Genomic DNA, 56,132 nt, shown 5'->3' with positions numbered 1-56,132 from the left:
CGAATCTGTCAACAGTACGCGACTGCCCAGTTGCTGCAGGGCCTTGCCCAGTGTGCGAGCGGGTCCGTTGGCGCCGATGATCAGGAAGCCGCTCGGTGCCGGTTCCGCCACCTTCAGCAGGCGTGCCAGCGGTCGTGCCGTCGCGCTTTGCAACACCACCGTGCCGATGATCACCGCAAAGGTGAGCGGCACCAGCAGCAGTGCCCCCTGATGACCGGCCTCATGCAGGCGGATGGCGAAGATTGCCGACACCGCCGCTGCCACAATGCCCCGCGGGGCGATCCACGCCAGCAGCGCCCGTTCGCGCCAACCCAGGCTGGAGCCCGCCGTGCTCAGCAACACATTCAATGGGCGGGCGATGAACTGAATGACCAGCAACAAAATCAGCACCAGTGGCCCGAGGCCGATCATGGCGTTCAGGTCCAGTCGTGCCGCCAGCAGAATGAACAGGCCGGAGATTAGCAATACGCTGAGGTTTTCCTTGAAGTGCAGGATGTGCCGCACGTCGACGCCTTTCATGTTCGCCAGCCACATGCCCATCAGTGTCACGGCGAGCAGTCCGGATTCGTGGGTGACTTCGTTGGACACAATGAAAATGCCCAGCACTGCCGCAAGCGCTGCCAGGTTGTGCAGGTATTCCGGCAACCACTGACGACGAATCAGGGTGCCCAGCAACCAGCCGCCAAAAATGCCGAAGAGGCTGCCACACAAGATTACGCCGCCGAAGGTCAGCAGACTTTCCTTGAGCCCGTTACCTTCGGCGCTGGCGATGATGAAGCTATAGACGACCACCGCCAGCAGTGCGCCGATGGGATCGATGACAATGCCTTCCCAGCGCAGGATGTTGGCAATCGAGGCTTTCGGTCGCACGACACGCAGCATCGGTACGATCACGGTCGGCCCGGTCACCAGGGTCAGGCTGCCGAACAGGATGGCGAGCATCCAGTCGAAACCCAGCAGCCAGTGAGTGGCGAGCGCAATGACCGCCCATGTGGAGAGCGCGCCAATCGTGACCAGGCGGTGGACGACGCTGCCGATCTCGCGCCATTCGGACAAGTGCAGGGTCAGGCTGCCTTCGAAGAGGATCAGCGCCACTGCCAGGGACACCAGCGGCATCAGCAATGGCCCGAACATTTCCTGAGGGTCGAGCAAGTGCAGCACGGGGCCGACCAGAATGCCGGTCAACAGCAGGAAAAGGATCGCCGGCAGTTTCAGGCGCCAGGCCAGCCATTGACAGAGCAGCGCCGCCGCACCGATTCCACCCAATGCCAGTAAGATCTGCTGTTCGCTCATTGCTGCTCCCTGTTCCTTGATTTGGCGGCCTATGAAAGACTAGCGGCCGTTTCCATGTCTGTTTCTAATTTTGTGCGCAGTCTCAAGGCTGCGTGATTTGAGTGCCCATGCCTGCCATCGATCACCCGCTGATAGACCAATTTCTCGATGCCTTGTGGCTGGAGAAGGGCCTTTCCGATAACACCCGCAATGCCTATCGCAGTGACCTGGCGCTGTTCAACGGCTGGTTACAGGACAAAGGACTGGAGCTGGTCAATGCCGGGCGCGAGTTGATACTCGACCACCTGGCGTGGCGCCTGGAGCAAAACTACAAGCCTCGGTCCACTGCCCGATTTCTCTCGGGCGTGCGTGGCTTCTATCGCTATCTGTTGCGGGAAAAGATGATCGCCGTCGATCCAACGTTACGGGTTGATATGCCGCAGCTCGGCAGGCCGTTGCCGAAATCCTTGTCAGAGGCTGACGTCGAAGCGCTGCTGGCGGCGCCGGACTTGAGCGAAGCCATCGGTCAGCGTGATCGGGCCATGCTTGAAGTGCTGTATGCCTGCGGCTTGCGGGTGACCGAGCTGATCAGCCTGACGCTGGAGCAGGTCAATTTGCGCCAGGGGGTGTTGCGAGTGATGGGCAAGGGCAGCAAGGAGCGGTTGGTGCCGATGGGCGAGGAGGCGATTGTCTGGGTCGAGCGCTATATGCGCGATGCCCGCAGCGAACTGCTTGGCGGGCGTCCCAGCGATGTGTTGTTCCCTAGTCAGCGTGGCGAGCAAATGACCCGCCAGACCTTCTGGCACCGGATCAAGCATCAGGCCAAGGTCGCCGGGATTGGCAAGTCGCTGTCGCCGCACACGTTGCGCCATGCCTTCGCCACGCATCTGCTCAACCATGGCGCCGATTTGCGGGTGGTGCAGATGCTCCTTGGCCACAGCGATCTGTCGACTACCCAGATTTACACGCACGTCGCCCGCGCCCGCTTGCAAGACCTTCACGCCAGGCATCATCCCCGCGGATGACGGTGTTCCCCTGTAGGAGCTGCCGAAGGCTGCGATCTTTTGATCTTGAAAAAAACAAATCAAAAGATCGCAGCCTTCGGCAGCTCCTACAGAGAGCCTCATGTGTCGAGGTCAAAATGTCTTGCGTCAGGCGCATTCGGTCATGCGAACCTTATGTGATAGGCTTGGTCGGTTTGCACGATGGGCGGTTATGACCCGGTGTTTCGGCACGGGCGTTCTGATCGTCCCATATGTTCGCCTTCAGGAGTTCTCATGCGTCTGACCCAGATTTTCGCCGCTGCAGCCATTGCGTTGGTCAGCACCTTTGCCGTCGCCGATGACGCGGCCGACAAAGCCATTCGTAAAAGCCTGGAAAACCTCCAGCTCGAAGTGCCGGTAGAGACCATCACCGCCAGTCCGTTGCCGGGCCTGTACGAAGTCAAGCTCAAGGGCAGCCGTGTGCTGTACGCCAGCGCCGACGGCCAGTACGTGGTGCAGGGCTACCTGTTCGATCTCAAGGACGGCAAGCCGGTCAACCTGACCGAGAAGACCGAGCGCCTGGGTATCTCCAAGCTGATCAACGATATTCCTGTTGCAGAAACCGTGGTGTACCCGGCCATTGGCGAAACCAAGTCGCACATCACCGTATTCACCGATACCACCTGCCCGTACTGCCACAAGCTCCACGCCGAAGTGCCGGAGCTGAACAAGCGCGGCATCGAAGTGCGTTACGTCGCGTTCCCGCGCCAGGGCCTGGGCTCGCCGGGTGACGAGCAGCTGCAAGCCGTGTGGTGCTCGAAAGACAAGAAAGCGGCCATGGACAAAATGGTCGACGGCAAGGAAATCAAGGCCGCCAAGTGCGATAACCCGGTTTCCAAGCAGTTCGCTCTTGGCCAGTCGATTGGCGTGAACGGCACACCGGCCATCGTTTTGGCCGACGGACAGGTCATTCCGGGCTACCAGCCTGCGCCACAAGTCGCCAAACTGGCGCTGGGCGCGAAGTAAATTCGCATCGTCACGGGCAGCCATTGACGATCATGGTCCGGCAGCGACATCGCCGGGCCATTAATAGAGAGCCGCGAGCATGCGGCTGTTTTCACGGCCGGCCTTGAGTCGGCCGTTTTATGGGGAGTTCACAGTGAAACCGGTCAAAGTAGGCATCTGTGGGTTAGGGACCGTCGGTGGCGGTACCTTCAACGTACTTCAGCGCAACGCCGAGGAAATTGCTCGTCGTGCCGGGCGTGGGATCGAAGTGGCACAAATTGCCATGCGCACGCCAAAGCCTCAGTTCCAAACGACCGGTATTGCGATTACCAACGATGTCTTCGAAGTGGCCACGAACCCTGAGATCGACATCGTTATAGAGCTGATGGGCGGCTACACCGTTGCCCGCGAGCTGGTACTCAAGGCCATCGAGAATGGCAAGCATGTGGTCACCGCGAACAAGGCGCTTATTGCCGTTCACGGTAATGAGATTTTCGCCAAGGCGCGCGAGAAAGGCGTGATCGTTGCGTTCGAAGCGGCGGTGGCTGGTGGCATTCCGGTGATCAAGGCGATCCGCGAAGGCCTGTCCGCCAACCGTATCAACTGGGTGGCCGGCATCATCAACGGCACCGGCAACTTCATCCTGACGGAAATGCGCGAGAAGGGTCGCACCTTCGAGGACGTATTGGCCGAAGCCCAGGCTCTGGGGTACGCCGAAGCCGATCCGACCTTCGACGTTGAGGGAATCGACGCTGCTCACAAGCTGACGATCCTGGCGTCCATCGCATTCGGCATCCCGCTGCAATTCGACAAGGCCTACACCGAAGGCATCACCAAGCTGACCACCGCTGACGTGAACTACGCCGAAGCGCTGGGTTACCGCATCAAGCACCTGGGCGTGGCGCGCAGCACCGCGGCCGGTATCGAGCTGCGCGTGCACCCAACGCTGATCCCGGCCGATCGCCTGATCGCCAACGTCAACGGCGTGATGAACGCCGTGATGGTCAATGGCGACGCCGCCGGTTCGACCCTGTTCTATGGTGCCGGTGCCGGCATGGAGCCGACCGCTTCGTCGGTGATCGCCGACCTGGTGGACGTGGTCCGTGCCATGACGTCCGATCCGGAGAACCGCGTGCCGCACCTGGCGTTCCAGCCGGATTCGCTGTCGGCTCACCCGATCCTGCCGATCGAAGCCTGTGAAAGCGCCTATTACCTGCGCATTCAGGCCAAGGACCATCCGGGCGTATTGGCTCAGGTCGCGAGTATCCTCTCGGAGCGCGGCATCAACATCGAGTCGATCATGCAGAAGGAAGCCGAGGAGCACGACGGCCTGGTGCCGATGATCCTGCTGACCCATCGCGTGCTGGAGCAGCACATCAACGATGCCATTCAGGCACTGGAGGCTCTCCAGGGTGTGGTTGGACCGGTAGTCCGGATTCGCGTCGAACATTTGAATTAACACAGCGGCAAGCGGCAAGCTTCAAGCGGCAAGTTGAAAGCAGTTCGGCTTTTACTTGCAGCTTGAAACTTGAAGCTTGAAGCTCAAACCGAAGGTTTGCCCCTATGCGCTACATCAGTACCCGCGGCCAGGCACCGGCCCTGAATTTCGAAGACGTCCTGCTGGCAGGCCTTGCCACCGACGGCGGTCTGTACGTCCCGGAAAACCTGCCACGTTTCACCCAGGAGGAAATCGCTTCCTGGGCCGGCCTGCCGTATCACGAACTGGCCTTCCGAGTCATGCGCCCGTTTGTCACCGGCAGCATTCCAGACGCTGATTTCAAGAAAATCCTTGAAGAAACCTACGGCGTGTTCGCCCACAGCGCCGTCGCGCCGCTGCGTCAGCTGAACGGCAACGAATGGGTGCTGGAGCTGTTCCACGGCCCGACCCTGGCGTTCAAGGACTTCGCCCTGCAACTGCTTGGTCGCCTGCTCGACTACGTGCTGGAAAAGCGCGGCGAGCGCGTGGTGATCGTCGGTGCCACCTCCGGTGACACCGGTTCGGCCGCCATCGAAGGCTGCAAGCACTGCGAAAACGTCGACATCTTCATCCTGCACCCGCACAACCGCGTGTCCGAGGTGCAACGTCGGCAGATGACCACCATCTTCGGTGAGAACATCCACAACATCGCCATCGAAGGCAACTTCGATGACTGCCAGGAAATGGTCAAGGCCAGCTTTGCCGACCAGGGCTTCCTCAAGGGCACTCGCCTGGTCGCCGTGAACTCGATCAACTGGGCGCGGATCATGGCCCAGATCGTTTACTACTTCCACGCAGCCCTGCAGTTGGGCGGCCCGGCGCGCTCGGTGGCGTTCTCGGTTCCGACCGGCAACTTCGGCGACATCTTCGCCGGTTACCTGGCACGCAACATGGGCCTGCCGATCAACCAGTTGATCGTCGCCACCAACCGCAACGACATCCTGCACCGCTTCATGAGCGGCAATCAGTACGTCAAGGAAACCCTGCACGCCACGCTGTCGCCGTCCATGGACATCATGGTGTCGTCGAACTTCGAACGCCTGCTGTTCGACCTGCATGGCCGCAACGGCGCGGCAATCGCCGGACTGATGGATTCGTTCAAGCAGGGCGGAGGTTTCAGCGTCGAGCAAGAGCGCTGGACCGAAGCCCGCAAGTTGTTTGACTCGTTGGCTGTGGATGATGCGCAAACCTGCGAAACCATCGCCGAAGTCTACGAGCAGACCGGTGAAGTGCTCGACCCGCACACGGCCATCGGGGTGAAAGCTGCACGCGAATGCCGCCGTAGCCTGGACATTCCAATGGTGATCCTGGGTACCGCCCACCCGGTCAAATTCCCGGACGCCGTGGAAAAAGCCGGTGTAGGAAAAGCGCTCGAACTGCCTGTGCATCTTTCTGATTTGTTTGAGCGAGACGAACGTTGCACCGTATTGCCAAATGACCTGAAGGCCGTGCAGGCCTTTGTCAGCCAGCATGGCAACCGTGGCAAGCCGTTGTAAACGGTCAGCGCTGTTACATTTTGAAGCCCGTCTCCTGACGGGCTTTTTCATTTCTGCATGCACACTTGTCGTGTTCTCGCCGCGAAGGGACAGGCGAGTGGATCACCAAGGACATGGGAATGCGGTTTACAAGTGTGTTCAAGCCAGTCGCGCGCTGGCTGGTTTTATTCTGCATCGTGGGAGTCGTCGAATGGGGAGGGGCAAGCCCTGCATCGATTCAGGAGCGTGAGAAGGCTGCTGCCAGTTCAGCGGTCGTGCTGGATGAGCAGGAGCTGCAGTGGATAGCCAGCCATCCACGGGTCGTGGTCACGGCGCTGGAATACCCGTTGTACCAGTTCAAGGATGAGCATGGGCAATGGACAGGCCTGAACAGTGACCTGCTCAAGCGCATCAGTGACATGACGGGGTTGCAGTTCGTTTATGAAGAGTCTTTTTCCGTTGATCAGATGCTGGCTCGTCTGGAAAGCGGCGCGGCGGATTTGAGCACCACGCTGTCAATGAATGACGAGCGCCGGACGTTTCTCGATTTCAGCCATGCGTACGGCGGTGCAGGATGGGTCTTTGTCGGGTTGGCCGGGGCACCGCCGGTGCAGTCGCTGGAGGATCTGGCGAAGCGGGTATTGGTGCTGCCGACCCGACATGCACTGGAAGCGATGATCCGTCGCGATTTTCCGTCCATCGAATTGCGTTCGGTCAAAACCTACGCCGAAGCCCATGCCTGGGTTGAAAGCGGCGAAGCCTATGCCACCATCGAAAGCGAAATCGGCGCCCGGCTTTTTCCGTCGGGCCGACTGCAGATCGGAGCTACGGTGCCGGACAAATGGGATGCGGATTATCTGGCGGTGCGCAAAGGTCAGCCGCAGTTGTTGAGCATCCTCAACAAGGCGCTTGAGGCCTTTCCTGCTCAGGAGTTGCGCGATCTTCGCCGCAAGTGGTTCGGTGGTGCTACCACGGCACAGGCGCCTGGCCTCTGGCAGCGGCTTGACCAGTGGGTCTGCTGGGGCATGTTTGTACTCAGCCTGTTCGGCCTGTTGTCCCTGCTCTGGAACCGACGGTTGGCGGTGGTCGTCAGGCAGCGGGTCGAGGCCCAAAGGAGCCTGCGCGATCAGCTTGCATTCCAGCATGCCCTGATGGATGCCATGCCCGACCCGATGTTTGTCCGTGACCTGCAAGGGCGCTTGATCATGTGCAACAAAAGTTATGAGGACGCCTTGTCGACACGTTTTGACCGGATGCAGGGGCGGCAGTTGGTCGAGGTCGATGTCATGCCCAGACAAACCGCGGAACTGTTGCATGCCGAGTTCATGGCGCAGTTGAGTACGCGCAGGACGCGCTTCTTCGAACGTCAATTGCTGTTCAAGGAGGGTGTCCGGGATATCTACCAGTGGACCGTGCCGTTTTACACGGCGGATGGCCAGATGAAAGGCTTGTTGGGAGGCTGGGCCGACATCGCCCGGCGTACCCGACAAACGTGACGGCTGGGTTTTTTCTCTGTCATGTTCGCCGTGCATGCTCTCTTGACTGCACGGCAGGTTCGCCTGCAGTCAGTCTCCAGAACTTTCTTCTCGGGCAAGTGGTCATCTGTTACAGGCATGCCCCTGGCACGTTGTTTTCGGACTAATGAGTGGTGATCGGGATGGAAAGTATCAGTCTGTTGCTCGGTGAAGCGCTGAGCCCGTATCAGGTCACATTGACCCCGTCAGGCATTCGTGGCGAATGTCGGGTGACCCTGAAAAATGCTATCGGCGCGACCGTGGTCGAGCGCGAGTTCAATCAGGCCCAGTTGAATGACAAGCGCCTGCTGACGGATGTGGTCGATGGTTTGCATCGCGACGTGCTGATCGCTGAAGGACGCCTTGAGCCCTGTGTCATCGCGGCATTGCGTAATGCTGCCCGGGACAAGCTTCTGGCCAGCCGCAATTGAACGGATTTTTGTGGGAACCTTCCCACGCCCAGGTCAGTCAGACTTTGTAACAGCAGGATCAAGCATTGTGCTCCGGTGCTTGTAGCTTGCTGCTACTGGTCTCCAAGCAGACCACGTTTAACCCCGAGTCGTTTCCCCACTTCTCGGGGTTTCTTTTTGCCCGGGATTGTTCATGGCTGCGCCAGATTGTCGAAAAACGCCTTGGTGTCTTTCAGGTATTCACTGCGGCTTTGCGGATCCAGCCAGGCGGCATAGGCCTCGTCCAGGCGCTCGCGGGGCAGGGTACGCAGCACCTGATTGATTTCGACAATGGCCTGTCGGCCCTTTGGCGTGTCGGTGCAACCGATGTAGCCGGACAGGTATTTGCCCGTGCCCCGGATTGGATAGAACTGCAATTCATCCTCGGCGATACCTTGCAGCGAAGCCTGGTAGCGGATCTCCGGGCGATAGCCCAGCAGCAGGCGCAAACGCCCAAGGCGCTGCATTTGCAGGAGGCTGCCCAAGGCGTCGTTACCGTAATGAGGCGTCAGCACGTCGGCGGGTGCTTGCTTGAGCAGCCCGTCGAGGTATTCGCCGTAATTGCGCTCGGCGATGATCCCCAGCTTTTCGTTGCCGCTGGCGAGTAACTCGGCAAGGTCCACTTCGCCATCCTTGATAAAGGGGGCCAGTACCTTCTGGTCAACGCGGCGCACGGCCAGGCCATTGCTCATGGCACGGAAGACCGGGATGGAAAAGGCGATCCACTGTTCCCGTTCCTTGCTCCAGTTCAGCGCCGCGTCGCAGACGAGGGACGGTTCGTGAAGCATTTGCAGGCCACGCGCGCGATTGACCCTCATCACGCTGTGGTGGTACTGCGGCATGCCGGCTATCAACAGGGGAAGCAGTTGATCGATGACGCCCTGGCCCTTTTTCGGTCCGTCGAAGATCGTCAGTGGCGGCAGGTCGCGTTTGAGCCAGATCAGGGTATCCCTGGATTGCGCCAGGGCTGACGGGACCGGTTCAATCAGCAGGAGCAGGGTCGCCAGCACGCAAAGCAAGCAGGCAGCCCGAGAGCGGCAGTACCGAATGCCCCATGCAGGCAGGCGCCTCAGCTCAGATGGCTCCGTCTTTGCGCAACTGTGCGATCTGCGTCGCGTCATAGCCAAGTTCCTGGAGTACCTGTGCGTTGTGCTCACCCAGTTGTGGCCCGACCCATTCACATTCACCGGGTGTCTCTGAGAGTTTCGGCACGATTCCCGGCATCTTGAAGTCTTTACCGTCCGGCAGTTTGGCCTGCAGGAACATTTCACGCGCCAGGTACTGAGGGTCATTGAACATGTCTTCGGCGCTGAAGATCCGACTGGCCGGCACGTCGGCCTGATTGAGCAGCGCCAGCACCCTGTCCAGCGGCAGCGAATTGACCCAGCGATCGATGACGCCATAGATCTCGTCGCGCCGCGCATCGCGGCCATCGTTGCTGGCAAGCAGAGGGTCATTGGCGAGGTCTTCCCGGCCAATGATCAGCATGAAGCGTTTGAAAATGGCGTCGCCATTGGCGCCGATCTGCACGTGCTTGCCGTCGGCGCTGGTGTGGATCGAGGACGGGGTGATGCCCGGCATGATATTGCCCGTGCGTTCGCGGATGAAGCCGAACACGTCGAATTCCGGGACCATGCTTTCCATCATGGCGAAGATGGCTTCGTACAGCGCCACGTCCACCACTTGCCCCTGGCCGCCGTTGACCTCGCGATGACGCAGGGCCATCAACGCGCCGATCACGCCCCAGAGCGCGGCAATCGAGTCACCGATGGAAATGCCGGTGCGCACCGGTGGCCGGTCTTCGAAGCCGGTGATGTAGCGCAGGCCGCCCATGGACTCACCGACCGCACCAAAGCCAGGTTGATCTTTCATCGGGCCGGTCTGGCCGAAACCCGACAGCCGCACCATGACCAGTTTCGGGTTCAAGGCGTGCAGGACGTCCCAGCCCAGGCCGAGTTTTTCCAGGACGCCGGGACGAAAGTTCTCGATCAGAATGTCGGCTTCACCGAGCAACTGTTTCAGGATCGCCTGACCGTCGGGGTGCTTGAGATTGAGGGTCAGGGATTTTTTGTTGCGCGCCTGGACGAACCACCACAACGAAGTGCCTTCATACAATTTGCGCCATTTGCGCAATGGATCACCGCCGTCCGGGGATTCGACCTTGATCACATCGGCACCGAATTCAGCGCAAATGCGCGAAGCAAACGGGCCGGCAATCAAGGTACCCAATTCGATGACTTTCAGACCGGAAAGCGGTTTGGCGGTGAACGGCATGCGGGATCCTGCTGGACAAGGGATGGGCGAATACAGCGTTTTAACATAGCCGACTGTCAGGCGCTTCAGCTTGATCACCTTCAATTCGTGGATTGCCCGTCGCATCGGTTAGACTTGCCGCCTTTCCTCGTATCAAGAAGCCCGTTCATGGCCCAGCCGTCCACGACCTACAAGTTTGAACTGAACCTCACCGACCTCGACCGCAGCGTCTATGAGAGCGTGAAGCAGACCATCGCCCGTCACCCTTCGGAAACCGAAGAGCGCATGACCGTGCGCCTGCTGGCCTACGCACTCTGGTACAACGAACAGCTGTCGTTCGGCCGTGGCCTGTCGGAAGTGGATGAACCGGCCTTGTGGGAAAAAAGCCTGGATGACCGCGTCCTGCACTGGATCGAAGTCGGCCAGCCGGATGCCGAGCGCCTGACCTGGTGCTCGCGCCGCACCGAGCGCACCAGCCTGCTGGCCTACGGCAGCCTGCGGGTGTGGGAAGGCAAAGTGGTACCAGCGGTGAAAAACCTGAAAAACGTCAATATCGCTGCCGTGCCTCAGGAAGTCCTGGAGACCCTGGCCAAAGACATGCCACGCGTCATCAAGTGGGACGTGATGATCAGCGAAGGGACGATCTTCGTCACCGACGACCGTGGTCAGCACGAAGTTCAGTTGCAGTGGCTGGCCGGTGAGCGCGGCTGATTTTTCGCCGCTTCAGCGCGTCACCCGGTTTTATCCTACGTATTGAAGAGAAGCATCTTTCACCCCATGCGCATCGAACCTCGCCTGCTGCCCGACACCCTGCCATTCCTCGGTGATATTCCGCCACTGCTGACCCGCCTGTACGCGGCGCGTGGCGTGCAATCCGAGGCGGAACTGGACAAGAGCCTGGCGCGGCTGATTCCGTTCCAGCAGCTCAAGGGCATTGATGCCGCCGTGGATTTACTGGTGACGGCGCTCGAACAGCGCCAGCGCATCCTGATCGTCGGCGACTTCGATGCCGACGGCGCAACGGCGAGCACCGTGGGCACGCTGGGGCTGCGTTTGCTGGGGGCGGCGCATGTCGATTATCTGGTGCCGAACCGTTTCGACTACGGCTACGGCCTGACCCCGGAGATCGTCGCGGTCGCGCTGGAGCGCCAGCCGCATTTGCTGATTACCGTGGATAACGGCATCTCCAGCGTCGAAGGCGTGGCCGCGGCGAAAAAGGCCGGGCTCAAGGTGCTGGTTACCGATCACCACTTGCCCGGCGACGAACTGCCGTTGGCCGATGCCATCGTCAATCCGAACCAGCCAGGTTGCGCGTTCCCGAGCAAGGCCCTGGCCGGTGTCGGGGTGATTTTCTATGTGCTGATGGCCCTGCGTGCGCGTTTGCGCGAGCTCGGCTGGTACACCAGCAAGCCGCAGCCGAATATCGGCGAACTGCTCGATCTGGTGGCCTTGGGCAGCGTGGCCGACGTGGTGCCGCTGGATGCCAACAACCGGATTCTGGTGCACCAGGGCCTCGAGCGGATTCGCGCCGGACGTGCCCGACCGGGAGTCAAGGCGATCCTCGAGGTGGCCAAGCGTGACCATGCGCGCATCACCTCCACCGACCTGGGTTTCATCGTCGGTCCACGCCTGAACGCCGCAGGGCGTCTGGATGACATGAGCCTGGGCATCGAATGCCTGTTGACCGAAGACGCAGCCCTGGCCCGTGAGATGGCGGCTCAACTGGATGGCATGAACCAGGATCGCAAATCCATCGAGCAGGGCATGCAGCGCGAAGCGCTGGCCCAGCTCAAGGATCTGCCGGTGGAGTCGATGCCGTTCGGCTTGTGCCTGTTCGATCCCGAGTGGCATCAGGGCGTCATCGGAATCCTCGCGTCACGGATGAAAGAGCGTTATTTCCGCCCGACCATCGCCTTTGCCGATGCCGGTGACGGCCTGCTCAAGGGGTCTGGGCGTTCGGTCCAGGGCTTTCACATCCGCGACGCCCTGAGCGTGGTGGCGGCGCAGCATCCGAATCTGATTACCAAGTATGGTGGCCACGCAATGGCGGCCGGCCTGACGTTGCCGGAAGCGAATTTCCCCTTGTTCGCCGAGGCCTTTGACGCTGAAGTGCGCCGGCAACTGCGCGAAGAAGACCTGACTGGCCGCTTGTTGTCGGACGGCACCCTGGCAGTGGAAGAGTTTCACCTGGAACTGGCCCGCGCCCTGCGGCATGCCGGCCCTTGGGGGCAGCACTTCCCGGAACCGTTGTTTCATGGGGTGTTCCAGTTGGTCGAGCAGCGCGTGGTGGGCGAACGGCACCTTAAAGTGGTGCTGAAAAGTGAATGTGGTTCGGTGAAGCTCGACGGCATTGCCTTCGGGATCGACCGCGACATCTGGCCGAATCCGACCATCAAGTGGGTGGAACTGGCCTACAAGCTCGACCTCAACGAGTTTCGTGGCAACGAGACGGTTCAACTGATGATTGCCCATATCGAACCGCGATAAGACATTTAAGATCAAAAGATCGCAGCCTTCGGCAGCTCCTACAGGGGTATGTCGATCCATGTAGGAGCTGCCGAAGGCTGCGATCTTTTCGCCATTGTCGACTAGGCTCTAATCACTGCTTGATTTTGGTCTTGTGACGTCTTGTCGAATTTTTTGCCCGCGGGGGCGGGTGTTGTACCTTTTTCCTGTCACTCGTCGACTATTCAAACAGAACCTGGAGCCTGCCCACTGATTCGAGAGGTGCCCCATGAGTCTGCTGCTTGAACCCTTTACCCTTCGCCAATTGACCCTGCCCAACCGCATCGCGGTATCGCCGATGTGCCAGTATTCCAGCGCCGACGGCCTGGCCAATGACTGGCACCTGGTCCACCTCGGCAGCCGCGCAGTCGGCGGGGCCGGGCTGGTGTTTACCGAAGCCACGGCGGTCACCGCCGACGGACGTATCACGGCTCAGGACCTCGGTCTGTGGAATGACGAGCAGATCGAACCCCTGCAACGCATCACCCGTTTCATCAACGCCCAGGGCGGCGTTGCCGGCATTCAACTGGCCCATGCCGGGCGCAAGGCCAGTACCTATCGGCCATGGCTTGGCAAGCACGGCAGCGTCAAACCCGACGAGGGCGGCTGGGTGCCGGTCGGGCCTTCACCGATTGCGTTCGATCCACAGCACACTCAACCCAGACAACTGGATGACGGCGAGATCGCCAAGGTGATCCAGGCCTTTGTCGATGCGGCAAAGCGCTCGCTGACGGCCGGTTTCAAGGTGGTCGAAGTGCACGCCGCCCATGGCTACCTGCTGCATCAGTTCCTGTCGCCGTTGAGCAATCAGCGTCGCGATCAATATGGTGGTTCGTTCGAAAATCGTATTCGGCTGGTGCTGCAAGTCACCGAAGCGATACGTGCGGTCTGGCCTGAAGAGTTGCCGGTGTTTGTCCGGGTATCGGCCACCGACTGGGTCGAAGACGGCTGGAACCCCGATGAAACCGTGGAACTGGCGCGTCGCCTCAAAGCCTTGGGCGTGGACCTGATCGACGTCTCGTCGGGCGGAACGGCGGTGAATGCCGAAATTCCCACAGGCCCCGGTTACCAGACCCGCTTCGCCGAACGCGTGCGCAAGGAGTCGGGCATGGCCACCGGCACGGTCGGCATGATCACCGAGCCGGCCCAGGCCGAGCATATCCTGCGTACCTGCCAGGCGGACATCATCTTCCTGGCCCGTGAATTGTTGCGCGATCCCTACTGGGCGCTGCACGCCGATGATGACCTGGGCGGGCACAAGGCCGTGTGGCCGGCGCAGTATCAGCGGGCGACTCACCGTGAGCAGCCGATTCACGAATCGGATTTGCGCGACTGAAATCCATCGATACGAAAAAGCCCCTGAATCGCGAGATCCAGGGGCTTTTGTTTATACCGGTGACTGATCAGGCCGCTTCGATCTTGCTGCGGTTCTGCTCGACCTGGTTCAGGTAGTCCTTGAGCTTGTCCTGCTCGGCTACTGTCGTGAACAAGCCGAGCTTGCTGCGACGCCAGAGGATGTCTTGGGCGCTGGTGGCCCACTCCTCGCTGCACAGGTAGTCGACTTCACGGGTGTAGAGGCCGCCGCCGATATGCTCGCCCATGTCGCTGAGGTCTTGTACACCTTCAAGCATGCGCCAGGTACGGCTACCGTAGGTGGTGGCCCAGCGGCGCGCGATCTCGCTCGGTACCCAGTCGAACTGGTCGCGGATACGTGAGCTCAAGGCTTGCGGGGTGGTCATGTCTTCACCGCCCGGCAGCGGGGCGTTGGCGGTCCAGCTCGGCTTGATGTGCTTGAAGTACGGTGCCAGTTGCGCCAGCGCCGACTCGGCCAGTTTGCGATAGGTGGTGAGCTTGCCGCCGAACACCGACAGCAATGGGGCTTCCTCGCCACTGCCCGACAGCGCCAGGGTGTAATCGCGGGTCACGGCCGATGGGTTGTCGGATTCGTCGTTGCACAGCGGACGCACACCGGAATAGCTGTGCAGGATGTCGTCGCGGCTGATCTGCTTTTTGAAATGGGCGTTGACCACGTTCAACAAGTAGTCGGTTTCGCCGTCGGTGATTGCAACGGCAGCCGGATCGCCGGTGTACTCGCGGTCCGTAGTGCCGATCAGGGTGAAGTGGTTCAAGTACGGAATGGTGAACACGATGCGCTGATCTTCGTTTTGCAGGATGTGCGCGTGTTCGCCTTCATACAGCTTCGGTACGATCAGGTGGCTGCCCTGGATCAGGCGGATGCCGTAAGGCGATTCCATCTTCAGGTCGTCGCGAATGAACCTGGCGACCCATGGCCCGGCCGCGTTGACCAATGCCTTGGCGCGAATCGAAAACAGGCTGCCATCGCTGCGTTCCAGGTGCAGGTGCCACAGGCCCTTGGTGCGGCGTGCGCTGACGCAGCGGGTTTGGGTGTGAACGTGGGCGCCTTGTTCCCGGGCGGCCATGGCGTTCAACACCACCAGGCGCGCGTCGTCGACCCAGCAATCGGAGTATTCGAAACCCTTGGTGATCTCGCTTTTCAGCGCGCTGTCGGGGCCGAACTTCAGGCTTTTCGAACCCTGGAGTTGCTCGCGCTTGCCCAGGTTGTCATAGAGGAACAGCCCGGCGCGGATCATCCATGCCGGGCGCAGGTGTGGGCGGTGTGGCAACACGAAGCGCATTTGCTTGACGATGTGCGGTGCCTTGGCCAACAGCACTTCACGCTCGGCCAGGGCTTCACGCACCAGGCGAAATTCGTAATGTTCGAGGTAGCGCAGGCCGCCGTGGATCAACTTGCTGCTGGCCGACGAAGTATGGCTGGCCAGGTCATCCTTTTCGCAAAGGAACACCGAAAGACCGCGACCGGCGGCATCTGCTGCGATCCCCACGCCATTGATCCCGCCACCGATGACGGCGATATCGTAGATCTCGGCGAGAGGGGGCGTAGGCAAGGTGGAAGTGGGCATCGGCACGGCCTCGGAATTCTTTGATGTTCTGTATTTGAATTCGAACATTAATGTTCATTTGCGAAAATACTAGCCCATAAAGAGGCGCACAGCCAGTCGACTTCGATTGAAAATACTCATCGAAGGGCCGTTAAAGGAAAATTTACGAACATAAAAGCAAAAGATCGCAGCCTTCGGCAGCTCCTACAGATTTGAGTGCATCTGTAGGAGCTGCCGAAGGCTGCGATCTTTTAATGCCGAAAGGGCTTAAACGACTTCCAATCGAACCTTGTGCTGGTTCAGCAGCTGCGCCAGCGCCGGGGAAGGCTGCTGATCGGTGACCAGGCAATCGACCAGGCTGATCGGTCCCAGGCGAATCATGGCGTTGCGCCCGAATTTGCTCGAGTCGGCCGCGAGTATCACTTGTCGGGCATTGGCGATGATCGCCTGGGATACCCGCACTTCCTGATAATCGAAGTCCAGCAGGCTGCCGTCCTCATCGATACCACTGATGCCGACCAAGGCAAAGTCGACCTTGAACTGGTTGATGAAGTCGACACTGGCCTGACCGACCACGCCGCCGTCGCGCCGCACGTTGCCACCGGTCAGCAGCACGTCGAAGTCGTCCTTGGCGCTGAGCATGGAGGCCACATGCAGGTTGTTGGTGATGATCTTCAGGTGACTGTGGTTGAGCAGCGCCCGGGCGATGGATTCGGTGGTGGTGCCGATGTTGATGAACAACGAGGCATGGTCGGGAATCTGCGCGGCAATGGCTTCGCCGATACGCTGTTTTTCATCGCGCATCTGATCGGCGCGCATGGCGTAGGCGGTGTTTTCGACACTGGAGTCATAGGCGGCGCCACCGTGGTAGCGACGCAACAGGTTGGCTTCCGCGAGCTGATTGATGTCGCGGCGGATGGTCTGCGGTGTAACGACGAACAACGTGGCCATTTCCTCGATACTGACATAGCCGCGTTCGCGAACCAGCTCGAGGATTTGCTGCTGACGGGGAGGCAGATTCATGGGGCGTCCTTTGGGCTGCCGTGCAAAATTTGCCCATGATGCCGCAGGAATCTGCTCCCGACCAGTTACATACAGAGACGAGCCCGTATCCCGGCTTATTCAGCCTCGTCTTCAACCGCCCAATCGCGGGTACGGCTGACGGCTTTTTTCCACCCGGCGTAGAGTTTTTCCTTCGCCCCTTCATCCAGCGTCGGCTCGAACCGGCGCTCGATCACGGCCTTGCCACGCAACTCTTCCAGGCTGCCCCAGAAGCCACAGGCCAGGCCTGCCAGGTAAGCGGCGCCGAGTGCTGTGGTTTCGCGCATTTGCGGGCGCTCGACCTGCGTGCCGAGGATGTCGGCCTGGAATTGCATGAGGAAGTTGTTGGCCACCGCGCCGCCGTCCACGCGCAGCGCTTTCAGGCGCTCTCCGGAGTCCTGCTGCATGGCGTCCAGCACGTCGCGGGTCTGGTAGGCAATCGACTCCAGCGCGGCACGAATGATGTGGTCCACGCGAACGCCGCGGGTCAGGCCGAACAATGCGCCACGGGCATACGGGTCCCAGTACGGTGCGCCCAGACCGGTGAAGGCCGGCACCAGGTACACGCCGTTGCTGTCCTTGACCTTGTTGGCGAAGTATTCGGTGTCGTGGGCGTCGTTGATGATCTTCAGCTCGTCACGCAGCCATTGCACGGTGGAGCCGCCGTTGAACACTGCGCCTTCCAGTGCATAAGCCACTTCGCCGCGAGGGCCGCAAGCGATGGTGGTCAGCATGCCATGCTTGGATTTCACCGCTTTGTCACCGGTGTTCATCAGCAGGAAGCAGCCAGTGCCGTAGGTGTTTTTCGCCTGGCCTGGCTCGACGCACATCTGGCCGAAGAGGGCGGCTTGCTGGTCACCGGCGATACCGCCGATGGCGATGCCGCTTTTGGTGTGGCCGTAGATTTGCGAGGACGATTTAACTTCCGGGAGCATTTCGCGCGGAATATCCAGCAGCTCCAGCATCTTCGCGTCCCACTCGAGGGTGTGGATGTTGAAGAGCATGGTGCGCGAGGCGTTGGTGTAGTCGGTGACGTGCACCTTGCCGCCGGTAAATTTCCAGATCAGCCAGCTGTCGACGGTGCCGAACAGCAGTTCGCCATTGCGCGCACGTTCGCGGCTGCCTTCGACGTTGTCGAGAATCCACTTGAGCTTGGTGCCGGAGAAGTAGGGATCGGTGACCAGGCCGGTGGTGTCGCTGATGTATTGCTCGTGGCCATCGCGCTTGAGCTGCTGGCAGATCTCGGTGCTGCGTCGGCACTGCCAGACGACGGCGTTGTAGATCGGGCGACCGGTGTTCTTGTCCCAGACCACGGTGGTTTCGCGCTGGTTGGTGATGCCGATGGCGGCTACCTGGTCGTGGTGCAGGCCGGCTTGTGCCAGGGCCTCGACCATCACGGCGCTTTGGGTGGCGAAGATCTCCATCGGGTCATGCTCGACCCAACCGGCTTGCGGGTAATGCTGGGCGAACTCCCGTTGGGCGGTGCAGACCACGTTCGCGTCGCGGTCGAAAATGATCGCGCGGGAGCTGGTCGTACCCTGATCGAGGGCAATGATGTAGTTCTTATTCTGTGTGTCGGTCATGTCGATTGCCTTGGACGAAAAAAGGGAGTGAGGTCTGGCGCGTGATCAAAGGGCAGGGGCACGCGCCAACGGTATCAGGACGTTCTGGGTTTGCCGTCAATGGCAGGTCGCTCATCCTTTGTAGCAGGTACGGCGCCGGGCAGATGGCGGGCAATCAGCCCGCGATAGGCGGCGGCGCCGAGGCAGGCACCGACAATCGGCGCAAAAACAGGAATCAGGAAGTACGGAATATCGCGTCCGCCAGTGAAGGAAATTTCACCCCAGCCAGCGAAGAAAGTCATCAGTTTAGGGCCGAAGTCCCGCGCAGGGTTCATGGCAAAACCGGTCAGCGGTCCCATCGAGCTACCGATCACCGCAATCAGCAAGCCGATCAGCAGCGGTGCCAACGGGCCTTTTGGCAGGCCATTGTTGTCGTCGGTCAGGGACATGATTACGCCCATCAGGATGGCCGTAATGATCACCTCCACCAGAAATGCCTGGGCGGTGGTGAGCGCAGGATTCGGGAAGGTGGAGAACACGGAGGCCAATTCAAGGCTGGCTTGCGTGCCACGAACCATGTGCTGTGTTTGTTCGAATTCGAAGAATAGATTGCTGTAGAGCGTGTAAACCAACAACGCGCCACAAAAGGCACCTGCCACTTGGGCGAATACGTAGAAAGGCAGTTTGCGCTTTTCGAAGTCCGCAAAAATGCTCAGGGCAATGCTGACGGCAGGGTTCAGATGAGCCCCGGAAACCCCGGCGGTGAGGTAGATCGCCATGCTGACGCCGACGCCCCAGATAATGCTGATTTCCCACAAACCAAAACTGGCACCCGCGACCTTTAGCGCGGCAACACAACCGGTACCAAAAAAGATCAGCAGCGCCGTACCCAGAAACTCGGCCATGCATTGGCTCGAGAGCGACGGTTGTTGTAAAGCAGTAGTCATTGAAACCTCATTTTTTTTGTTGTCTGGCGCGTTCTTGCCTTCATGGTCAACGCGCGTTTTTCACCGAGGCAGGATCCCCATCCTGGTCGCGGTTTACTGCCGGGTACAGCGGTAGGACGTTTCGTGCAGTTTCAGAAACGAAAAAATATAGACAAGAAACGCTGCTGTCAAAGGTCGAAAGTGAACCATCAGTCACAAAAAAACTATTCGTTGCTTGAATGAATGAGTCATTGCGCAATGGGATGGCCAGGCAATGGCGTTATGAATGCGCCGCCGTAGAGCCTTTTGACGATCAATGTCCTAGAATCCGGCGCAGTATTTTCTTCTGCCGCCCAGTCTGGAGCTGCCATGACCCCCGCATTGGATTTATTGAAAAAGGTTCGGGCCGAACATCGCGTACACAGTTACGAACATGACCCGAAGGCCGCTTCCTATGGTCTGGAGGCCGCGGAAAAACTCGGGCTCGACCCGGCGCAGGTGTTCAAGACCTTGCTGGCGGCCAGCGAAAAAGGAGAGTTGCTGGTGGCTGTGGTGCCGGTTGTCGGCAGCCTGGACTTGAAAGGGCTGGCCCATGCCGCCGGCGTGAAAAAGGTCGAAATGGCCGATCCGGCGGCAGCGCAGCGCTCTACGGGCTATCTGTTGGGCGGGATCAGCCCGCTGGGGCAGAAAAAGCGTTTGCGTACCTTCATTGATAACTCGGCCCAGCCCTTCGCCAGCATTTTTGTCAGTGCTGGCCGGCGTGGACTGGAAGTCGAACTGGCGCCGGCCGTGCTGGCCGAACACACCCAGGCGAAGTTTGCCGATATCGGCCGTGCGTGAGCGCAGCGCTGTATGGTGAAAATCAGCCGGTTCTGTCACTGGTGCCGGTTCGGTCGGCGCTGCATGCTCTGTGGCCTGACAAAGGGAGAAGGTTATGCAGTTGGAGTTTCATCAGGTCGACGCGTTCAGCAATCAGCCATTCAGCGGCAACCCGGCGATGGTCTATCGGCTCGATACCTGGCTAGCCGATGAGTTGATGCAGAAGATTGCCGCCGAGCACAACCTCGCCGAAACGGCGTTTGTCGTGCGCGAAGGGCAGGGCTGGCACATCCGCTGGTTTACACCGACCACCGAGGTACCACTGTGCGGTCACGCGACACTGGCCAGCGCCCACGTATTGTTTGAGGTCTATAAAGAGCCGGTCGAGCGACTGGACTTTATCTGCACATCCGGTCCGTTGAGCGTGACCCGTGAAGATGGACGACTGTGGCTGGATTTCCCGTCGATCACTGCGTCGCCGGTGAGTGTGACCTCGGACATCGAGCGTGCACTGGGCGTGGAGGCTGTCGAGGTACTGGCTTCGAATGAGCTGTTCGTGGTGCTGGAGTCGGAACAAGCCGTGCTCGACTGCAAGCCGGACATGGTGGCCCTGGCGAAACTGCCATGGTTGGGTGCTATCGTGACGGCGCGGGGCGAGCAGCACGATTTCGTGTCCCGGTACTTCGCCCCGGCGATCGGCATCAATGAAGACCCGGTGACCGGATCGACCCATTGCCTTCTGATTCCGTATTGGTCGAAGCGATTGGACAAGTCGAACCTGACGGCCTGTCAGCGTTCGACGCGAGGCGGGGAGTTGTTCTGTCGACTGGAAGGCGAGCGGGTGAAGATCGGCGGGGATGCGACGCTGGTTGCCAGTGGTACGCTGATGCTGGGCTAACTCAAATCCAATTGTGGGAGCGGGCTTGCTCGCGAAGGCGGACTGTCAGTTAACATCATCATCGACTGACACTCCGCCTTCGTCGGAACGCCGCCCGGAGCAAGCCCGCTCCCACATTTAATCCATGTTTGTCAGTTGGCCGCGCTGTAGCGTCGGACACCCGATTCAACGGCAGGAATCTGCGCCGCCGTGCTGCCGGACGCCTGGAACAGCACCAGGTGTTCAGCCGCGACACGAATGCCCACATCTGCCCCGACCTGACGATCGACATGGCTCGGGAAGATCGACTCCAACTGCGCGCCTGTCGGCAGCTGCAAGCGATACAGGGTGGATGCACCGAGGAACGTCTTGCCGGCGATTCGTGCCTTCAGTGCGCTGTCCGGTGCGTAGACGATATCGTCCGGACGCAGCAGCACGTCCACGGCGCCGCCTACCGGCCAGGTGTAGGCCCGGTTGCCGCGCAACTCACCCAGCTCGGTTTGCACCGACTCCGGGCTGCTCAACTGACCGCGAATGAAATAGCCCTGGCCGATGAAGCTGGCGACAAAGGGCGTCAGTGGTTCGTGATACAGGTTGTAGGGCGTATCCCACTGTTCCAGTCGACCTTCCTTGAACACGCCAACGTGGTCGCTGACCGCGAAGGCTTCTTCCTGGTCGTGTGTCACCAGAATCGCGCTGGTGCCACGGGCCTTGAGGATGTCGCGTACTTCATGGCTGAGCTTGCGGCGCAATTCGCCATCGAGGTTCGAGAACGGCTCGTCGAGCAACAGCAGTTGCGGTTCCGGCGCCAGTGCGCGGGCCAGGGCGACACGTTGCTGCTGCCCACCGGAAAGCTCGTGGGGGAAACGCTTGCCGAGGTTCTTCAGGTTGACCAGTTCCAGCAGTTCTTCGGTGACGCGATCCTTTTGCGGATGCTTGCGAATGCCGAAGGCGATGTTGTCGGCCACGCTCAAGTGCGGGAACAGCGCGTAGTCCTGGAACACCATGCCGATGCGGCGTTTCTCCGGGGCGAGGGTGAAGCCGGCGCTGGAGATGGTCTCGCCGGCCAGCTGGATTTCGCCTTCGTGTACCGGTTCGAAACCGGCAATCGCCCGCAGAGTGGTGGTTTTGCCGCAGCCGGAAGAGCCCAGCAGGCAACCGATGTCACCGGCGTTCAAATGCAGGTTCAGGTTCTGCACCACGCGTTGGTCTTGATAGCCGCAGGCGAGGTTGCGCAGGTTAAGCAGTAATGGCTGGCTCATGCGTGGTGATACGCCGGTTCGACGAGGAATTCGAGCAGGGCTTTTTGCGCATGCAGACGGTTTTCGGCTTGATCCCAGGCCACCGAGCGTTTGTCGTCGAGCAGGTCGACGCTGATTTCCTCGCCACGGTGCGCCGGCAGGCAGTGCATGAACAGCACGTCGTCAGCGGCCAGGTCGAGCAGGGCGCGATTGACCTGGTACGGTGCGAACAGCTCCAGGCGCTTGGCGGTTTCCTCTTCCTGGCCCATGGAGGTCCAGACGTCGGTGCTCACCAAGTGTGCACCGCGCACGGCGTCTTTCGGGTCTCGAACGATGGAGACCCGATCGCCGGCCTTGGCCAGGAACAACGGGTTGGGCTCGTAGCCTTCCGGGCAGGCAACGCGCAACTGGAAGTCGAACTGGATCGCCGCTTCTATATAGCTGTTGCACATGTTGTTGCCATCGCCGATCCAGGCCACGGTCTTGCCCTGGATGGAGCCGCGGTGTTCGAGGAAGGTCTGCATGTCGGCCAGCAACTGGCACGGGTGCAGGTCATCGGACAGGCCGTTGATCACCGGTACGCGGGAATTGGCGGCGAATTCGGTCAGGTTGCTGTGGGCAAAGGTACGGATCATCACCGCATCGAGCATGCTCGACATGACGATGGCGCAGTCGCCGATCGGCTCGCCACGGCCCAGTTGGGTGTCACGTGGCGACAGGAAGATCGCCTGGCCGCCGAGCTGGATCATGCCGGCCTCAAAGGAGATCCGGGTGCGGGTCGAGGATTTCTCGAAAATCATCCCCAGGACGCGGTTTTTCAGAGGCTCGAACAGTACGCCGCGGTTACGCAGGTCCTTGAGCTCAACGCCTCGACGGATCACGCTGACCAGCTCTTCGGGCGTGCAATCCATCAGGGAGAGAAAGTGCCTTGCGCTCATCATTGACTACCTTTTTGCTACAAACCGCAGATGCTCAAAGCCTTGTTTGACGGAACAACGGGCGAGACCTGCGGCGTAAGCCGCACGGGGCGACGAAATAGGGGAAGGCGCGATCTTATAATTAAATGTCGCGTCTTACCAATAGGGCTACAGTTTTTAGGGAGTTTCAGAGGTGCTACGGGTTCACCGAGGTAGCGCTTTTGAAGCCTGTTTCCTGAAAGCAGCGGTTCATTTGTACACCGGCCTCTCGGGGCTTGGCAATCAGGCGAGGCGGCAATGGTGCACTGACAGTCGGTTTCTGACCTGTCATTCATCCCTGCCGGGCCCGACGAACATTGGTGCCTGATCGGCGAGCCGACCCTTCAGGGCATCCAGTTGCAGGGCGCCGCCCAGGCTACCTTCGAATGGGCTCTGGCGGCCATCGGCTGGCCTGATAACCCTCGATTCACAAGACGAACGTCGCTGGCGTGGCGTCGGGTCTGGCGCCATAGTTTTGTTTCCGCGGCCATCGGTGCCCGCCCATGACAAGACAGACTGGCCATGACCAAGACTCTCCATCACCGTGCGTGCCATTTGTGCGAAGCCATCTGTGGCCTGACCATCGAAACCACCGAGCTCGAAGGCGGCAGCGTGCAGATCACGTCGATCAAGGGCGATCCCCAGGACGCATTCAGCCGTGGCCATATCTGCCCCAAGGCCGTGGCCCTGCAAGACATCCAGAACGATCCGGATCGCCTGCATCAGCCGATGCAGCGGGTGGGCAATGAATGGCAGCCCATCGAGTGGGACGCGGCATTCAATCTGGTGGCCGAGCGCCTGGCGGCGATTCAGGAGCACCATGGGCAAAATGCCGTGGCGGTCTATCAAGGCAACCCGAGCGTGCACAATTACGGGCTGATGACCCACAGCAATTACTTCCTCGGCCTGCTGAAAACCCGCAACCGTTTTTCCGCGACGTCGGTCGATCAATTGCCCCATCACCTGACCAGTCATTTGATGTACGGCCACGGTTTGCTGCTCCCGATCCCGGACATCGATCACACCGATTTCATGCTGATCCTGGGCGGCAACCCGCTGGCTTCGAACGGCAGCATCATGACCGTGCCCGATGTGGAAAAACGCTTGAAGGCGATACAGGCCAGGGGTGGCAAAGTGGTGGTGGTCGACCCACGCCGCAGTGAAACGGCGGCGATTGCCGATCAGCATCTGTTCGTGCGCCCGGGCGGTGATGCCGCGCTGTTGTTCGGGTTGCTCAACACCTTGTTCGCTGAAGGCCTGACTCGAGAGAGCCATCTGCCGGTAGACGGTCTGGATGATGTGCGGGAGGCTGTCGCGCCGTTCTCCGCCGAGGCCATGAGTCCGTTGTGCGCGGTACCAGCCGAACAGATCCGCCAATTGGCGCGAGACTTCGCCGCGGCGCCCTCGGCTGTCTGTTATGGCCGCATGGGCGTCTCGACCCAGGCCTTCGGAACACTTTGTCACTGGGTGGTGCAGTTGATCAATCTGGTCACCGGCAACCTCGACCGCGTGGGTGGTGCCTTGTGCACTGAACCGGCGGTGGATCTGGTGGCGACGACTTCGGGCGGGCATTTCAATTTGTGGCAGAGCCGGGTTTCCGGGCGCCCGGAATACGCCGGAGAGCTGCCAGTCTCTGCGCTGGCCGAAGAAATGCTCACCGAAGGACAAGGGCAAGTCCGGGCGCTGATCACCGTGGCGGGCAATCCGGTGCTGTCCACGCCCAATGGCCGACAGCTCGAGCAGGCACTGGACGGGCTTGATTTCATGGTCAGCATCGACCTGTACATCAATGAAACCACGCGCTACGCCGACCTGATCCTGCCGTCCACATCGGCGCTGGAAAACGAACATTACGACACCACATTCAACCTGTTCGCGGTGCGTAACGTCAGTCGTTTCAACCGCGCAATCCTCGCCAAGCCCGAAGGGGCATTGCACGACTGGGAGATCTTCGTCGGGCTGGCCAAGGCGTTTGCCGCCAGGACCGGCAAAGAGTTGAAACCTACCATCGCCCCGGCGCAAATGATCGATCGCGGCCTGCGCATGGGAATGTACGGCGACACCTCGGAGCACAAGCTATCGCTGGCGACTTTGTTCGATCATCCCCATGGCGTCGATCTTGGTGCGCTCAAGCCTAACCTTGCACCGCGCCTGAAGACTGCCAATCAACGCATCCAGGCCGCGCCTGCGGCGATTCTCGCAGACCTGGCGCGCTTCGCCGCCTTGAAGGCGCCGGCCGCCGACGAGTTGTTGATGATTGGCCGCCGGCATGTACGCAGCAACAACTCATGGATGCATAACTATCATCGGTTGGTGAAGGGCAAGCCACGACACCAGTTGTTGATGCATCCGGACGATCTGGCCAGTCGCGGGCTCAGTGACGGACAGCGCGTTCGGGTCAGTTCGCGGGTGGGTGTGATCGAGGTCGAAGTGCTGGGCAGTCTTGATATGATGAAAGGCGTGGTCAGCCTGCCGCACGGCTGGGGCCACGCGCGGCCGGGCGTGCAGATGTCGATTGCCAGCAGCCAGCCGGGCTCCAGCGCCAACGACCTGACCGACGAATGCCGGATTGACGAACTGTCGGGAAATGCCGCGCTCAATGGCGTGCCAGTGACCGTGGCGGCAGCTTGAATCAGTCTGACGGAGAGACCGAGCAGGGCGCTCGGCTTTCCGTTACAATGCGCCACCGTGCCGACCCATGAGTCGGAAAGTTCAGCCGAGGTGCTCCATGGATATCATCGAAACGATTAAAGAGCAGATTGCCAACAACACCATTCTGCTTTACATGAAAGGCTCGCCGAATGCCCCGCAGTGCGGCTTCTCCGCGAAAGCTGCACAGGCCGTGATGGCGTGTGGTGAAAAGTTTGCGTACGTGGACATCCTGCAGAACCCGGAAATCCGCGCCAACCTGCCAAAATACGCCAACTGGCCAACCTTCCCGCAACTGTGGGTTGCCGGTGAGTTGGTCGGCGGTAGTGACATCATGACTGAAATGGCTGCTGACGGTTCGCTGCAGAGCCTGATCAAGGACGCCGCCGCCAAGGCCGCTGCTCCAAAGACCGAAGCCTGATTCGGGCGGCTCCCCTGTAGGAGCTGCCGAAGGCTGCGATCTCTTGATCTTCAGCATTAAAAAAGCCCCGCCACTCGAAAGAGGGCGGGGCTTTTTATTGTGTCTGTTGGGGCTGTCGCCGGCGGCGATCTTTTGATCCTGCAAAATCAAAAGATCGCAGCCTTCGGCAGCTCCTACTCTTCGCCCATCTGCGATTGCAGATAGTTTTCGATACCGATCTTGTCGATCAGGCCCAATTGGGTTTCCAGCCAGTCGATATGTTCTTCTTCGGACTCGAGGATATCTTCAAGCAGCTCACGGCTGCCGAAGTCGCCAACTGTTTCGCAATGCGCGATAGCCACTTTCAGGTCGGCATGGCCGGTTTTCTCGATACGCAGGTCGCACTCCAGCATTTCCTTGGTGTGCTCGCCGATGTGCAGCTTGCCCAGGTCCTGGACGTTCGGCAGGCCTTCAAGGAACAGGATCCGCTTGATCAGCTTGTCCGCGTGCTTCATCTCGTCGATGGATTCGTGGTACTCGTGCTTGCCGAGCTTGTTCAGGCCCCAATCTTCGTACATGCGCGCATGCAGGAAGTATTGATTGATCGCGACCAGCTCATTGGCAAGGATCTTGTTGAGATGCTGGATGACTGTAACGTCGCCTTTCATGATGGGGTCCTGCCCTTTATTAGCTGTCAATAGAACAGAGAGTTTGAGCCGCGTATTTAATAGTGTCAAACCTAAGTTATTGAAACTTAAATGAAAATTAATCGGAATAAGAATGTTTGTGTTCCGCGTCTAGAGCATAACTAGTTGATTTTGAGACATAAAAAAACCGGACATATGTCCGGTTCTTTGAAATTCGATAGTTAAGCCGCTGTAAATTCTGCTGGATAGGGAATTGCAGCCTGGGCCGTTTGCAGTTTGGTCAGGGTCTCGCGGACCACTTCCTTGGCAAGACAGGCACATTTTCCGCATTGACTGGCAACGCCGGTAGCCACACGGACTTCCTTGTAGCTGCAGCATCCTTCATAGATCGCATCGCGGATTTGACCGTCGGTGACGCCAGTGCAGAGGCAAACATACATAAGGAAGACCGTCGCTGATTGTGACTCAATTGCGATGGATCTTAATGTTAACGAGAATGATTGTCAAAGTGGTTTCAGAGTACTTTTTGTCATAAGCGAGGATGGCTGACGAACGGTCTATAGGGCAAACCGGTGATACAAAACCGTCGGGGATTTCATCGTATCGGGAAAAAACAGCTAAGCCAGCTCAAACACGCGGTGTATGATGGCCGGTCTTTTGCGACCGGGGTTCGTGTCACAGGGCTGTCGCTTCAGGGTGGCAGGCTGATGCGAACCCTGTTTCTCACGCTAATACACCAGGAGATATCCAATGAGCGTACTCGTAGGCAAACAAGCCCCTGACTTCACCGTACCGGCCGTACTCGGCAATGGCGAGATCGTAGACAGCTTCACCCTGTCTTCGGCGATCAAAGGCAAATACGGCCTGGTGTTCTTCTACCCGCTGGACTTCACCTTCGTTTGCCCGTCCGAGCTGATCGCTCTGGACAACCGCATGTCCGAGTTCAAGGCGCGCAACGTTGAAGTGGTCGCAGTGTCGATCGACTCGCACTTCACCCACAACGCCTGGCGCAACACCCCGGTCAACAATGGCGGTATCGGCGAAGTTCGCTACACCATGGCTGCCGACATCAAGCAGGAAATCATGAAGGCCTACGACGTTCAGTCCGCTGACGGCGTGGCATTCCGTGGCGCGTTCCTGATCGACGACAAAGGCGTTGTCCGTTCGCAGATCATCAACGACCTGCCGCTGGGCCGTAACATGGAAGAGCTGCTGCGTCTGGTCGACGCTCTGCAATTCCACGAAGAGCACGGCGAAGTCTGCCCTGCCAACTGGAAAAAAGGCGACAAAGGCATGAACGCTTCGCCAGAAGGCGTTGCGGCTTACCTGACCGAGCACGCTGCCGCTCTGTAAGGCGCACGCTGCAGGTATAAAAAAACCGGCCATCGAGGCCGGTTTTTTTATGCGCGGAAATAAATCTGCGACTGAAACCCCTGTAGGAGCGAGCTTGCTCGCGATGGAGTCAGAACACCGCGGGGAACCAGAACGCCCGCGTCATCGTTCACGACCATCGCGAGCAGGCTCGCTCCTACAGAAAGCCATCAATCGTCGAAGTCTTCCCAGCCACCCATCTGTTTCCAGCGATTGACGATGCCGCAGAACAGCTCTGCCGTCTTCTCGGTGTCATAGCGCGCCGAGTGGGCCTCACGACCGTCGAAGTCGATGTCCGCTGCCTGACACGCCTTGGCCAGCACGGTCTGGCCATAGGCCAGGCCAGCGAGCGTCGCGGTATCGAAACTGGAGAACGGATGGAACGGATTGCGCTTCATGTCCAGACGCGCAACCGCCGCGTTCAGGAAGCCCAGGTCGAAGCTGCTGTTATGCCCGACCAGGATCGCCCGTTTGCAACCGTTGGCCTTGAGGGCCTTGCGCACGCCGCGGAAGATATCGTTCAGGGCAGACTCTTCACTCACGGCCATGCGCAGCGGGTGATCGAGCTTGATCCCGGTGAATTCCAGGGCCGCCGCTTCAATGTTCGCGCCTTCGAATGGCTCGACCCGGAAGAAGTAGGTGTGATCCGGGTAGACAAAACCCTTTTCATCCATGGCGATGGTGGTCGCGGCGATTTCCAGCAGGGCGTCGGTGGCCGAGTTGAAGCCACCGGTTTCTACGTCGACGACAACCGGCAGGTAACCACGAAACCTGGCAGCCATTGGATGACGGGAGCCGCCACCGCCGCCATTGCCTTCCAGTTCGTCGTCGAAATGGTCTTCACTCACGCGTGTTCCTCCAGCAGGCGCCAGCGCAGTTTTTCACCGGCGCGCAGCGGGATAACGGTCAGCTCGCCAAACGGCAGGCTGGCAGGGGCGGTCCATTCTTCGCGGACCAGGGTGATGCGATCGGTGTTGGCCGGCAGGCCATAGAAACGCGGGCCGTTGAGGCTGGCGAAGGCTTCGAGCTTGTCCAGCGCATTGCGCTGTTCGAATGCTTCGGCGTACATCTCGATCGCCGCATAAGCGGTGTAGCAGCCGGCGCAACCGCAAGCGGCTTCCTTGGCGTGCTGGGCGTGGGGGGCCGAGTCGGTGCCGAGGAAGAATTTTTCGCTGCCGCTGGTGGCGGCGTCGAGCAGGGCTTCCTGGTGCGTATTGCGCTTGAGGATCGGCAGGCAGTAGAAATGCGGCCGAATCCCGCCCACCAGCATGTGGTTGCGGTTGTACAGCAGGTGATGCGCAGTGATGGTCGCGCCCACGTTGGCCGAAGCCGAGTTGACGAACTGCACGGCGTCAGCGGTGGTGATGTGTTCGAACACCACCTTGAGCGTCGGGAAACGCTCGACCACACGACGCATGTGCTCGTCGATGAAGATTTTCTCGCGGTCGAACACGTCGACATCGCCACGGGTGACTTCGCCGTGGATCAGCAGCGGCATCCCGACTTCGGCCATGGCCTCGAGTGCAGGAAAAATCTTGTCGATGCTGGTAACACCAGAGTCCGAGTTGGTGGTCGCGCCGGCCGGGTACAGCTTGGCGGCGTGCACGAATCCGCTGGCCTTGGCCTCACGGATCTCTTCAGGCTGGGTGCGGTCGGTCAGGTACAGGACCATCAGCGGCTCGAACGGGCTGCCGGCCGGGCGGGCAGCGAGAATCCGCTGGCGATAGCCGTCGGCTTCGGCCGCGTTGCGCACCGGTGGAACCAGGTTGGGCATGATGATGGCGCGGCCAAAGGTGCGCGCAACATCCGCGACGGTATTGGTCAACACGGCACCATCGCGAAGATGAATGTGCCAGTCGTCGGGACGCAGCAGGGTCAGGCGGTCGGACATGAGGGGATTCCAGGCGGGTCAAACTCAAGGGAATGCTACCGGAAAAGACTCTTGCAGGCACTCGCTATCAAGTTTTGCCGCCAGCTTCCGATATCCAACAGGTATGCCGTAAACATGTGTGTGTCGGTCTTTTTGTTGTAGAAGCCAGTGGAGCCTCCCGTGCGCCAGCGTTATTTAGCCTTGCTCAGTGTGTTTGCCAGCCTTCCCGCGATGGCGCTCACTTTTCAGACCCGCCTGGAGAGCATTGAGTGGACGGTCGAAGGCGACAAGTTCGAATGCCGCCTGGCGCAGCCGATTACCGACTTCGGTTCGGGTGAGTTCGTGCGCAAGGCCGGTGAGCAGGCAACGTTTCGTCTGAAAGCCTATAACCCGATGATGGGCGGAGGTTCGGCGACCTTGCTGGCCGCTGCCGCACCCTGGCAACCGGGGCGTGACGATATCAACCTGGGCACGGTAAGAATCGGCAGCGGCAACGTGTTGTTCAACAGTTCACAGGTGCAGGCCGGACGCCTGATCAGCGGTTTGATGGACGGTCGCAGCCCGGTGGTTCGTCATTCATCGGGAGATGGCCGGGTGTCGGAAGTGCGCTTGCTGCCGGTCAGGTTCACCCAGGCGTTTGCCGATTATCAAGGCTGCGTGGCCAAACTGTTGCCGCAGAACTTCGAGCAGGTGAAACAATCCCAAATCGGCTTCCCTGGCGGCGGTATCGAGCTCGACAATGCCGCGAAAGCCAAGCTGCAGGTCATGCTGGAGTACATGAAGGCTGATCCGACGGTCAATCACATCGAGCTCGACGGTCACTCCGACAACAGCGGCAACCGCCTGACCAATCGCGACCTGTCGCGGCGCCGGGCCCTGGCAGTGATGGATTTCTTCAAGGCCAACGGCATCCAGGAGTCGCAAATCACCTTGCGTTTCCATGGTGAACGTTATCCGCTGGCGCCCAATACCAACAACGCCAACCGTGCGAAGAATCGTCGGGTAGCGGTACGCCTGGAGCGGGGAGCGCCCGCGGAACAAGTCGCCCCGCAAGCAACGAAAACGGCCAATTCGGAAACTTCCTGACTCTTCGGTCATCGTCGCGCTCTCGACAGATTCTGTCGCTTGGTCGTCATAAGCTGTCGCGCCTCTGTAAATTATCCTGCATGAGCGGTAGACTTCCCGGCTTTCCGTAGAACCCCGTGGAGTGATGGCATGGCGGACGTAAACAAGGTCGTTCTGGCGTATTCCGGCGGCCTGGACACTTCGGTGATCCTCAAGTGGCTGCAGGATACTTATAACTGTGAAGTGGTGACCTTCACCGCTGACCTGGGTCAGGGCGAAGAGGTCGAACCTGCACGCGCCAAGGCTCAGGCCATGGGCGTCAAAGAGATCTACATCGACGACTTGCGCGAAGAGTTCGTGCGCGATTTCGTTTTCCCGATGTTCCGCGCCAACACCGTCTACGAAGGCGAGTACCTGCTGGGTACTTCCATCGCTCGTCCGCTGATCGCCAAGCGCCTGATCGAAATCGCCAACGAAACCGGCGCTGACGCCATTTCCCATGGCGCCACCGGCAAGGGCAACGACCAGGTTCGTTTCGAATTGGGCGCGTACGCCTTGAAACCTGGCGTGAAAGTGATTGCCCCCTGGCGTGAGTGGGACCTGCTGTCCCGTGAAAAGCTGATGGACTACGCCGCGAAGCACGCGATCCCGATCGAGCGTCACGGCAAGAAGAAGTCCCCGTACTCCATGGATGCCAACCTGCTGCACATTTCCTATGAAGGCGGCGTGCTGGAAGACACCTGGACCGAGCACGAAGAAGACATGTGGCGTTGGACCGTTTCCCCGGAAAACGCTCCAGACAAGCCGCAGTACCTGGAACTGACCTATCGCAACGGCGATATCGTCGCGCTGGATGGCGTCGAAATGACGCCGGCCACCGTGCTGGCGACCCTGAACCGTATCGGTGGCGAGCACGGTATCGGTCGTCTCGATATCGTCGAGAACCGCTATGTGGGCATGAAGTCCCGTGGCTGCTACGAAACCCCTGGCGGCACCATCATGCTGCGTGCCCACCGTGCGATCGAATCGATCACCCTGGACCGCGAAGTGGCTCACCTCAAAGACGAGTTGATGCCCAAGTACGCCAGCCTGATCTACACCGGCTACTGGTGGAGCCCTGAGCGTCTGATGCTGCAACAGATGATCGATGCGTCCCAGGTCAACGTGAACGGCGTTGTGCGCCTGAAGCTGTACAAGGGCAATGTGATCGTCACTGGCCGCAAGTCCGACGACTCGCTGTTCGACGCCAACATCGCTACGTTCGAAGAAGATGGCGGCGCGTACAACCAGGCGGATGCTGCGGGCTTCATCAAGCTCAACGCCCTGCGCATGCGCATTGCGGCGAACAAAGGCCGGAAGCTGTTCTGAGACCTTTGAACTCGTGATGGAAACCTGACCTCGTCCTCGACGAGGTCAGGCACCTGAAAACGGGGTGTGATGCCAGTTACTGCGTTGTCGGTGATATTCGTTGCCGCTGACGGTTTCCTGTCTTGCTCCTTCCAATGGCCTGTCCTGCTCTACGCGTTGTTGTTTGCCGGTTGTCCGGCTTGATCAATGACCGTCAACCGGTGCGAGACCGGATCGTAGGCAATGTAAAAGGCGGGGCAGTGCTTCCTGGTCTGCCTGGAATGCTTGAGCGCACTGGCCTTCAGTAAAGTCTCTGAAATGGCACAAGTGACAAACAGAATCACGTACGCCATCTTTTCCCGCGGTTTCTGGATTTTTTCCAGCAGCGTTTCAAATTCGACCTCCTGGCTCATCCAGCGTGTATCAACGATGCAAAGGTCTTTTACATATTCCGGTAGCTGAAGTTGATGCTGAACGTAGACGGTGCTGTGCAGACCTATCTCCGTTGGCGGGTCCTGTGCGCCGCAGGGCGACCGAGCTGACGACTGGCCATTCGTTGACGTTTCCATAGCGGGATTCGCGGACGGCTTCCCGGATACTTTTTTTTCCGATCGCCCAGCATCTTCCATTACCTTCATGAAATGTTTTCCCTTTTCAAAATCGGAGGGCGCATACAGTGATCGGTAGTTGAAGTTAAGTGTCGCGAAAAAAAGCAAAAGTAAATAAAACGGAAAGCTGATCAGAAACCAGACATAGAGTTCTCTTTCCTCTTGGTTAAGGAAGGGCAGAGAAACGGCGGCCGAGGTTTCAGAGAGTGCTGCGAATATCGCAATGATAGTCATTGGGTTGGTGATTAGCTTTCTGTCATGTTCTGTGCTCATGTTGAGTTCTCATTTATTGAATGTTTTTGAAGTATGGTTGATGTAGTTGTTTTAGAGTTTTTTTGAGGGTCGCTGGTGGTGTTTTAATGATTGCTCAAAAAATATAATTTGCTGTAAGAGTAATTGGATGTCTGGTGTGTGATATTTCTGGTGTGAATGTTGAATGTGTAAATATCAGTTACGTTTTAGCGCGGAAGTAGATACTTGTGTTTGTCAGGGCGCAGCTTTTTACGCTGGCTTTTGGAAAATTCTGGTTGTAAATCGATAGGGCCGATTGCTGAAAACTGCGCCGCCATGACGCTGATACAGTTTTCAACTCATTCCGTTCGAGGGATTTTTGTAGGATAAATCCGTGTTGTTTGTAGGGTATGTCTCTTGGTGTGGGTGGTTGGAAGGGGCGACATGCCATGGGTGAAACGACTAGGCTATTGTGCGGGCTCTAAAAATTCGAACAGCGAAAATTGGACTTGCCCATGAATAAAGTGCTGATCGTGGATGATCACCCCGTCATTCGTCTTGCGGTACGTATGCTAATGGAACGTCATGGCTACGAAGTTATTGCAGAAACCGATAATGGTGTGGATGCACTGCAACTAGCTCGTGAACTTACGCCGGATATTGTCATTCTGGATATCGGGATTCCGAAGCTGGACGGATTGGAAGTCATCGCGCGTTTGTCCTCGACCTCAATGCCGATGAAAGTGCTGATCCTGACTTCCCAGGCACCGGGGCATTTTTCCATGCGTTGCATGCAATCCGGTGCAGCCGGTTATGTCTGCAAACAGCAAGACCTGACGGAGTTGCTCAGTGCAATAAAGGCCGTGTTGTCAGGCTACAGTTACTTTCCCAATCAAGCCTTGCATACCGTGCGTTGCAGTTTGGGGAACGCCAGTGAGGCCGACATGGTTGATCGGTTGTCGGGGCGGGAAATGATGGTCTTGCAGCAATTGGCCAGAGGGAAGACCAATAAGGAAATTGCCGATGGAATGTTTTTGAGCAATAAAACAGTCAGTACTTACAAGACCCGCCTGTTGCTCAAGCTCAATGCACGGTCCCTGGTCGATTTGATCGAACTGGCACAACGCAATGGTCTGGTGTGATGGCGCATCTGCGCGACGAGGGGTGTTTACCGAAGTATGGCACTTAAAAAAAAGCCTCCGTTTCGGGAGGCTTTCAGGTGTCATAAGTCAAAATCGTAGTCGGCCAATTGCTTTTGCAGTCGGCGCTCCTCCAGCAGATTGTCGATGGTGCGGCGTTTGCTCAGATTAGTTTTCGCTACTTCAACCACCGGCTCGGCGTCATCGGTTTCGGCGGTGGTGAAGTCGTCTTCTACGTCCAATTGCTCTTTGCCAGTACTCATTTAGTTGCTCCAGGCTAAGAAGGCCTTTGGCGCTCCTTATATCGACAATCTCCCGGCGGGTAAAAAAGATTTTTTCAATCGGCAAATCAATAATCCTAATAGCGCCTCAATCATCGGAGGTTTTGTGCTTGTATTCGCACAAGTCTTCGATCCGGCAGCTTCCGCATCGGGGCTTGCGGGCGAGGCAGACATAGCGGCCGTGAAGGATCAGCCAGTGATGGGAGTCGAGCAGGTACTCCCTGGGCACGAACTTCATCAGTTTTTTCTCGACTTCCACCACATTCTTGCCGGGCGCAATGCCGGTGCGGTTGCTGACCCTGAAAATATGCGTGTCGACAGCCATGGTCAGCTGACGGAATGCCGTATTGAGTACCACGTTGGCGGTTTTGCGGCCGACGCCGGGCAGCGCTTCCAGCTCTTCGCGGGTTTGCGGCACTTCACCGGCATGACGCTCGACCAGCAAGCGGCAGGTTTCGATCACGTTTTTCGCTTTGCTGTTGTACAGGCCGATGGTCTTGATGTACTCCGACAGTCCCTCGACACCCAGGGCGTGGATCGCTGCCGGGGTATTGGCAACCGGGAACAGTCTGGCGGTGGCCTTGTTGACGCCGACATCGGTTGACTGCGCCGAGAGAATCACGGCAATCAGCAATTCGAACGGTGAGGAATAGGCCAGTTCGGTCTTGGGTTCCGGGTTGTCTTCGTGCAGCCTGCGGAAAATTTCCAGACGTTTTGCGGCATTCATGGGCAGTGCGTTTCCTCGTAGGCAATCAATGGGTGGGTTTGGGGCGCCAGGCCTGCCAGGCGGCGATCAGGAGTCCGAGCAGAATGAACCCGCCAGGGACCAATGTGGCCAGGTGCAGACCGCCATCGGCCACCAGCACCCAGCCTTGCCAGTCAGCTTGCGTTGCACCGGACAGCCACGACAGTCGGTTTCCGAGGGTTGCGTTGCCGATGAGTTCGCGCAGCAGTCCCATAGCGATCATCAGCGTGACAAACAGGCCACTGAGTTCCAGGCGCTGGCGCCAGCCGTTCTGAAAGTACCCGGTGTGCTCCAGTACGACGCATTGCAAGGCGATCATGGCGCCATAAAACCCCAGATGCTGCTGCCATTGCAGCGACCAGGCTTGTGCCATGAGTTCCGCGCAACTGGTGAGCGTGGCGGCCAACAGAACGCTGGCCGGCAAGCGGGCCGCCGGGACCAGTCGGGGGCGCAGGGCGCCCATGGCCAGGCTGAACAACTGGGTCACCACCATGAACATCAGGCACAGGCCAAGTGCGGCCATCAGCGAGTGGGTGGCGCCGATCAGCGGCGTCAGCATCAGGGCGTTGCGCAGCGTCGATGAGTTATCCATGGGCAGGATTCCCGAGCAGTTGTTGCCGGTGTTCATCAAAGTAGCGCAAGGCGTCGTGCACGGCATTGATCACCGCTCTTGAGGTGATGGTTGCGCCTGCGATCTGATCGAACTGCCCCTGATCCTTTTTCAGCGCCCAGCCGCTGTCAGCGGGTTCTGTTCGGGATTTTCCGGAAAAAATCTGCAGCCAGCCATTGGGCCAGTCGGCGATCCGGGCCCCCAGCCCAGGTGTTTCCGACTGTTTGAGGGTTTTGACGCCAAGCAACCTGCCATTGGCGTCGACAGCGATCAGTAGCTCGATGGCGCCGGCGTAGCCAAGGGTTTGACTGCGCAGCAACACCGCGACAGGCTGGTCGCCCCGTGTCGCCAGATAGCCACCGAGCAAGGTGCTGTTTGCCAGGGTGGTTGTTTCGATCCACATGGGGTGGTCGAGTGGTTGATTGTCGTAGCTGTCTGACGGTATCAAGTCGAGCAGATTCCGGCTGTCGAGCAGGTGCTGTTCGGCTGCAATGCGCGGCGCGCTGCCGAGTTGCACGAAGTACGTCACACCCATGCCCAGTGCGGCCAAAAATACCAGAAGCGCGATGCTTGATGTCCGGCTCATGACGCCTCCGGCTGTTGTCTGGCCGCCACGAACCGCTCCAGCGCCGGCACGCACAGATTCATCAACAGCACGGCAAAGGCGATGCCGTCCGGATAGCCGCCCCAGGTACGAATCAGATAAGTCAGGAGCCCGACGCCGACGCCGAACAGCAGTTTTGCCCCAGGGCTTCTGGCGCCGGACACCGGTTCGGTAATGATGAAGAACGCCCCCAGCATGGTCGCACCGGTCAGCAGATGAAACAGCGGCGAGCCATGGGAATCGGAGCCCGAACCGTTCCAGCACAGCAGGCTGATGACGAACAGGCTGGCCAGCATGCCGACCGGGGCATGCCAACTGATCACTCTTCGTTGCAGGAGAAACATTCCGCCCGCCAGAAACGCCAGGTTCACCCACTCCACACCGCGTCCGCCGTAGTGGCCGAATGCCGGATTGCCGGCAAACAGTTCATCCATGGTCAGGCTTTTGTTGATCCGCAGGCTGTCCAGTGCCGTGGCCTGCACCCACGCATCCGGTGCCTGGCCGACACCGAACACTTGCTGCAAGCCACTCAACAGGTCCATGACATGGGGCGATGGCCAATGGGTCATGGGTTGGGGGAAGGCCACCAGCACCAAAGCAAATCCGAGCATCGCCGGGTTGAAGGGATTTGAGCCGACGCCGCCATACAAGTGTTTGCCAAAGATCATCGCAAAGGCAGCGGCACTGAGGGGCAGCCACCATGGGCAGTAGGGCGGCAGCGCCAGGGCCAGCAAGGTGGCACTGACCAGCGCGCTACCGTCACTCAGGGTTGGCACCAGCGGTCGCTTGCGCCATTGCACGACGGCCGCTTCAACGGCCAGCGCAGCAGCGGCCGCCAGAACCAGGTTGATCAACACGCCCCAGCCGTATAGCCAGAACGCGGCGAGCACTCCCGGCAGCGTAGCCAGCAGCACCAGCTTCATGGCCTGCTGCAGGCGCTCATCAACGGTTTCAAGGGCTGGCATGGGCGTTCACCTGGCGTTCGGCTTCGCCGAGTGCGCGCTCCAGGGCTTCGATGTGCTCCGCCGGTGCTTCGTTGGCCTGAGCCTTCTTGAGTTCGGCACGGCGCATGGCCAACTGGATCTTGGCCCGTTTCAGATCGGCATCATTTGACGACACCGTTGCGACCGTCTGCGCAGTGGCCGGTGGCGCGGTGCTTTCCAGTTGCGCCAGGTTTTGTTCGGCGTCTTCGAATTGCTGTTGCAGGACAATCAACTGCGATTGCTGTTCGAAGGTCGGTGGATGTCCGAAGGCTTTCAGCGACTTGTGCAGCTGCGCCCGACTCATCGCCACATCGATCTTCGCCTTTTTCAGCGCGGCATCGGCAGTGGCGGCTTTCTGTGCGCGGACGCGCTCGAGGGCGGCCTGTACCGGGTCGACTGTCGCTTCGCTAGGTTGCGTGGCACGTTGTCGGGCCTGGCGTTCGGCGATTTTCTGTTGCTCTTCGCGCTGCAAGCGGGCATTGCGCTGTTCGAAGCGGCGCCGCGCGTGATCGCGCTTGAGGGCACGGGCCTGCTGCGCTTGCGGTGTGAGGGCCAGGCCCCCGACAACCGGTAATACGGTGTCCAGCGGTAGCGGGCGCATTTCGATGCAGTCTACCGGGCAGGGTGCTACGCAGAGGTCGCAACCGGTGCACTCATCGATGATCACCGTGTGCATCAGTTTGGCCGCCCCGACAATGGCATCGATCGGACAGGCCTGAATACACTTGGTGCAACCGATACACTCGGCCTCGCGGATATAGGCGATCTGTGCAGGTGCCGAGCCGCGGGTGATGTCCAGCTCCAGCACCGGCACCTTCAGCAACTCGGCCAGGGCCGCGATGGTTTCGTTGCCGCCGGGCGGGCACTTGTTGATCGGCTCGCCGCTGGCAATGCCTTCGGCGTAGGGCTTGCACCCGGGGTGGCCGCACTTGCCGCATTGGGTTTGCGGCAAGAGTGCGTCGATGAGTTGAATCAGACTCATGTTTTGATCAGTCCGCTGAATCCGAGAAAAACCACTGCGATCAGGCCGGCACCGATCAGGTCGATCGGCAGGCCGCGAAAGGGCAGGGGCACATCGTTGTCGGCCGTACGTTCACGCAAATCAGTGAACAGGCTCAACACCAGCCAGAAACCCAACCCGGCACCGAGGCTCAAGGCTGTGGCGTGAAACAAGCCTTTGTCCTCCTGAACATTGAGCAAGGCCACGCCGAGTACGCCGGCATTGCCAAGCAGCAACGGCCAGAGGCCTTCGAACGACAGTGTCGAAAACACCCGCGCCAGCAGCTTCAGCAACGGGCCGATCAGCAACACGCTCAATGGCAGAAACACAAACAGACGCAGCGCCGTCAATTGCAGCGGCATCAGCAGCCAGTGATAGAGCGCGTAACCGAGCATGCCCACGATCAGCATCAGGCACGTCGTCGCAATGCCCAAGGCATGGACCTGACGGCGCTGGCCGGCCAACAGCGGATCGACGCCCAGCGGCCAGTGCAACACGAGGTTGTTGATCAGGGCTGCACTGATAAGCGTCAGAAGCGTTTCGGTCATGATCGTCCATATCCGATGCTGGATAACTCTGTAGGAGCTGCCGCAGGCTGCGATCTTTTGATCTTGCTCTTACAAAAGCCAAGATCGCAGCCTGCGGCAGCTCCTACAGGAGTCAGTATGGGCCAGACATGAAAATCCCACAGTCGCGCCAGGCACGACTGTGGGATCGGTTTGCCGCAGATCTTACTTGATGCGCTGACCCGGCTTGGCGCCGCTGTCGGGGCTGAGCAGGTAGATCTCTTCACCGCCAGGACCGGCTGCCATCACCATGCCTTCGGAGATGCCGAACTTCATTTTCCGTGGCTTGAGGTTGGCGATCATCATGGTCAGGCGGCCATCGAGCTTGGACGGGTCCGGGTAAGCGCTCTTGATCCCGGAGAACACGTTGCGTTGCTCGTCACCGATGTCCAGGGTCAGGCGCAGCAGCTTGTCGGCGCCTTCCACATGTTCGGCCTTGACGATCAGCGCGACGCGCAAATCGACTGCCGCGAAGGTGTCGAACTCGATTTCCGGCGACAGAGGATCCTTGGCCAGTTCGCCATTGCCGGCAGGTGCGGCTTCGCCGGTGTCGGTCTGGCTGGCGGTCAGGTCTTCTTTCGAGGCGTCGGTCATGGCTTGCACCTTGACCGGGTCGATGCGGGTCATCAACGGCTTGAACTCGTTCAACTGATGGTTGGCGAGCAAGGTCGCGTGGTCGTTCCAGGTCAGCGGTGCGACGTTGAGGAACGCCTCGGCGTCGGCGGCCAGCAGCGGCAGCACAGGCTTGAGGAAGATCACCAACTGGCGGAACAGGTTGACGCCGGTGGCGCAGATCGCCTGGACTTCATCCTGCTTGCCTTCCTGCTTGTTCAGCGACCACGGAGCCTTGTCGGCGATCCAGGCGTTGGCGCGGTCGGCCAGGCCCATGATCTCGCGCATGGCGCGGGCGAAGTCGCGGGCTTCGTAGGCGTCGGCAATGCCTGGCGCGGCGGCCAGGAATGCGTCGGTCAGTTCAGGCGCGGCGTTGGTGTCGACCATCACGCCAGCATTGCCTTTGTGAATGAAGCCGGCACAACGGCTGGCGATGTTGACGACCTTGCCCACCAGGTCCGAGTTGACCTTCTGCACGAAGTCTTCGAGGTTCAGGTCGAGGTCGTCGACGCCACGCCCGAGCTTGGACGCGTAGTAGTAGCGCAGGTATTCCGGCGACAGGTGATCCAGGTAGGTGCGGGCCTTGATGAACGTGCCGCGGGACTTGGACATCTTCTGGCCGTTGACGGTCAGGTAGCCGTGCACGTTGATCCCGGTCGGCTTGCGGTAGCCGGCGCCTTCGAGCATGGCTGGCCAGAACAGGGCGTGGAAGTTGACGATGTCCTTGCCGATGAAGTGGTACAGCTCAGCGGTGGAGTCCTTGCCCCAGAACGCGTCGAAGTCCAGCTCCGGCGTGCGGTTGCACAGGTTCTTGAAGCTGGCCATGTAGCCGATCGGCGCATCCAGCCACACGTAGAAGTATTTGCCCGGCTCGTCGGGGATCTCGAAACCGAAGTACGGCGCATCGCGGGAGATGTCCCACTGTTGCAGGCCGGCATCCAGCCATTCGGCGATCTTGTTGGCCACGGCATCCTGCAGGGTGCCGCTGCGGGTCCAGGTCTGCAGCATTTGCTGGAAGTCTGGCAGCTTGAAGAAGAAGTGCTGGGAATCCTTGAGCACCGGGGTGGCGCCGGAGATGGCCGACTTCGGATCCTTCAGGTCGGTTGGCGCGTAGGTCGCGCCGCATTTTTCGCAGTTGTCGCCGTACTGGTCTTCGGTGCCGCATTTCGGGCAGGTGCCCTTGATGAAGCGGTCGGCCAGGAACATTTTCTTTTCCGGGTCGAAATACTGGGTGATCGAGCGTGTGGCGATGTGCCCGGCGTCACGCAGCTTCAGGTAGATCTGGCTCGACAGCTCACGGTTTTCTTCGGCGTGAGTGGAGTGGAAATTGTCGAAGTCGACCAGGAACTCGGCAAAGTCGGCGCTGTGTTCAGCCTGGACGTTGGCGATCAGTTGTTCCGGGGTGATGCCTTCCTTTTCCGCGCGCAGCATGATCGCCGAACCGTGGGCGTCGTCGGCGCAGACATAGATGCATTGATTGCCGCGGTGCTTCTGGAAGCGCACCCACATATCGGTCTGGATGTATTCCAGCATGTGGCCAAGATGGATCGAACCATTGGCATAGGGCAGGGCGCTGGTGACGAGGATCTTGCGTGGCTCGGACATGGGGCTCGGCTACTTGATGAAACGGAGGTCGGCCACTATAAAGCGCTGGCGCATATTTTTCATCCTGTGAGCCTGTTTCATTGGATGAGCAGCCAGAAAAGATCGCAGCCTTCGGCAGCTCCTACAGGAGCTGCCGAAGGCTGCGATCTTTTGAGGTACGATACCCATCATCTTTTCCAGTCCCGTTTTCGGAGTTGCCCATGAGCGCCGTCAATCGCGCAGCGGTGGAAGCCGTCCTTCGCCAATACACCGACCCTTACCTGAACCAGGACCCGGTCAGCGCCGGGTGCGTGCGCAACATCGACATCCAGGGCGACCGCGTCAGCGTCCAGCTCGAATTGGGTTACGCCGCCGGTCTGTTCAAGAGTGGCTGGGCGCAGATGCTGGAAATGGCCATTCAAGGTCTGGACGGCGTGTCGAGTGCCAAAGTCGATATCACCAGCGTGATTGCCGCGCACAAGGCCCAGGCGCAGATCCCGGGGCTGGCCAACGTCAAGAACGTCGTGGCCGTGGCGTCCGGCAAGGGGGGCGTGGGCAAATCCACCACCGCGGCCAACCTGGCTTTGGCCCTGGCCCGCGAAGGCGCCAAGGTCGGGATTCTCGATGCGGACATCTACGGTCCGAGCCAGGGCATCATGTTTGGTATCCCGGAGCGCACTCGTCCTGAGGTCAAGGATCAGAAATGGTTCGTTCCGCTCAAGTCCCATGGCGTCGAAGTGATGTCCATGGCCTTTCTCACCGATGACAACACACCGATGGTCTGGCGTGGTCCGATGGTCTCCGGCGCCTTGCTGCAACTGGTGACCCAGACCGCGTGGGGCGATCTGGATTACCTGGTCATCGACATGCCGCCGGGTACCGGTGACATCCAGCTGACCCTGGCGCAGAAAGTGCCGGTGGCCGGTGCGGTCATCGTGACCACCCCGCAGGACCTGGCTTTGCTGGACGCGCGCAAGGGCGTGGAAATGTTCCGCAAGGTCAACATCCCGGTGCTGGGCGTGGTGGAAAACATGGCCGTGCACATCTGCTCCAACTGCGGACATGCCGAGCATCTGTTCGGTGAGGGTGGTGGCGTGAAGCTGGCCAACCAGTATGGCGTCGAGCTGCTGGCCTCGTTGCCGCTGTCGATGGTCATCCGCGAACAGGCCGATAGCGGCAAGCCGACGGTGATCGCCGAGCCTGACAGCCAGATCGCCATGGTTTACCAGGAGCTGGCCCGTCATGTCGGTGCGCGGATCGTATTGCAGGAAGCTTTGACGCCGGCGATGCCGAACATCAGCATCAGCGACGATTGATTCCTGTTAAAAGATCGCAGCCTGCGGCAGCTCCTACACGGGATTGATGTTCACCCTGTAGGAGCTGCCGAAGGCTGCGATCTTTTGATCTTGCCTTAGATCCGCAACCCGCCATCCATCTCCAGAATCCGACCGGTGTAATAGTCGTTCTCGAAGATGTACGCCGCCGAATGTGCGATCTCTTCCGGCTTGCCCATACGCTTGAGCGGAATGCCGGCAGTCATTTTTTCCAGCGCTTCAGGCTTCATGCCCAGGGTCATCTCGGTTTCGATGAAGCCCGGTGCAATGCCGGCCACGCGAATGCCGTAGCGCGCCAGTTCCTTGGCCCAGGTCACGGTCGCCGCAGCGACACCGGCCTTGGCCGCCGAGTAGTTGGTCTGGCCGATGTTGCCGGCACGGGAAATCGACGAGATATTGATGATCGCGCCGCTGTTGTTCAGCTCGACCATTTTCGCCGCGACTTCACGGGTGCACAGGAACACGCCGGTCAGGTTGACGTCGATGACCGACTGCCACTGGGCCAGGCTCATCTTGGTCATTTCGCCATCCTTGACCTTGAGCAACAGGCCGTCACGCAGGATCCCGGCATTGTTGATCAGGCCGTGGATCGCGCCGAAATCTTCGGCGACCTGGGCGACCATGTGGGTCACTTGCTCTTCGTTGGCGACGTTGCACAGGTAAGCTCGGGCTTCGACACCCTTGGCCTTGCAGGCCGTGACAGCGGCGTCGAGTTTTTCCTGATTGAGGTCGACCAGGGCGAGCTTCGCGCCCTTGCCGGCGAAATACTCGGCCATGGAGCGACCTAAACCCTGGCAACCGCCAGTGATAATGATTACTTTGTCAGTGAGTTGCATTCGCATGTCCCCCGGTAGCAGGTCTGAGTGGTTTCCTTGTAGAGAGCCTCTCGATCTGCGCCTGATGTGGCCCGGCTGCACATGAGAACTGCCCCCGATGGCATGCTGGGACTTTCACCAGCAGCTTGTCCGTTTTTATGACGGATTCTATTTAAGGAGTCATAAATTGAGCGTTGAAGCGGCTAAGCATGCACGAGAATTGCTCCTCAAGGAATACCGTGGAGTGCTCTCGACGCACTCCAAGTCAATGCCCGGTTTTCCGTTCGGCTCCGTGGTTCCGTACTGCCTGGATGAGCAGGGCCGGCCGCTGATCCTGATCAGCCGCATCGCCCAGCACACCCATAATCTGCAGAAAGACCCGAAATGCTCGCTGTTCGTGGGTGAGCGTGGGGCTGAGGATGTGCAAGCCGTTGGTCGCCTGACCTACCTGGCTGAGGCACAGCAGCTCGAAGACGAAGCCGCCATCGAAGCCGCTTCCGAGCGTTACTACCGCTACTTCCCGGAGTCGCAGGGTTATCACAAGGCCCACGATTTCGACTTCTGGGTGCTCAAGCCGGTGCGCCACCGTTACATCGGCGGTTTTGGCGCGATTCATTGGGTCAACGACCTGACTCTGGCCAACCCGTTCGCCGGCAAGGCCGAAGTGAGCATGGTCGAGCACATGAACGCGGATCACGCCAAGGCCATCGCCCATTACGTCGAGCTGGCCGGGCTGCCGAAAAACGTGCCGGCGCAAATGGCCGGCATCGATACCGAAGGCATGCACCTGCGTATCGGCCAGAGCCTTTACTGGTTGCCGTTTCAAGCTCCTTGTAATACGCCGACACAAGTCCGCGAAGCCTTGGTTTCTCTGGCTCACGCCGAACATTGGCCGAAAAATGAAGTGGCCGACGCTTGAATTCACGAAACGGCGACGTCATCTAAGGTGAACTGGCAAGGCATTCTTGCGTTGAGGAACCATTTGATGCGCCCTTTTTTGTTGCTCTTTCTGCTGTTCCCGGTGTTGGAGCTGTTCGTATTCGTCAAGGTGGCAGGGGCCATCGGGTTTTTCCCGGCCCTGCTGCTGATCATTCTCGGCTCGATGTTCGGTGTGTTCGTGCTGCGCATCGCCGGCCTGGCCACGGCCCTGCGTGCCCGTGAAAGCCTGAACCGCGGTGAGTTGCCGGCCCAGACCATGCTCGAAGGCCTGATGCTGGCTTTGGCCGGTGGCCTGCTGATTCTTCCGGGTTTCATCAGCGATATGATCGGCCTGATCATGCTGCTGCCGTTCAGTCGCCGTCTGCTGGCGGGCAAGATGCGCCAGCGCGCCGAAGAGCAGGCCATGCGTCAGCGCGCGTTCGCCGACGACCTCCAGGCCCGTGGCGGTCCAGCCCCCCGCGAGCCTTTGGGGCGTGAACCGAATGTGATCGAAGGCGAGTTCGAACACCGCGATACCAAGTAAAACGCCCATCGACACGGCACCTTCGGGTGCCGTGTTCGTTTGCGGGGCATCGAGCTGAAAATTTTTCGCTGCCCGCCCTTGTAATAAGCTTATGCGCCCTTATGTAACGGTCACCGCAAGGTTTCTGGCGAACACGCCAGACAGACTTCCGCGGTTCGCTTGACGAACCGCAACCGGCACCGCCGGCCTTTGTTAAACCCGCCGGGACTACACCGGCCGATGAAAACCACAATTAGGAGAGATCGACAATGAAGCTTCGTCCTCTGCATGACCGCGTCGTCATCCGTCGCAGCGAAGAAGAAAAGAAAACCGCTGGCGGTATCGTCCTGCCAGGTTCGGCTGCTGAAAAAGCCAACAGCGGCGAAATCCTCGCTGTAGGCACCGGCCGCGTACTGGAAAGCGGTGAAGTGCGTGCACTGTCCGTGAAAGTGGGCGACAAGGTTGTGTTCGGTCCTTACTCCGGCAGCAACACTGTGAAAGTCGACGGCGAAGACCTGCTGGTAATGAGCGAGAACGAAATCCTCGCTGTTATCGAAGGCTGATTACCCGCTCATTTTCCCGCTACTTCAAAGTATTTAAGGAATATCGATCATGGCTGCTAAAGAAGTTAAATTCGGCGATTCCGCCCGCAAGAAAATGCTCACCGGTGTCAACGTCCTGGCTGACGCAGTAAAAGCGACCCTGGGCCCGAAAGGCCGTAACGTGATCATCGAGAAGAGCTTCGGCGCTCCGACCATCACCAAGGACGGCGTTTCCGTAGCCAAAGAAATCGAACTGGAAGACCGTTTCGAAAACATGGGCGCGCAGCTGGTCAAAGACGTTGCCTCCCGTGCCAACGATGACGCAGGCGACGGCACCACCACCGCTACCGTTCTGGCTCAGTCGATCGTCAACGAAGGCCTGAAAGCCGTCGCTGCCGGCATGAACCCGATGGATCTGAAGCGCGGTATCGACAAGGCGACCATCGCGATCGTCAAAGAGCTCAAAGCCCTGTCCAAGCCATGCGCCGACACCAAGGCTATCGCTCAGGTAGGTACCATCTCCGCCAACTCCGACAACTCCATCGGCGACATCATTGCCGAAGCCATGGAAAAAGTCGGTAAAGAAGGCGTGATCACCGTTGAAGAAGGCTCGGGCCTGGAAAACGAACTGTCGGTTGTTGAAGGCATGCAGTTCGACCGTGGCTACCTGTCCCCGTACTTCGTCAACAAGCCAGAGACCATGGTCGCTGAGCTGGACGGCCCGCTGATCCTGCTGGTCGACAAGAAGATCTCGAACATCCGCGAAATGCTGCCAGTGCTGGAAGCCGTTGCCAAAGCCGGCCGTCCACTGCTGATCGTGGCCGAAGACGTTGAAGGCGAAGCCCTGGCGACTCTGGTTGTGAACAACATGCGTGGCATCGTCAAAGTCGCAGCCGTCAAGGCGCCAGGCTTCGGCGACCGTCGCAAGGCCATGCTGCAGGATATCGCCGTTCTGACCGGCGGTACCGTGATCTCCGAAGAGATCGGCCTGAGCCTGGAAAGCGCAACCCTGGAAAACCTGGGCAGCGCCAAGCGCGTGACCCTGTCCAAGGAAAACACCATCATCGTTGACGGTGCTGGCGTACACGGCGACATCGAAGCACGCATCGCTCAGATCCGTGCCCAGGTTGCCGAGACTTCCTCGGACTACGACCGTGAAAAACTGCAAGAGCGTCTGGCCAAGCTGTCCGGCGGCGTTGCAGTGATCAAGGTTGGCGCTGGTTCCGAAGTTGAAATGAAAGAGAAGAAAGCCCGCGTTGAAGACGCCCTGCACGCTACCCGTGCAGCCGTTGAAGAAGGCGTGGTACCTGGCGGTGGCGTGGCCCTGATCCGTGCTCTGGAAGCACTGACCGAACTGAAAGGCGACAACGCCGATCAGGACGTGGGTATCGCTGTTCTGCGTCGCGCTGTTGAAGCGCCACTGCGCCAGATCGTTGCCAACTCCGGCGACGAGCCAAGTGTAGTTGTCGACAAGGTCAAGAACGGCGAAGGCAGCTTCGGCTACAACGCTGCGACTGGCGAATACGGCGACATGATCGAAATGGGCATCCTGGACCCAACCAAGGTTACCCGTTCGGCTCTGCAAGCTGCAGCCTCGATCGGCGGTCTGATCCTGACCACCGAAGCTGCTGTTGCTGATGCACCGAAGAAAGACGGCGGTGCTGGCGGCGGTATGCCAGACATGGGCGGTATGGGCGGCATGGGCGGCATGATGTAAGCCAGCCTTACCCCTGTACGAAAAAACCCCGCCTGCGACAGCAGGCGGGGTTTTTTATTGCCGGGAATTTGAAGGACGCCTCGGTCTAGTGTGGGAGCGGGCTTGCTCGCGAAAGCGATGTGTCAGACAACATGTTTGTTGAATGTTGAACCGCTTTCGCGAGCAAGCCCGCTCCCACATTTTCGATCTGTGTTTCAGGCACTCACCGGTTGTGCTTTGGCAACAGCGTCGGTTCGGGAAGCAGGCCGATAAAGAATGCAGTAGTAAGACCCCAGGCAAATCAGCCAGCAGAACACCGCCGTCCACACGTTGTGCGAGAAAAAGTGCGCCCCCTGCATCATCCGCCCGATGGAAAACACCGAACCCAGGGCAAATGCAAAGACAAATGCCGCACGAGCCATGCGCGGGCGACGATCACGCAGTACGAAAAACAGGGCAAACAGGGTGAAGCCGGTGGCCGCATGGCCGCCAGGCCAGCAGCGTCCCGGTTTATCGGTATGCGGGCGAGGGCTCAACAGTTCGCTGTACGTCTCATGACCGCCGAACTGCTCAAGGCTCCATGGGCATTGCACCGCCGTCACCGCTTTCATTGGCGTGACAAAGGAGGTCGCCAGGCCCAGGGACAACACCAGGCAACCCAGTTCCCGCTTGTACGGTTTAAGCCTGGCCATGAAGAACGAGGCGATGAAGCCGAGGACGGCAAACACCGAGAAGGCGATGACGACTTGCTTGGCGCGATCGTGCAGGATGTTTTCCAGGAAGTAACTGTGCCGTCCGATGAAGTCACCCGCGACCGGGTCGTAGAACAGCTTGGCAAGGTCCATGTCCAGTGAGGTCAGTTCGAGCAACACCAGAATGATCGCCGCAACGGCGGGAACCCCCAGGCACACCCAAAAGTTGAGTGAGCGCGGGGCAGGGCGGACAGCGGTTGATGACATGGTGGATCCTGAACAAAGGAAAAAGCCCCGGGGCGTCAGCCCGGGGCGATTCGGTTAACGTTCGCCGACTTGACCGGCACCCTCCTTGGGCGCCTTCCAGCCAAGTAGCTGTTGCTTGAAGCCATAACTGGCGGTTTGGTAATAAGTGATGGCGCGGGTGATCAACGGGTCATTGGCGGTCGACCGGGACTCGCGGCTTTCGGTCAGCGCGTCATCGTGGCGACGCAATCCCTGGCGAGGGCTCAAAATCGCCAGGTCCTTGCCGTCGAACAACCCCAGGTGCTGGTAGTTACCGACGACCACCCGTGGCGGCAGCGGGTTATCCTGCAACAGGTTACGTCCAAAGAATGTCGATTCATAATCCAGATTGAGCAGGCCGAGCAAGGTCGGCGCCAGATCGATCTGGCTGGCCAATTGTGCAGTTTCCCGAGCCTCGATCAACTTGGGTGCATAGATGAACAGCGGAATCTGATAGTTGGCGATGGGCAAGTCTTCCTTGCCGGCGCTGCCTGCGGTGTGGTCCGCGACAAAGACGAAGATTGTATTGTCAAACCAGGGTTTCTGACGCGCCTGATCGAGAAACCGACCGATGGCGTAGTCGGTGTATTTCACCGCGCCGTCACGGCCGTTGCCGGACTTGATGTCGATCCGGTTGTCCGGATAGGTGTAAGGGCGATGGTTGGACGTCGTCATCAACTGCAGCAGGAATGGCTGCTGTTTGGCATAGTCGGCATCGGCCAGTTTCAGTGTCTGATTGTAGAGATCTTCGTCTGCCATGCCCCAGGCATTCTTGAAGTGAATCTCCGACTCCTCGACGCTGCTCTGGTCTACGACGCGATAACCATTGCCACTGAAGAACGCATTCATGTTGTCGAAATAACCGCGGCCGCCGTAAACAAATACGCTGTCATAGCCCACGGCATTGAGTTGCTGGCCAAGGCTGGCAAAACCGCTTTCACGACCCACGCGCTTGACGATCGAGCGACCGGGCGTTGGCGGAATCGCCAGGGTGATGGCTTCCAGGCCGCGATCGGTGCGGGTGCCGGTGGCGTAGAAGTTATTGAAATACAGGCTCTGTTGGCGCAAGGCATCAAGGTTGGGCGTCAGGTTGCGGGTGTCGCCGTTGCTGCCCATGTACTTGGCGCTGAAACTTTCAATGGTGACCAGCACGATGTTGGGCTTGCGCAACGTGCCCGGGTTATCGATTTGCCGACGGATGTCCTGCGGGTCCTGACCCACGAAGCGGGCATCGGGTTCTGCCAGTTCGGCGCGAATCTGCTGGGCAACCACTTCCGCCGGCAGCGTGCTGTAGAACTGTGGGTAGTCCAGTTCGTTGTTACGGAACGCGGCGAAGAACTGGTAGGGACCGTTGCTCGCCAATTCGTTCTGATAGGCGTTGCCGCCCTGGGCGCGCGGGGCGTCCTGGCTGAGCAGTTGCAGGCTCAGGCCGGCGATGGTCAGCAAACCGAGCGCATTCAGCAGACGGCCACGCAGCGGGGGTAACGGCGCATCGAGTGCAGCGTTGAAAGCTTTACGCAATACAAGGCTCAGGACCACGGCCAACACGGCGAGGATGCTCAGCAGCGTGCCGATCGGGTACGACTCCAGCAGGTTGTTCAGTACTTCGTCGGAATACACCAGGTAGTCGACGGCGATGAAGTTGAAGCGCACGCCGAACTCATCCCAGAACAGCCACTCGGCCACCGCGGTGAACAGCATCGCGAACAGACTGACGGTCAGCAGACCTTGAAGGAACCAGCGATGGCCACGGGTGCGCCAAAGAGCCGGCGGGCACAGCAACAGGTAGAGCCCCATGGGCAGTGCCGCGTAGGCAATGAAACCAAGGTCGTAGAGCAGCCCGATACCGAACACCGACAGAAATCCGCTGCCGGCCTCATCCAGATGCGTGAGGAGCAGGACTGTTCGAGTCAGAAAAAATATCGCCAGCCAGATGCCGCTGACCAGCAGCAAAAAGCGCAGGGGGGCTGTCTTCAAATAGTCCATTTTTTTTATTCCTTATTATCAATCGCGTGACAGTCTTCACCGGCCGCTGTTGTCAGCGCGTGAATCGATAGTGAAAAACTTGTCAATCATACATTTTGGTTGAGCAAATTGATTCACCCACAGCCTTCCCCTAGCCGTGAGCCACACTTGGCCTTAAGCTGCGCGGGCCACGACGGCCGTTACTGTGGACGGAGAGATACCCATGCGAATTCTATTGGTTGAAGACAACCGCGATATCCTGGCCAACCTGGCCGATTACCTGGGGCTCAAAGGCTATACCGTGGATTGCGCGCAGGATGGTCTGTCTGGCCTGCATCTGGCGGCCACCGAGCACTACGATTTGATCGTGCTCGATATCATGTTGCCCGGCATCGATGGCTACACCTTGTGCAAACGCCTGCGCGAAGATGCCCGCCGCGAAACGCCGGTGATCATGCTCACGGCCCGCGATCAACTGGACGACCGTCTGCAAGGCTTCAAGTCCGGCGCCGATGATTACCTGATCAAGCCGTTTGCCCTGTCTGAACTGGCGGCGCGTATCGAAGCAGTCATGCGCCGGACCCAGGGCGGCGGGCGGCGGACCTTGCAGGTCGGCGACCTGAACTATGACCTCGACACCCTGGAAGTCACCCGCGAAGGCCGATTGCTGAAACTCAACCCGGTTGGCCTGAAATTGCTCGCCGTGTTGATGCAGAAAAGCCCGCATGTGTTGCGTCGTGAAATTCTTGAAGAGGCGCTGTGGGGGGACGATTGTCCGGACAGCGACAGCCTGCGCAGCCATGTCCACCAACTGCGCCAGGTGATCGACAAGCCGTTCGCCAAGCCATTGCTGCAAACCGTGCACGGTGTGGGGTATCGCCTGGCCGAGGGGCGTGATGGAGTTTAAGCAGAGCCTTTCCCAACGCATCATCATTGCCTTTGCGCTGATGAGCGCACTGGTGGCGGGTGCCTTTGCCATGGGCATCGTGGCGACCGTGCACCTGGTGGAGGAAAAACTGATTTCGGCAGGCCTGGGCGGTGATTTGCAGCGCCTGTTGCTGATGGACAACGTCACGGACTGGAGCCATCGTCCCGAACCCGACCAATTGTTCTACTTCAGCAACGGGCCCGGCGATTTCAGGTTGCCCAAGGATTTGCGCCATTTGGAGCCGGGTTTTCACGAAGTCTTCCGTGAAAACCTGTCGTACCACGCGATGGTCGAAATCGTCGACGGCCGACGTTACGTGTTGTTGCAGGACCAGAGCGACTTCGAAGAGCGTGAGCGGGTGCTGTTTGCCGTGGTGCTGGTGGGTTTCGTACTGAGCCTGGCACTGGCGGTGTTTCTCGGCTGGGTCCTGGCACGCAAGGTCATGGCACCGGTGGTGCGGCTGGCCCGGCAGGTACGCCATCGCGATCAACTGCTCGGCCTGGCCCCCCCTTTGGCCCCGGATTATGCCGCCGACGAAGTGGGCGAGTTGGCCGTGGCTTTCGACGCTACCCTCGGGCGCTTGCGTCAGGCCCTGACTCGTGAGCGCTTGTTTACCAGCGACGTTAGCCATGAATTGCGCACGCCCCTGATGATATTGGCCAGTTCCTGCGAGTTGTTGCTGGAAAACCCTGGTCTCGATCAACGTGGCCGCGCCCAGGTCGAGCGCATTGCCCGGGCGTGTGAAGAAATGCGTGAGCTGGTGCAAACCTTCCTGATGCTGGCCCGTGCCCAGCGCGAAGACGCCAGCATGTCACCGCAGCAGTCCCTGGGCCAGGTGGCCGAGGGACTGCTCGTTCTGTGGCGCGAGCCCATTGAAAGCAAAGGGTTGAAGTTGATTTTCGAACCGGGCATGCCTGAGCCCAAGGGCTACAATGCAACACTGCTGCACGCTGTGATGGGTAACTTGCTGCGCAACGCCTTGCATTACACCGAACGGGGCTTCATTCGCCTGAGCCTGACGGGCACGGGCTTTGTGGTCGAGGACAGTGGGGTGGGGATTCCCGAGGAGAAACGCGAGGCGATGTTCGAACCTTTTGTTCGAGGCAACGAAAAGCGTGGGGAAGGTCTGGGTCTTGGGCTTTCACTGGTGCAGCGGATTTGTGAAAACCAGGGCTGGAGCGTCAGCCTGACGACGATGGAGCCCAGTGGCTGCCGTTTTCAGGTGGAGCTATCCCGAACTTGATCCGTTGAGTTGGCCGTCCAGAAAACCCAATCAATTCAGTAAAACCCTGTAATAATTGCGGGTTTCCCATAACGATATTTTCACAAATGGATGACCAGTCGCCGACACCGCAAAATCTAAGGTAGTTGCTATCAGAAGTTCAGGAGACCTGATGATGGACGGCCCGATCAAACTCGATTTTTCAGAAAAGTACGACGATCAACACGCGCAACGCTATTTGCGCAAACACCAGGAAGGTCTCGGCCGTCGATTGTCCCATTGGCGTGACGAACAACTGGCGCGCAAGGCGCTGGCCCTGGTTGGCGAGCCGGGTTTGGTCCTCGATTTGCCTTGTGGTGCAGGGCGTTTCTGGCCCTTGTTGGCGGAAAAGTCCAACCGTGTGATCATCGGTGCCGATAACTCGGAATCCATGCTGAAGATCGCAACCCAGGCGCAACCGGCCGATGTGGTGAAGCGGGTACAACCCTTGCACACATCGGCATTCGACATCGCCTTGCCGGACAACGCCGTCGACAGCATTTTTTGCATGCGCTTGCTCCACCACATCGGTGAAGCCGAGCATCGCATGGCTATCCTGCGTGAATTCGAGCGGGTTTCCCGCGACAGCGTGATCATTTCGCTGTGGGTCGATGGCAACTTCAAGGCCTGGAAACGCAAGCGTTCGGAGAAAACCCGTGGGCAGGAAGGTTACCAAAACCGGTTTGTGTTACCGGCCGCTACCGTAGAGAAGGAATTTGAGCAGGCGGGTTTCCGCATCCAGGAACAACTGGACTTTTTGCCGCTCTATGCCATGTGGCGAGTTTACGTATTACGCAAGAGGTAACAGGATGGCAGTGCAGTGTGCAGCAGAAACGGAAGTCGTTCCCCAGGACCGCTTCGATTACTTCTGGAATCAGCGCGGTGAATGGGTGGAAGAACCCAACGTCCGTCGCGGCGGGGAAAGCGGTGTTCAACGCCTGATGGGCGGTGATGGTCAACTGCTCTACGTCAAGCGCCAGACCGGGCATATCCATCGTAGCTGGCAGCACCCTTTCGGGCGGCCTACGGTACTGCGCGAGCATACCGCGCTCACCGGTGTGACGGTGCTTGGCGTACGGGTTCCGGAAATCGTTTTCTGTGGGGCACAGCGCGATCCCGTGCACAAATGGCGCGCCTTGCTGGTCACCAAGTCGCTGGACGGCTTCGAGGAAATCGATCGCTGGTACGCCGCGGGTGGTCGCGAGCGTCATGGTGAGGCCATTAACGAACGAGTGCTCAAGGACCTGGCTGAAAACCTGGCTCGCATGCACAAGGGCCGCTGGCAGCACGGTTGCCTTTACGACAAGCACGTATTCGTTCGCGTGACCGGTGAGGGCGAGACGGCCAAGGTCGAAGTGGCCCTGATCGATCTGGAGAAATGCCGACAGCGTTTGACGGCCCGTCGCGCAGCTCTCCATGACATGAAACAGTTGCGTCGCCACTCGTCGTTCAGCGATGCAGACTGGAAAAAGCTCGTCTACTTTTATGAGACGGCGTTTGGCAGCGCTATCAAGGGTTTATAGCGATGAAACTCGAAATTGCACGAGGTTTGTTTCTGGTAGGAGCCTTGGCAGTTGCATCGATCGCGATGGCAACCTGGGAGCAACCACGCCCCCAGGTTCTCAGCTCGATAAGCGCAGAAGAACATTGTCCGTTGCCGCGGGTTGCGAAGGCATCCGTGGCCACTCGACCCGATCATGATTTATTGTTATTCATGTTCGGACTTTCTCAGGGATTGAGGCCGCAAAGTTGAATCGATTGAAGCCAAAATGAAAGGCCTCGCACTTGCGAGGCCTTTTTTTTGCCCTGACTTCCAAACATGCACGATTCAATGTGGGAGCGGGCTTGCTCGCGAAAGCGGTGTGTCATTCAACCAATAAGTTGACTGATCAATCGCCTTCGCGAGCAAGCCCGCTCCCACAGGTTTTTCTGCGTCAGCGCTTATCGGGTTTGGCCAGCACCGTGTAGACGCAAGGCAACACAAACAGGGTGAACAAGGTGCCGATCGACATGCCGGTCGCGATGACCGTGCCTATGTCGAACCGGCTGACCGCGCCAGCACCGGTGGCGATGATCAAGGGCACCATGCCGAACACCATCGCCGCGGTGGTCATCAACACCGGACGCAGGCGGATGGCCGCCGCTTCCTCCACGGCTTCCCGCGCCGTCAGGCCCTTGTCCTTGCGTAGCTGGTTGGCGAATTCGACGATCAGAATGCCATGCTTGCTGATCAACCCGATCAACGTCACCAGACCGACCTGGGTGTAGATGTTCATGCTCGACCAACCCAGGAACAGCGGAATCAACGCGCCGCAGATAGACAGGGGCACGGTGACCAGGATCACCAGCGGGTCGCGGAAGCTTTCGAACTGCGCCGCCAACACCAGGAAAATGATCGCCAGCGCCAGGGCAAAGGTGACCCACAGGGCGCTGCCTTCCTGTACGTACTGCCTCGACGCGCCGGCGTAGTCGAAGGCAAAACCGACCGGTGCCTCTTCGCGGGCGATCTGGCGCACGAGGTCGATGGCTTCCCCCATGCTCACCAGCGGCACGCCGGACAGGATGGCGGAGTTGAGTTGCTGGAACTGGTTCAGCTGTCTCGGTCGAGCGCGGTCGGTGACGGTGATCAGGGTCGACAATGCCAACAGCTCGCCCTGGGTGTTTTTCACGTAGTAATTGTTCAGCCAGTCCGGATTGTCGCGGAACGTTCGCTCGACCTGGGCGATGACCTTGTAGCTGCGACCTTCGATGGTGAATCGGTTTATTTCGCCTTCACCCAGCAGGGTTGCCAGGGTTCCCCCCAGATCCTGCATGGAAACCCCCATCTGCGCGGCCTTGGCGCGGTCGATGTCCACCACCACTTCCGGCTTGTCGAAGGCCAGGTCAACGTCGACAAATGCAAACTTGCCGGATTCCATCGCCCGTTTTTTTACCCGGTCGACCACTTGCAGCAGCAGTTCGTAATCGTTGGAGGAGTTGATGACGAACTGAAACGGCAAGCCTTCGCCGGTGCCTGGCAGGGACGGCAGGTTGAAGCCGAAAATCTGCAACCCCGGGATGCTTTCCAGTTTGGCCTGAACCTCGGGCAGGATCGCCATCTGACTGCGACTACGCTCGTTCCAGGGCTTGAGCAGGAAACCGCCGATGCCCGATTGCACGCCGTTGAATCCGTTGATCTGGAATGACGAGTAGTACTCGGGAAACCCCTTGAAGATCGCAACGAACTCGTCGGTGTAGGTGTTCAGGTAGTCGAGGTTGGTCGGTTGCGGGGCGTTGGCAATCATGAAAATGATGCCCTGGTCCTCATCCGGCGCCAGTTCCGATTTGGTGAACTTGAGAAGGACCGGAATCAGGCACAACACGATCACGGCGAACACCAGCACCACCGGGCGGGTGTTGAGGGTGCCGTGGAGCATGCTCTGGTAGCGTCGCTTGAGGCGTTCGAAAATCATGTCGAGGCGATGGGCCAGGCCGCTGGGGTTCTCGTCGTGACGCAGCAGAAACGCACACATCATTGGCGACAGGGTCAGGGCGACGATGCCGGAAATCACCACCGCGCCGGCCAGGGTCAGGGCGAACTCCTTG

Annotated in this window: 53 protein-coding genes (2 of these 53 cut by a window edge); 27 read left to right on the top strand and 26 right to left on the bottom strand. The window is 59.3% G+C overall.

Annotation, left to right across the window (positions count from 1 at the left end):
* A protein-coding gene (locus tag C9422_RS14630) for a sodium:proton antiporter (protein WP_116581137.1) crosses the window boundary here: on the bottom strand, positions 1–1,293 show its 5' portion. 519 nt of this gene lie to the left of the window's left edge; only the first 1,293 of its 1,812 coding nucleotides appear in the window; it begins with the start codon at positions 1,291–1,293; its stop codon lies off the left edge, out of view.
* A gap of 107 nt (positions 1,294–1,400) precedes the next feature.
* On the opposite strand from C9422_RS14630, the gene xerD reads away from it, so the two are divergent.
* The 6 genes from xerD to C9422_RS14600 all read left to right on the top strand — a co-directional run bounded on the left by xerD (position 1,401) and on the right by C9422_RS14600 (position 8,157).
* Positions 1,401–2,297: a site-specific tyrosine recombinase XerD gene (gene xerD, locus C9422_RS14625; RefSeq protein ID WP_116581136.1), complete on the top strand. Its 897-nt coding sequence runs from the start codon at positions 1,401–1,403 to the stop codon at positions 2,295–2,297.
* 252 nt (positions 2,298–2,549) lie between these two features.
* Positions 2,550–3,281, top strand: a complete 732-nt coding sequence (dsbC, locus tag C9422_RS14620) for a bifunctional protein-disulfide isomerase/oxidoreductase DsbC (RefSeq protein ID WP_007971283.1) — start codon at positions 2,550–2,552, stop codon at positions 3,279–3,281.
* Positions 3,282–3,414: 133 nt separating this feature from the next.
* Positions 3,415–4,719, top strand: a complete 1,305-nt coding sequence (locus tag C9422_RS14615) for a homoserine dehydrogenase (protein WP_008018563.1) — start codon at positions 3,415–3,417, stop codon at positions 4,717–4,719.
* Positions 4,720–4,823: 104 nt separating this feature from the next.
* A complete protein-coding gene (thrC, locus tag C9422_RS14610) occupies positions 4,824–6,233 on the top strand; it encodes a threonine synthase (RefSeq protein WP_007971289.1) in 1,410 nt (469 codons plus the stop codon).
* Positions 6,234–6,352: 119 nt separating this feature from the next.
* Positions 6,353–7,708: a transporter substrate-binding domain-containing protein gene (locus C9422_RS14605; RefSeq protein WP_116581135.1), complete on the top strand. Its 1,356-nt coding sequence runs from the start codon at positions 6,353–6,355 to the stop codon at positions 7,706–7,708.
* Positions 7,709–7,869: 161 nt separating this feature from the next.
* A complete protein-coding gene (locus tag C9422_RS14600) occupies positions 7,870–8,157 on the top strand; it encodes a DUF3509 domain-containing protein (RefSeq protein WP_007971293.1) in 288 nt (95 codons plus the stop codon).
* 170 nt (positions 8,158–8,327) lie between these two features.
* On the opposite strand, the gene C9422_RS14595 is transcribed toward C9422_RS14600, so the two are convergent.
* Both C9422_RS14595 and C9422_RS14590 read right to left on the bottom strand, forming a co-directional pair.
* Entirely contained in the window at positions 8,328–9,296 is a 969-nt protein-coding gene (locus tag C9422_RS14595; RefSeq protein WP_116581134.1) for a TIGR02285 family protein, read from the bottom strand.
* Positions 9,250–10,449 carry a CaiB/BaiF CoA-transferase family protein gene (locus C9422_RS14590; RefSeq protein ID WP_116581133.1) on the bottom strand — a complete coding sequence of 400 codons (1,200 nt, stop codon included), beginning with the start codon at positions 10,447–10,449 and terminating at the stop codon, positions 9,250–9,252. Before C9422_RS14590 ends, C9422_RS14595 begins: the two co-directional genes overlap by 47 nt.
* A gap of 147 nt (positions 10,450–10,596) precedes the next feature.
* Between C9422_RS14590 and C9422_RS14585 the strand changes: the two genes are divergently transcribed.
* The 3 genes from C9422_RS14585 (at position 10,597) to C9422_RS14575 (ending at position 14,269) form a co-directional block, all read left to right on the top strand.
* Positions 10,597–11,139 (top strand): YaeQ family protein, encoded by a 543-nt coding sequence (locus C9422_RS14585; RefSeq protein ID WP_007971297.1) that lies wholly within the window; start codon positions 10,597–10,599, stop codon positions 11,137–11,139.
* Between the two features lie 66 nt (positions 11,140–11,205).
* Positions 11,206–12,915: a single-stranded-DNA-specific exonuclease RecJ gene (gene recJ / locus C9422_RS14580; protein WP_116581132.1), complete on the top strand. Its 1,710-nt coding sequence runs from the start codon at positions 11,206–11,208 to the stop codon at positions 12,913–12,915.
* Positions 12,916–13,162: 247 nt separating this feature from the next.
* Complete coding sequence (locus tag C9422_RS14575; protein WP_116581131.1) at positions 13,163–14,269, top strand: NADH:flavin oxidoreductase/NADH oxidase; 1,107 nt, start codon at positions 13,163–13,165, stop codon at positions 14,267–14,269.
* 67 nt (positions 14,270–14,336) lie between these two features.
* Here C9422_RS14575 and glpD read toward each other — a convergent pair whose 3' ends face one another.
* The 4 genes from glpD to C9422_RS14555 form a co-directional block, all read right to left on the bottom strand.
* The gene (glpD, locus tag C9422_RS14570) at positions 14,337–15,875 is read right to left on the bottom strand and encodes a glycerol-3-phosphate dehydrogenase (protein ID WP_116581241.1); all 1,539 of its coding nucleotides are present in this window, start codon (positions 15,873–15,875) and stop codon (positions 14,337–14,339) included.
* Between the two features lie 246 nt (positions 15,876–16,121).
* Positions 16,122–16,877, bottom strand: a complete 756-nt coding sequence (locus C9422_RS14565) for a DeoR/GlpR family transcriptional regulator (RefSeq protein ID WP_007971301.1) — start codon at positions 16,875–16,877, stop codon at positions 16,122–16,124.
* 95 nt (positions 16,878–16,972) lie between these two features.
* Positions 16,973–18,478: a glycerol kinase GlpK gene (glpK, locus tag C9422_RS14560; RefSeq protein ID WP_116581130.1), complete on the bottom strand. Its 1,506-nt coding sequence runs from the start codon at positions 18,476–18,478 to the stop codon at positions 16,973–16,975.
* A 74-nt stretch (positions 18,479–18,552) separates the two neighbouring features.
* Complete coding sequence (locus C9422_RS14555) at positions 18,553–19,404, bottom strand: MIP/aquaporin family protein (RefSeq protein ID WP_116581129.1); 852 nt, start codon at positions 19,402–19,404, stop codon at positions 18,553–18,555.
* Between the two features lie 348 nt (positions 19,405–19,752).
* Here C9422_RS14555 and ybaK point away from each other — a divergent pair, with 348 nt between their 5' ends.
* Positions 19,753–20,223: a Cys-tRNA(Pro) deacylase gene (gene ybaK, locus C9422_RS14550; protein WP_007971306.1), complete on the top strand. Its 471-nt coding sequence runs from the start codon at positions 19,753–19,755 to the stop codon at positions 20,221–20,223.
* A 94-nt stretch (positions 20,224–20,317) separates the two neighbouring features.
* A complete protein-coding gene (locus tag C9422_RS14545) occupies positions 20,318–21,100 on the top strand; it encodes a PhzF family phenazine biosynthesis protein (protein WP_116581128.1) in 783 nt (260 codons plus the stop codon).
* Positions 21,101–21,231: 131 nt separating this feature from the next.
* Here C9422_RS14545 and C9422_RS14540 read toward each other — a convergent pair whose 3' ends face one another.
* Entirely contained in the window at positions 21,232–22,341 is a 1,110-nt protein-coding gene (locus C9422_RS14540; protein WP_116262071.1) for an ABC transporter ATP-binding protein, read from the bottom strand.
* Positions 22,338–23,258, bottom strand: coding sequence for an ornithine carbamoyltransferase (argF, locus tag C9422_RS14535; RefSeq protein ID WP_116581127.1), 921 nt, complete (start codon positions 23,256–23,258; stop codon positions 22,338–22,340). Before argF ends, C9422_RS14540 begins: the two co-directional genes overlap by 4 nt.
* 540 nt (positions 23,259–23,798) lie before the next feature.
* On the opposite strand from argF, the gene C9422_RS14530 reads away from it, so the two are divergent.
* Complete coding sequence (locus C9422_RS14530; RefSeq protein ID WP_116581126.1) at positions 23,799–25,907, top strand: molybdopterin oxidoreductase family protein; 2,109 nt, start codon at positions 23,799–23,801, stop codon at positions 25,905–25,907.
* A gap of 97 nt (positions 25,908–26,004) precedes the next feature.
* Positions 26,005–26,346 carry a Grx4 family monothiol glutaredoxin gene (grxD, locus tag C9422_RS14525; protein ID WP_007971318.1) on the top strand — a complete coding sequence of 114 codons (342 nt, stop codon included), beginning with the start codon at positions 26,005–26,007 and terminating at the stop codon, positions 26,344–26,346.
* A 173-nt stretch (positions 26,347–26,519) separates the two neighbouring features.
* On the opposite strand, the gene bfr is transcribed toward grxD, so the two are convergent.
* Both bfr and C9422_RS14515 read right to left on the bottom strand, forming a co-directional pair.
* Positions 26,520–26,993 (bottom strand): bacterioferritin, encoded by a 474-nt coding sequence (gene bfr, locus C9422_RS14520; protein ID WP_116581125.1) that lies wholly within the window; start codon positions 26,991–26,993, stop codon positions 26,520–26,522.
* Positions 26,994–27,193: 200 nt separating this feature from the next.
* Positions 27,194–27,412: a bacterioferritin-associated ferredoxin gene (locus C9422_RS14515; protein WP_007985869.1), complete on the bottom strand. Its 219-nt coding sequence runs from the start codon at positions 27,410–27,412 to the stop codon at positions 27,194–27,196.
* Positions 27,413–27,722: 310 nt separating this feature from the next.
* Here C9422_RS14515 and C9422_RS14510 point away from each other — a divergent pair, with 310 nt between their 5' ends.
* Positions 27,723–28,325: a peroxiredoxin gene (locus C9422_RS14510; protein ID WP_007971324.1), complete on the top strand. Its 603-nt coding sequence runs from the start codon at positions 27,723–27,725 to the stop codon at positions 28,323–28,325.
* Between the two features lie 188 nt (positions 28,326–28,513).
* Here C9422_RS14510 and rnt read toward each other — a convergent pair whose 3' ends face one another.
* On the bottom strand, positions 28,514–29,191 hold the full coding sequence (gene rnt / locus C9422_RS14505) for a ribonuclease T (RefSeq protein ID WP_111279785.1): 678 nt from the start codon (positions 29,189–29,191) through the stop codon (positions 28,514–28,516).
* Complete coding sequence (pyrC, locus tag C9422_RS14500) at positions 29,188–30,234, bottom strand: dihydroorotase (protein WP_015096688.1); 1,047 nt, start codon at positions 30,232–30,234, stop codon at positions 29,188–29,190. The genes rnt and pyrC overlap by 4 nt, the downstream gene beginning before the upstream one ends.
* Positions 30,235–30,393: 159 nt before the next feature.
* Here pyrC and C9422_RS14495 point away from each other — a divergent pair, with 159 nt between their 5' ends.
* A complete protein-coding gene (locus C9422_RS14495; protein WP_116581124.1) occupies positions 30,394–31,299 on the top strand; it encodes an OmpA family protein in 906 nt (301 codons plus the stop codon).
* Between the two features lie 129 nt (positions 31,300–31,428).
* Positions 31,429–32,646, top strand: coding sequence for an argininosuccinate synthase (locus tag C9422_RS14490; RefSeq protein ID WP_007972320.1), 1,218 nt, complete (start codon positions 31,429–31,431; stop codon positions 32,644–32,646).
* 149 nt (positions 32,647–32,795) lie between these two features.
* On the opposite strand, the gene C9422_RS14485 is transcribed toward C9422_RS14490, so the two are convergent.
* Positions 32,796–33,506: a hypothetical protein gene (locus C9422_RS14485; protein WP_116581123.1), complete on the bottom strand. Its 711-nt coding sequence runs from the start codon at positions 33,504–33,506 to the stop codon at positions 32,796–32,798.
* A gap of 473 nt (positions 33,507–33,979) precedes the next feature.
* Here C9422_RS14485 and C9422_RS14480 point away from each other — a divergent pair, with 473 nt between their 5' ends.
* Positions 33,980–34,606 (top strand): response regulator transcription factor, encoded by a 627-nt coding sequence (locus C9422_RS14480; protein ID WP_007972324.1) that lies wholly within the window; start codon positions 33,980–33,982, stop codon positions 34,604–34,606.
* Positions 34,607–34,686: 80 nt separating this feature from the next.
* Here the strand turns inward: C9422_RS14480 and C9422_RS14475 are convergent, their stop codons facing one another.
* From C9422_RS14475 to metG, 8 genes are all read right to left on the bottom strand, one after another.
* A complete protein-coding gene (locus C9422_RS14475) occupies positions 34,687–34,866 on the bottom strand; it encodes a PA3496 family putative envelope integrity protein (protein ID WP_007972325.1) in 180 nt (59 codons plus the stop codon).
* Positions 34,867–34,972: 106 nt separating this feature from the next.
* The gene (gene nth / locus C9422_RS14470) at positions 34,973–35,611 is read right to left on the bottom strand and encodes an endonuclease III (RefSeq protein ID WP_008053529.1); all 639 of its coding nucleotides are present in this window, start codon (positions 35,609–35,611) and stop codon (positions 34,973–34,975) included.
* Between the two features lie 25 nt (positions 35,612–35,636).
* Positions 35,637–36,221: an Rnf-Nqr domain containing protein gene (locus tag C9422_RS14465; protein ID WP_116581122.1), complete on the bottom strand. Its 585-nt coding sequence runs from the start codon at positions 36,219–36,221 to the stop codon at positions 35,637–35,639.
* Complete coding sequence (locus tag C9422_RS14460) at positions 36,214–36,825, bottom strand: RnfABCDGE type electron transport complex subunit G (RefSeq protein ID WP_116581121.1); 612 nt, start codon at positions 36,823–36,825, stop codon at positions 36,214–36,216. Before C9422_RS14460 ends, C9422_RS14465 begins: the two co-directional genes overlap by 8 nt.
* The gene (locus C9422_RS14455) at positions 36,822–37,808 is read right to left on the bottom strand and encodes an RnfABCDGE type electron transport complex subunit D (RefSeq protein ID WP_116581120.1); all 987 of its coding nucleotides are present in this window, start codon (positions 37,806–37,808) and stop codon (positions 36,822–36,824) included. Before C9422_RS14455 ends, C9422_RS14460 begins: the two co-directional genes overlap by 4 nt.
* Positions 37,795–38,808 (bottom strand): electron transport complex subunit RsxB, encoded by a 1,014-nt coding sequence (gene rsxB, locus C9422_RS14450; RefSeq protein ID WP_116581119.1) that lies wholly within the window; start codon positions 38,806–38,808, stop codon positions 37,795–37,797. Before rsxB ends, C9422_RS14455 begins: the two co-directional genes overlap by 14 nt.
* Positions 38,805–39,374 carry an electron transport complex protein RnfA gene (locus tag C9422_RS14445; RefSeq protein WP_116581118.1) on the bottom strand — a complete coding sequence of 190 codons (570 nt, stop codon included), beginning with the start codon at positions 39,372–39,374 and terminating at the stop codon, positions 38,805–38,807. Before C9422_RS14445 ends, rsxB begins: the two co-directional genes overlap by 4 nt.
* A gap of 183 nt (positions 39,375–39,557) precedes the next feature.
* Positions 39,558–41,609 (bottom strand): methionine--tRNA ligase, encoded by a 2,052-nt coding sequence (gene metG / locus C9422_RS14440; protein ID WP_116581117.1) that lies wholly within the window; start codon positions 41,607–41,609, stop codon positions 39,558–39,560.
* A 200-nt stretch (positions 41,610–41,809) separates the two neighbouring features.
* Here metG and apbC point away from each other — a divergent pair, with 200 nt between their 5' ends.
* Positions 41,810–42,904 carry an iron-sulfur cluster carrier protein ApbC gene (gene apbC / locus C9422_RS14435; RefSeq protein ID WP_116581116.1) on the top strand — a complete coding sequence of 365 codons (1,095 nt, stop codon included), beginning with the start codon at positions 41,810–41,812 and terminating at the stop codon, positions 42,902–42,904.
* A gap of 95 nt (positions 42,905–42,999) precedes the next feature.
* Here the strand turns inward: apbC and C9422_RS14430 are convergent, their stop codons facing one another.
* Positions 43,000–43,758: an SDR family oxidoreductase gene (locus C9422_RS14430; protein WP_116581115.1), complete on the bottom strand. Its 759-nt coding sequence runs from the start codon at positions 43,756–43,758 to the stop codon at positions 43,000–43,002.
* 166 nt (positions 43,759–43,924) lie between these two features.
* Here C9422_RS14430 and C9422_RS14425 point away from each other — a divergent pair, with 166 nt between their 5' ends.
* The 4 genes from C9422_RS14425 to groL all read left to right on the top strand — a co-directional run bounded on the left by C9422_RS14425 (position 43,925) and on the right by groL (position 47,437).
* Entirely contained in the window at positions 43,925–44,656 is a 732-nt protein-coding gene (locus C9422_RS14425; protein ID WP_007978561.1) for a HugZ family protein, read from the top strand.
* 66 nt (positions 44,657–44,722) lie between these two features.
* Positions 44,723–45,199 carry an FxsA family protein gene (locus C9422_RS14420; RefSeq protein WP_116581114.1) on the top strand — a complete coding sequence of 159 codons (477 nt, stop codon included), beginning with the start codon at positions 44,723–44,725 and terminating at the stop codon, positions 45,197–45,199.
* Positions 45,200–45,447: 248 nt separating this feature from the next.
* Positions 45,448–45,741 (top strand): co-chaperone GroES, encoded by a 294-nt coding sequence (locus C9422_RS14415; protein ID WP_007978564.1) that lies wholly within the window; start codon positions 45,448–45,450, stop codon positions 45,739–45,741.
* 49 nt (positions 45,742–45,790) lie between these two features.
* A complete protein-coding gene (groL, locus tag C9422_RS14410; protein ID WP_102698443.1) occupies positions 45,791–47,437 on the top strand; it encodes a chaperonin GroEL in 1,647 nt (548 codons plus the stop codon).
* Between the two features lie 194 nt (positions 47,438–47,631).
* On the opposite strand, the gene C9422_RS14405 is transcribed toward groL, so the two are convergent.
* Together C9422_RS14405 and C9422_RS14400 are read right to left on the bottom strand one after the other, a co-directional pair.
* Positions 47,632–48,375, bottom strand: coding sequence for a phosphatase PAP2 family protein (locus tag C9422_RS14405; RefSeq protein ID WP_116581113.1), 744 nt, complete (start codon positions 48,373–48,375; stop codon positions 47,632–47,634).
* 54 nt (positions 48,376–48,429) lie between these two features.
* Entirely contained in the window at positions 48,430–50,379 is a 1,950-nt protein-coding gene (locus C9422_RS14400) for an LTA synthase family protein (protein WP_116581112.1), read from the bottom strand.
* A 202-nt stretch (positions 50,380–50,581) separates the two neighbouring features.
* Here C9422_RS14400 and colR point away from each other — a divergent pair, with 202 nt between their 5' ends.
* The 5 genes from colR (at position 50,582) to C9422_RS32540 (ending at position 54,300) form a co-directional block, all read left to right on the top strand.
* A complete protein-coding gene (gene colR / locus C9422_RS14395; protein ID WP_007978572.1) occupies positions 50,582–51,265 on the top strand; it encodes a two-component system response regulator ColR in 684 nt (227 codons plus the stop codon).
* Positions 51,255–52,529 carry a HAMP domain-containing sensor histidine kinase gene (locus C9422_RS14390; protein WP_116581111.1) on the top strand — a complete coding sequence of 425 codons (1,275 nt, stop codon included), beginning with the start codon at positions 51,255–51,257 and terminating at the stop codon, positions 52,527–52,529. The genes colR and C9422_RS14390 overlap by 11 nt, the downstream gene beginning before the upstream one ends.
* A gap of 154 nt (positions 52,530–52,683) precedes the next feature.
* The gene (locus tag C9422_RS14385) at positions 52,684–53,352 is read left to right on the top strand and encodes a class I SAM-dependent methyltransferase (RefSeq protein WP_033048233.1); all 669 of its coding nucleotides are present in this window, start codon (positions 52,684–52,686) and stop codon (positions 53,350–53,352) included.
* 4 nt (positions 53,353–53,356) lie between these two features.
* Entirely contained in the window at positions 53,357–54,070 is a 714-nt protein-coding gene (locus C9422_RS14380; RefSeq protein WP_116581110.1) for a lipopolysaccharide kinase InaA family protein, read from the top strand.
* A 2-nt stretch (positions 54,071–54,072) separates the two neighbouring features.
* Entirely contained in the window at positions 54,073–54,300 is a 228-nt protein-coding gene (locus C9422_RS32540; protein WP_015096670.1) for a hypothetical protein, read from the top strand.
* Positions 54,301–54,481: 181 nt separating this feature from the next.
* On the opposite strand, the gene C9422_RS14365 is transcribed toward C9422_RS32540, so the two are convergent.
* A protein-coding gene (locus C9422_RS14365; protein WP_116581109.1) for a multidrug efflux RND transporter permease subunit crosses the window boundary here: on the bottom strand, positions 54,482–56,132 show its 3' portion. It continues 1,376 nt past the right edge of the window; only the last 1,651 of its 3,027 coding nucleotides appear in the window; its start codon lies beyond the right edge, outside the window; the stop codon is at positions 54,482–54,484.

The sequence above is a fragment of the Pseudomonas sp. B1(2018) genome, from assembly GCF_003097365.1.
Taxonomy (GTDB): Bacteria; Pseudomonadota; Gammaproteobacteria; order Pseudomonadales; family Pseudomonadaceae; genus Aquipseudomonas; species Aquipseudomonas laurylsulfatiphila.
Note: the sequence above shows the minus strand (reverse complement) of the source record. Positions and strands in the feature narration are given on the sequence as shown.

What these genes read in the sequence shown, in the direction of transcription:
- xerD (WP_116581136.1), top strand. Translation starts at nt 1,401, where the DNA reads ATGCCTGCCATCGATCACCCGCTGATAGACCAATTTCTCGATGCCTTG.
- dsbC (WP_007971283.1), top strand. Translation starts at nt 2,550, where the DNA reads ATGCGTCTGACCCAGATTTTCGCCGCTGCAGCCATTGCGTTGGTCAGC.
- thrC (WP_007971289.1), top strand. Translation starts at nt 4,824, where the DNA reads ATGCGCTACATCAGTACCCGCGGCCAGGCACCGGCCCTGAATTTCGAA.
- C9422_RS14605 (WP_116581135.1), top strand. Translation starts at nt 6,353, where the DNA reads ATGCGGTTTACAAGTGTGTTCAAGCCAGTCGCGCGCTGGCTGGTTTTA.
- C9422_RS14600 (WP_007971293.1), top strand. Translation starts at nt 7,870, where the DNA reads ATGGAAAGTATCAGTCTGTTGCTCGGTGAAGCGCTGAGCCCGTATCAG.
- C9422_RS14595 (WP_116581134.1), bottom strand. Translation starts at nt 9,296, where the DNA reads ATGACGCGACGCAGATCGCACAGTTGCGCAAAGACGGAGCCATCTGAG.
- C9422_RS14590 (WP_116581133.1), bottom strand. Translation starts at nt 10,449, where the DNA reads ATGCCGTTCACCGCCAAACCGCTTTCCGGTCTGAAAGTCATCGAATTG.
- C9422_RS14585 (WP_007971297.1), top strand. Translation starts at nt 10,597, where the DNA reads ATGGCCCAGCCGTCCACGACCTACAAGTTTGAACTGAACCTCACCGAC.
- recJ (WP_116581132.1), top strand. Translation starts at nt 11,206, where the DNA reads ATGCGCATCGAACCTCGCCTGCTGCCCGACACCCTGCCATTCCTCGGT.
- C9422_RS14575 (WP_116581131.1), top strand. Translation starts at nt 13,163, where the DNA reads ATGAGTCTGCTGCTTGAACCCTTTACCCTTCGCCAATTGACCCTGCCC.
- glpD (WP_116581241.1), bottom strand. Translation starts at nt 15,875, where the DNA reads ATGCCCACTTCCACCTTGCCTACGCCCCCTCTCGCCGAGATCTACGAT.
- C9422_RS14565 (WP_007971301.1), bottom strand. Translation starts at nt 16,877, where the DNA reads ATGAATCTGCCTCCCCGTCAGCAGCAAATCCTCGAGCTGGTTCGCGAA.
- glpK (WP_116581130.1), bottom strand. Translation starts at nt 18,478, where the DNA reads ATGACCGACACACAGAATAAGAACTACATCATTGCCCTCGATCAGGGT.
- C9422_RS14555 (WP_116581129.1), bottom strand. Translation starts at nt 19,404, where the DNA reads ATGACTACTGCTTTACAACAACCGTCGCTCTCGAGCCAATGCATGGCC.
- ybaK (WP_007971306.1), top strand. Translation starts at nt 19,753, where the DNA reads ATGACCCCCGCATTGGATTTATTGAAAAAGGTTCGGGCCGAACATCGC.
- C9422_RS14545 (WP_116581128.1), top strand. Translation starts at nt 20,318, where the DNA reads ATGCAGTTGGAGTTTCATCAGGTCGACGCGTTCAGCAATCAGCCATTC.
- C9422_RS14540 (WP_116262071.1), bottom strand. Translation starts at nt 22,341, where the DNA reads ATGAGCCAGCCATTACTGCTTAACCTGCGCAACCTCGCCTGCGGCTAT.
- argF (WP_116581127.1), bottom strand. Translation starts at nt 23,258, where the DNA reads ATGAGCGCAAGGCACTTTCTCTCCCTGATGGATTGCACGCCCGAAGAG.
- C9422_RS14530 (WP_116581126.1), top strand. Translation starts at nt 23,799, where the DNA reads ATGACCAAGACTCTCCATCACCGTGCGTGCCATTTGTGCGAAGCCATC.
- grxD (WP_007971318.1), top strand. Translation starts at nt 26,005, where the DNA reads ATGGATATCATCGAAACGATTAAAGAGCAGATTGCCAACAACACCATT.
- bfr (WP_116581125.1), bottom strand. Translation starts at nt 26,993, where the DNA reads ATGAAAGGCGACGTTACAGTCATCCAGCATCTCAACAAGATCCTTGCC.
- C9422_RS14515 (WP_007985869.1), bottom strand. Translation starts at nt 27,412, where the DNA reads ATGTATGTTTGCCTCTGCACTGGCGTCACCGACGGTCAAATCCGCGAT.
- C9422_RS14510 (WP_007971324.1), top strand. Translation starts at nt 27,723, where the DNA reads ATGAGCGTACTCGTAGGCAAACAAGCCCCTGACTTCACCGTACCGGCC.
- pyrC (WP_015096688.1), bottom strand. Translation starts at nt 30,234, where the DNA reads ATGTCCGACCGCCTGACCCTGCTGCGTCCCGACGACTGGCACATTCAT.
- C9422_RS14490 (WP_007972320.1), top strand. Translation starts at nt 31,429, where the DNA reads ATGGCGGACGTAAACAAGGTCGTTCTGGCGTATTCCGGCGGCCTGGAC.
- C9422_RS14485 (WP_116581123.1), bottom strand. Translation starts at nt 33,506, where the DNA reads ATGAGCACAGAACATGACAGAAAGCTAATCACCAACCCAATGACTATC.
- C9422_RS14480 (WP_007972324.1), top strand. Translation starts at nt 33,980, where the DNA reads ATGAATAAAGTGCTGATCGTGGATGATCACCCCGTCATTCGTCTTGCG.
- C9422_RS14475 (WP_007972325.1), bottom strand. Translation starts at nt 34,866, where the DNA reads ATGAGTACTGGCAAAGAGCAATTGGACGTAGAAGACGACTTCACCACC.
- nth (WP_008053529.1), bottom strand. Translation starts at nt 35,611, where the DNA reads ATGAATGCCGCAAAACGTCTGGAAATTTTCCGCAGGCTGCACGAAGAC.
- C9422_RS14465 (WP_116581122.1), bottom strand. Translation starts at nt 36,221, where the DNA reads ATGGATAACTCATCGACGCTGCGCAACGCCCTGATGCTGACGCCGCTG.
- C9422_RS14460 (WP_116581121.1), bottom strand. Translation starts at nt 36,825, where the DNA reads ATGAGCCGGACATCAAGCATCGCGCTTCTGGTATTTTTGGCCGCACTG.
- C9422_RS14455 (WP_116581120.1), bottom strand. Translation starts at nt 37,808, where the DNA reads ATGCCAGCCCTTGAAACCGTTGATGAGCGCCTGCAGCAGGCCATGAAG.
- rsxB (WP_116581119.1), bottom strand. Translation starts at nt 38,808, where the DNA reads ATGAGTCTGATTCAACTCATCGACGCACTCTTGCCGCAAACCCAATGC.
- C9422_RS14445 (WP_116581118.1), bottom strand. Translation starts at nt 39,374, where the DNA reads ATGACCGAAACGCTTCTGACGCTTATCAGTGCAGCCCTGATCAACAAC.
- metG (WP_116581117.1), bottom strand. Translation starts at nt 41,609, where the DNA reads ATGTCCGAGCCACGCAAGATCCTCGTCACCAGCGCCCTGCCCTATGCC.
- apbC (WP_116581116.1), top strand. Translation starts at nt 41,810, where the DNA reads ATGAGCGCCGTCAATCGCGCAGCGGTGGAAGCCGTCCTTCGCCAATAC.
- C9422_RS14430 (WP_116581115.1), bottom strand. Translation starts at nt 43,758, where the DNA reads ATGCAACTCACTGACAAAGTAATCATTATCACTGGCGGTTGCCAGGGT.
- C9422_RS14420 (WP_116581114.1), top strand. Translation starts at nt 44,723, where the DNA reads ATGCGCCCTTTTTTGTTGCTCTTTCTGCTGTTCCCGGTGTTGGAGCTG.
- C9422_RS14415 (WP_007978564.1), top strand. Translation starts at nt 45,448, where the DNA reads ATGAAGCTTCGTCCTCTGCATGACCGCGTCGTCATCCGTCGCAGCGAA.
- groL (WP_102698443.1), top strand. Translation starts at nt 45,791, where the DNA reads ATGGCTGCTAAAGAAGTTAAATTCGGCGATTCCGCCCGCAAGAAAATG.
- C9422_RS14405 (WP_116581113.1), bottom strand. Translation starts at nt 48,375, where the DNA reads ATGTCATCAACCGCTGTCCGCCCTGCCCCGCGCTCACTCAACTTTTGG.
- C9422_RS14400 (WP_116581112.1), bottom strand. Translation starts at nt 50,379, where the DNA reads ATGGACTATTTGAAGACAGCCCCCCTGCGCTTTTTGCTGCTGGTCAGC.
- colR (WP_007978572.1), top strand. Translation starts at nt 50,582, where the DNA reads ATGCGAATTCTATTGGTTGAAGACAACCGCGATATCCTGGCCAACCTG.
- C9422_RS14390 (WP_116581111.1), top strand. Translation starts at nt 51,255, where the DNA reads ATGGAGTTTAAGCAGAGCCTTTCCCAACGCATCATCATTGCCTTTGCG.
- C9422_RS14385 (WP_033048233.1), top strand. Translation starts at nt 52,684, where the DNA reads ATGGACGGCCCGATCAAACTCGATTTTTCAGAAAAGTACGACGATCAA.
- C9422_RS14380 (WP_116581110.1), top strand. Translation starts at nt 53,357, where the DNA reads ATGGCAGTGCAGTGTGCAGCAGAAACGGAAGTCGTTCCCCAGGACCGC.
- C9422_RS32540 (WP_015096670.1), top strand. Translation starts at nt 54,073, where the DNA reads ATGAAACTCGAAATTGCACGAGGTTTGTTTCTGGTAGGAGCCTTGGCA.